The organism is Bradyrhizobium sp. 14AA, from assembly GCF_054185205.1.
Genome location: NZ_JAVAYM010000040.1, coordinates 1 through 48236, shown reverse-complemented (window position 1 = coordinate 48236; position 48236 = coordinate 1). Strand labels below are relative to the sequence as shown.

General features: G+C 65.4%; 40 protein-coding genes and 2 pseudogenes. 16 read left to right on the top strand and 26 right to left on the bottom strand.

The genetic code is table 11. The annotated features are described in order from the left end of the window. Nucleotides 1–332 (top strand): annotated as a pseudogene (locus RAD15_RS40515) (flagellar biosynthetic protein FliO); the annotation flags it as partial. Further along, complete coding sequence (gene fliP, locus RAD15_RS40510) at nt 329–1087, top strand: flagellar type III secretion system pore protein FliP (protein ID WP_458184295.1); 759 nt, start codon at nt 329–331, stop codon at nt 1085–1087. The pseudogene RAD15_RS40515 and the gene fliP, both read left to right, overlap by 4 nt. A 172-nt stretch (nt 1088–1259) precedes the next feature. On the opposite strand, the gene RAD15_RS40505 is transcribed toward fliP, so the two are convergent. From RAD15_RS40505 to fliL, 5 genes are all read right to left on the bottom strand, one after another. Continuing rightward, nucleotides 1260–4985: a tetratricopeptide repeat protein gene (locus tag RAD15_RS40505; protein WP_458184294.1), complete on the bottom strand. Its 3726-nt coding sequence runs from the start codon at nt 4983–4985 to the stop codon at nt 1260–1262. A gap of 103 nt (nt 4986–5088) precedes the next feature. After that, nucleotides 5089–5850 (bottom strand): MotE family protein, encoded by a 762-nt coding sequence (locus RAD15_RS40500; RefSeq protein WP_458184293.1) that lies wholly within the window; start codon nt 5848–5850, stop codon nt 5089–5091. Between the two features lie 9 nt (nt 5851–5859). Then, the gene (locus RAD15_RS40495; protein ID WP_458184292.1) at nt 5860–6306 is read right to left on the bottom strand and encodes a DUF6468 domain-containing protein; all 447 of its coding nucleotides are present in this window, start codon (nt 6304–6306) and stop codon (nt 5860–5862) included. Further along, nucleotides 6303–7505 carry a flagellar motor switch protein FliM gene (gene fliM / locus RAD15_RS40490; RefSeq protein ID WP_458184291.1) on the bottom strand — a complete coding sequence of 401 codons (1203 nt, stop codon included), beginning with the start codon at nt 7503–7505 and terminating at the stop codon, nt 6303–6305. Before fliM ends, RAD15_RS40495 begins: the two co-directional genes overlap by 4 nt. A 30-nt stretch (nt 7506–7535) precedes the next feature. Next, a complete protein-coding gene (gene fliL, locus RAD15_RS40485; protein ID WP_458184290.1) occupies nt 7536–8036 on the bottom strand; it encodes a flagellar basal body-associated protein FliL in 501 nt (166 codons plus the stop codon). A 384-nt stretch (nt 8037–8420) separates the two neighbouring features. On the opposite strand from fliL, the gene flgF reads away from it, so the two are divergent. From flgF to flgH, 4 genes are read left to right on the top strand one after another with little or no spacing between them, the layout of a single operon-like run. Beyond that, entirely contained in the window at nt 8421–9182 is a 762-nt protein-coding gene (gene flgF / locus RAD15_RS40480; RefSeq protein WP_458184289.1) for a flagellar basal-body rod protein FlgF, read from the top strand. A gap of 16 nt (nt 9183–9198) precedes the next feature. Further along, nucleotides 9199–9987, top strand: coding sequence for a flagellar basal-body rod protein FlgG (gene flgG, locus RAD15_RS40475; RefSeq protein WP_458184288.1), 789 nt, complete (start codon nt 9199–9201; stop codon nt 9985–9987). Nucleotides 9988–9997: 10 nt separating this feature from the next. Continuing rightward, on the top strand, nt 9998–11140 hold the full coding sequence (flgA, locus tag RAD15_RS40470) for a flagellar basal body P-ring formation chaperone FlgA (protein WP_458184287.1): 1143 nt from the start codon (nt 9998–10000) through the stop codon (nt 11138–11140). 3 nt (nt 11141–11143) lie between these two features. Beyond that, nucleotides 11144–11908, top strand: a complete 765-nt coding sequence (gene flgH / locus RAD15_RS40465; protein ID WP_458184286.1) for a flagellar basal body L-ring protein FlgH — start codon at nt 11144–11146, stop codon at nt 11906–11908. A gap of 132 nt (nt 11909–12040) precedes the next feature. Here flgH and RAD15_RS40460 read toward each other — a convergent pair whose 3' ends face one another. From RAD15_RS40460 to RAD15_RS40450, 3 genes are all read right to left on the bottom strand, one after another. After that, complete coding sequence (locus RAD15_RS40460; RefSeq protein ID WP_458184285.1) at nt 12041–13201, bottom strand: PcfJ domain-containing protein; 1161 nt, start codon at nt 13199–13201, stop codon at nt 12041–12043. 451 nt (nt 13202–13652) lie between these two features. Next, nucleotides 13653–14432: a 2-keto-4-pentenoate hydratase gene (locus RAD15_RS40455; RefSeq protein WP_458184284.1), complete on the bottom strand. Its 780-nt coding sequence runs from the start codon at nt 14430–14432 to the stop codon at nt 13653–13655. 84 nt (nt 14433–14516) lie between these two features. After that, complete coding sequence (locus RAD15_RS40450; protein WP_458184283.1) at nt 14517–15545, bottom strand: SDR family oxidoreductase; 1029 nt, start codon at nt 15543–15545, stop codon at nt 14517–14519. A gap of 96 nt (nt 15546–15641) precedes the next feature. Between RAD15_RS40450 and RAD15_RS40445 the strand changes: the two genes are divergently transcribed. Further along, a complete protein-coding gene (locus RAD15_RS40445) occupies nt 15642–16040 on the top strand; it encodes a winged helix-turn-helix transcriptional regulator (RefSeq protein WP_458184282.1) in 399 nt (132 codons plus the stop codon). 280 nt (nt 16041–16320) lie between these two features. On the opposite strand, the gene dksA is transcribed toward RAD15_RS40445, so the two are convergent. Both dksA and RAD15_RS40435 read right to left on the bottom strand, forming a co-directional pair. Beyond that, nucleotides 16321–16686: an RNA polymerase-binding protein DksA gene (gene dksA / locus RAD15_RS40440; RefSeq protein WP_008554760.1), complete on the bottom strand. Its 366-nt coding sequence runs from the start codon at nt 16684–16686 to the stop codon at nt 16321–16323. Nucleotides 16687–16901: 215 nt separating this feature from the next. Then, nucleotides 16902–17513, bottom strand: coding sequence for an NAD(P)-dependent oxidoreductase (locus RAD15_RS40435; protein WP_458184281.1), 612 nt, complete (start codon nt 17511–17513; stop codon nt 16902–16904). A 145-nt stretch (nt 17514–17658) separates the two neighbouring features. Between RAD15_RS40435 and RAD15_RS40430 the strand changes: the two genes are divergently transcribed. After that, the gene (locus RAD15_RS40430; RefSeq protein WP_458184280.1) at nt 17659–18033 is read left to right on the top strand and encodes a winged helix-turn-helix transcriptional regulator; all 375 of its coding nucleotides are present in this window, start codon (nt 17659–17661) and stop codon (nt 18031–18033) included. Nucleotides 18034–18082: 49 nt separating this feature from the next. Here the strand turns inward: RAD15_RS40430 and RAD15_RS40425 are convergent, their stop codons facing one another. Then, nucleotides 18083–18496 (bottom strand): flagellar assembly protein FliX, encoded by a 414-nt coding sequence (locus RAD15_RS40425; protein WP_458184279.1) that lies wholly within the window; start codon nt 18494–18496, stop codon nt 18083–18085. Between the two features lie 282 nt (nt 18497–18778). Here RAD15_RS40425 and RAD15_RS40420 point away from each other — a divergent pair, with 282 nt between their 5' ends. The 4 genes from RAD15_RS40420 (at nt 18779) to RAD15_RS40405 (ending at nt 21302) form a co-directional block, all read left to right on the top strand. After that, a complete protein-coding gene (locus RAD15_RS40420) occupies nt 18779–19903 on the top strand; it encodes a flagellar basal body P-ring protein FlgI (RefSeq protein WP_458184278.1) in 1125 nt (374 codons plus the stop codon). Further along, nucleotides 19903–20274, top strand: coding sequence for a flagellar assembly peptidoglycan hydrolase FlgJ (gene flgJ / locus RAD15_RS40415; protein WP_458184277.1), 372 nt, complete (start codon nt 19903–19905; stop codon nt 20272–20274). Before RAD15_RS40420 ends, flgJ begins: the two co-directional genes overlap by 1 nt. 11 nt (nt 20275–20285) lie before the next feature. Continuing rightward, entirely contained in the window at nt 20286–20783 is a 498-nt protein-coding gene (locus RAD15_RS40410) for a hypothetical protein (RefSeq protein ID WP_458184276.1), read from the top strand. A 159-nt stretch (nt 20784–20942) separates the two neighbouring features. Further along, the gene (locus RAD15_RS40405; RefSeq protein WP_458184275.1) at nt 20943–21302 is read left to right on the top strand and encodes a hypothetical protein; all 360 of its coding nucleotides are present in this window, start codon (nt 20943–20945) and stop codon (nt 21300–21302) included. Between the two features lie 3 nt (nt 21303–21305). Here RAD15_RS40405 and RAD15_RS40400 read toward each other — a convergent pair whose 3' ends face one another. The 6 genes from RAD15_RS40400 to RAD15_RS40375 all read right to left on the bottom strand — a co-directional run bounded on the left by RAD15_RS40400 (nt 21306) and on the right by RAD15_RS40375 (nt 32161). Next, nucleotides 21306–21464: a hypothetical protein gene (locus tag RAD15_RS40400; RefSeq protein WP_458184274.1), complete on the bottom strand. Its 159-nt coding sequence runs from the start codon at nt 21462–21464 to the stop codon at nt 21306–21308. Between the two features lie 30 nt (nt 21465–21494). Next, a complete protein-coding gene (flaF, locus tag RAD15_RS40395) occupies nt 21495–21863 on the bottom strand; it encodes a flagellar biosynthesis regulator FlaF (RefSeq protein WP_458184273.1) in 369 nt (122 codons plus the stop codon). 292 nt (nt 21864–22155) lie between these two features. Continuing rightward, the gene (locus RAD15_RS40390) at nt 22156–24447 is read right to left on the bottom strand and encodes a DUF1522 domain-containing protein (RefSeq protein WP_458184272.1); all 2292 of its coding nucleotides are present in this window, start codon (nt 24445–24447) and stop codon (nt 22156–22158) included. 218 nt (nt 24448–24665) lie between these two features. Then, complete coding sequence (locus RAD15_RS40385) at nt 24666–26936, bottom strand: DUF1522 domain-containing protein (protein WP_458184271.1); 2271 nt, start codon at nt 26934–26936, stop codon at nt 24666–24668. A gap of 321 nt (nt 26937–27257) precedes the next feature. Continuing rightward, nucleotides 27258–29528 (bottom strand): DUF1522 domain-containing protein, encoded by a 2271-nt coding sequence (locus RAD15_RS40380; protein WP_458184270.1) that lies wholly within the window; start codon nt 29526–29528, stop codon nt 27258–27260. 362 nt (nt 29529–29890) lie between these two features. After that, the gene (locus RAD15_RS40375) at nt 29891–32161 is read right to left on the bottom strand and encodes a DUF1522 domain-containing protein (RefSeq protein ID WP_458184269.1); all 2271 of its coding nucleotides are present in this window, start codon (nt 32159–32161) and stop codon (nt 29891–29893) included. A gap of 322 nt (nt 32162–32483) precedes the next feature. Between RAD15_RS40375 and flbT the strand changes: the two genes are divergently transcribed. After that, a complete protein-coding gene (gene flbT, locus RAD15_RS40370) occupies nt 32484–32924 on the top strand; it encodes a flagellar biosynthesis repressor FlbT (RefSeq protein ID WP_458184268.1) in 441 nt (146 codons plus the stop codon). A 102-nt stretch (nt 32925–33026) separates the two neighbouring features. On the opposite strand, the gene RAD15_RS40365 is transcribed toward flbT, so the two are convergent. The 9 genes from RAD15_RS40365 to RAD15_RS40325 form a co-directional block, all read right to left on the bottom strand. Beyond that, a complete protein-coding gene (locus RAD15_RS40365) occupies nt 33027–34526 on the bottom strand; it encodes a pyridoxal phosphate-dependent decarboxylase family protein (protein ID WP_458184267.1) in 1500 nt (499 codons plus the stop codon). Further along, nucleotides 34523–35758: a hypothetical protein gene (locus RAD15_RS40360; protein WP_458184266.1), complete on the bottom strand. Its 1236-nt coding sequence runs from the start codon at nt 35756–35758 to the stop codon at nt 34523–34525. The genes RAD15_RS40365 and RAD15_RS40360 overlap by 4 nt, the downstream gene beginning before the upstream one ends. A gap of 1 nt (nt 35759) precedes the next feature. Then, the gene (locus RAD15_RS40355) at nt 35760–37409 is read right to left on the bottom strand and encodes a hypothetical protein (RefSeq protein ID WP_458184265.1); all 1650 of its coding nucleotides are present in this window, start codon (nt 37407–37409) and stop codon (nt 35760–35762) included. Continuing rightward, entirely contained in the window at nt 37399–38181 is a 783-nt protein-coding gene (locus tag RAD15_RS40350) for a hypothetical protein (protein ID WP_458184264.1), read from the bottom strand. The genes RAD15_RS40355 and RAD15_RS40350 overlap by 11 nt, the downstream gene beginning before the upstream one ends. A 71-nt stretch (nt 38182–38252) precedes the next feature. After that, a complete protein-coding gene (locus tag RAD15_RS40345) occupies nt 38253–40136 on the bottom strand; it encodes a flagellar protein (protein WP_458184263.1) in 1884 nt (627 codons plus the stop codon). 21 nt (nt 40137–40157) lie between these two features. Further along, a complete protein-coding gene (gene flgK / locus RAD15_RS40340; RefSeq protein WP_458184262.1) occupies nt 40158–42041 on the bottom strand; it encodes a flagellar hook-associated protein FlgK in 1884 nt (627 codons plus the stop codon). 34 nt (nt 42042–42075) lie between these two features. Beyond that, the gene (locus tag RAD15_RS40335) at nt 42076–44328 is read right to left on the bottom strand and encodes a flagellar hook-basal body complex protein (RefSeq protein WP_458184261.1); all 2253 of its coding nucleotides are present in this window, start codon (nt 44326–44328) and stop codon (nt 42076–42078) included. A 290-nt stretch (nt 44329–44618) separates the two neighbouring features. After that, nucleotides 44619–45131 carry a peptide-methionine (R)-S-oxide reductase MsrB gene (gene msrB / locus RAD15_RS40330; protein ID WP_458184260.1) on the bottom strand — a complete coding sequence of 171 codons (513 nt, stop codon included), beginning with the start codon at nt 45129–45131 and terminating at the stop codon, nt 44619–44621. An 86-nt stretch (nt 45132–45217) separates the two neighbouring features. Further along, nucleotides 45218–46687, bottom strand: a complete 1470-nt coding sequence (locus tag RAD15_RS40325; RefSeq protein WP_458184259.1) for an NAD(P)/FAD-dependent oxidoreductase — start codon at nt 46685–46687, stop codon at nt 45218–45220. A 194-nt stretch (nt 46688–46881) separates the two neighbouring features. Between RAD15_RS40325 and RAD15_RS40320 the strand changes: the two genes are divergently transcribed. The 3 genes and pseudogenes from RAD15_RS40320 to RAD15_RS40310 all read left to right on the top strand — a co-directional run. Further along, the gene (locus RAD15_RS40320; protein WP_458184258.1) at nt 46882–47418 is read left to right on the top strand and encodes a SixA phosphatase family protein; all 537 of its coding nucleotides are present in this window, start codon (nt 46882–46884) and stop codon (nt 47416–47418) included. A 55-nt stretch (nt 47419–47473) separates the two neighbouring features. Next, complete coding sequence (locus RAD15_RS40315; RefSeq protein WP_458184257.1) at nt 47474–47899, top strand: universal stress protein; 426 nt, start codon at nt 47474–47476, stop codon at nt 47897–47899. Nucleotides 47900–48050: 151 nt separating this feature from the next. Then, nucleotides 48051–48236: pseudogene (locus RAD15_RS40310) on the top strand (hypothetical protein); the annotation flags it as partial.

Below are 48236 nucleotides of genomic sequence, written 5' to 3'. Positions count from 1 at the left end.
GCGCGGCCGCACCGCCGCCGCCTCCGCCGGTGCCGCAGGCCCCGCCCGTTCCGCCGCCGCCGCCCGCGCCCGCGCCTGCTGCGCCCTCGAGCGCCGAGCAGAATCTCGCTGAAATGGCGCAGCGGTTAGAGGCTGCCCTGCGCCGCCCGGCCGGCGAGACCGTCGCACCTCCGGTTGCGCCGGAACCTCCGGCCGCTCCGGCCCGCGTGGCTCGCAGCGAGCCGCCGGCACCACCGGCCCCGCCCGCAAAACCGGCCGCGGAAAAGACCAGCTTTGAAAATCTCGAAGACGAGATGGCCTCGCTGCTCGGCCGTCCGAAGCCGTCTTCGTGAGGCTGCCGGCCCTCCCGCGTAGAGTTCTTTTTCTTTCTGTCCTGATCGGCGCGGCATCGCTCGCGATGCCGGCGCATGCGCAGGACATCAGCATCAATCTCGGCGGCGGCGCTGGCGGTGGCGGCGTCACCGAGCGCGCGATCCAGCTGATCGCGCTGCTCACCGTGCTGTCGATCGCGCCGTCGATCCTGATCATGATGACGTCGTTCACGCGCATCGTGGTCGTGCTGTCGCTGCTGCGCACCGCGATGGGCACCGCGACCGCCCCGCCGAACTCGGTGATCATTGCGCTCGCGATGTTCCTCACCTTCTTCGTGATGGGGCCTGTCCTGCAGAAATCCTATGACGAGGGCATTCGCCCGCTCGTCGCCAACCAGGTCAGCGTCGAGGACGCGCTCCAGCGCGCTTCCGTGCCGTTGCGCGGCTTCATGCAGAAGAACGTGCGCGAGAAGGATCTCAAGCTGTTCCTCGACCTCTCCGGCGAGCCGCCGCCGGCCACGCCCGACGAGCTCGCCCTTCGCATCCTCGTCCCCGCCTTCATGATCTCCGAGCTGAAGCGCGCCTTCGAGATCGGCTTCCTGCTGTTCCTCCCCTTCCTGATCATCGACCTCGTCGTCGCCTCGGTCCTGATGTCGATGGGCATGATGATGCTCCCGCCGGCGACGATCTCGCTGCCGTTCAAGCTGATCTTCTTCGTGCTGGTCGACGGCTGGTCGCTGGTGGCGGGAAGCCTGGTGCAGAGCTACGGGGGATGACGGCGGCTCAAGGAGACGCCCACCTCCCCTCCGCCTTCAGCCATCGCCTCCGGGCCCCTCCCCGTCAGTGCGAGGAGCCCTTGCGACGAAGCAATCCAGACTACCGCAGCGGAAAGACTCTGGATTGCTTCGCTGCGCTCGCAATGACGGAGGATGGAGCGGCTGGTCGAGCCTACCGCGTCATCTTGATCTGCCGCACGACGGGGATCGTGGGGAGCGAGCCGGTGTGGTCGGTCTCTTCCTTGGCCTGCGGTGAGGCCGGCGCGCGGGCGGTGGCGTCGGGGAAGCGCTGCTTCATCTCGCGCAGGAAGCCGTCGAGCGTATCGACGCTGGCAGCCAGCTTGGCGATCTCGGCGAATTCGGCGCTGGAGGACGCGGACGGCTTGCTCGCGATGTCAAAGGCGACGCGGTCGGCGCTCTCGCTCATCAGCGGCGCGTATTTCTCGCGGAAGCGCGACAGGCCGATCGAGTCGTCGGCCAGCGCGTAGCCGACCGCGGCGCGGATGACGTCGCTCTTCTCCACCGCATTGAGCGGTTTGAAGTCGCGGAAGCGATCGCCGTAGTACAGCTCGATCTGCTCGGCGGACTCGCGCCAGCGCCGCGCTGCCCAGAAGATGTCGGAGCGCAGGCGCAGCACCTCGCGGCCCGAGACGTTGGAGACGATGTCGAGCGCGAGATCGTGACGACCGACGTCGCTCTGCGCCCGCGCCTCCAGAAGCAGGCGCTGCTGCCTGAGCTCGCCGGAGAGATCGCTGATGCGGCTCGCGCGCAGCGCCGTGATCGCCATGTCGGGCCTGCGGTTGGCGAGATAAATCATGGACAGGCGCGCCGCGACCTGCGCGCGGGCCGCGCCTTCGAGGCGATGGTCGACCTGGTATTGCAGCAGCTCGGCGGCTTGGTCGAGCAGGTCGATCGAGGCAAGACGATCGGCAAGACGGCGGATCAGTTCGTCGCCGCGGCGGCCGATCGGCGTCAGCTCGCGGAACTCGTAGAACATCCCGAGCGCCTCGACCGGCGGCAGCTCGTCGCCCTTCGGTCCCAGGAAGATCTGCGTGAACAGCTCGGAGGCAAGGTCCTGCGCCTGGCGCGAGGCTTCCGCATTCGGTTGCAGCTTCGTCGCCGTACGCGCCGCCGTGAGCGCGTCCCGATAGCGCCCGTTCTCGGCGTACAGTCGCGACAGCATCTGGAGCGTCTTGACCTCGATCGAGTCGCCGCGCCAGGTCATCGAGAGCGTCTCGAGTTCGCGCAGCGCGTCTTCCTTGCCGATCTCGTCGCGCTTCTGCCGCAGCGCTATCTCGAGCTGCTTGGCCTCGGCGGCGGCCGGCCGGTCGGCCGAGCCGACCGCGAATTTGTAGTCGTCGAGCGCGTCCTTGTCGTGGCCGAGCGCCTCGGCAAGCCGGCCGCGCAGCACGGCGAAGCCGGGCGCGGCCTCGGGCGAGACGCCGACCACCTCGAGCTCGCTGCGGCGCTTGGAGGCGCCGGCATAGTCCTTCACCTCGAGCGAAGCGCGCATCGCATCCATCGTCACGACGCGCTGGATGTCGAGCGGCAGCGAGGCGATGGCGAACTCGACGTTCTTGAACTTCTCGCGCGCGTCCGCCCATTTGCCCTGGCGCGCATAAGCGAGCGCCTTCCAGAGCTGGGAATCGTGGCTGTTGCCGATCACGGGGTTGGCGAGGTCCTTCAGGCCCTGCGCCGGCCGGCCGATCAGGATGCTGGCGATCGCATGCATGATCAGCGCGCCGCTCTCTTCCTTGTTGAGCGGATCGCCCAGCATCAACTCGGTCACGGCCTTGGCCTCGTGGTACATCGCGCGCGACATGTAGAACTGCGCGAGATCGAGCCGCGGCAGCGAACGCAGCGCCGGCTCGACGTTCGAGATCGCCGTGATCAGGTCGCTCTGGCGCGACATGAAGTTTTCCGACTGCCCCTTGCGCCAGCCTTCGGGGCTGAAGATCGGGCGCACCGCGGTCGGGGCGCGCTCGGCCGAGATGTCGACCGGCGACAGCGTCAGCCCGCCCTTCTTGCCGAGGATGACCTTGTCGGACCCGACCTCGACGCCGACCTCGTCGGAGTTCGGCCGGATCGCGATGCCGTGCGCGGATTCCAGCAGCGAGAGATCGACGAGGTCCTGCCGCTTGATGAAGCCGCGCACCGGGCGCTGCGCGGTGACGACATAGAGCGTGTCGCCGGCATCAGGGTCGGTCAGCTTGTGCAGCAGGCCCGGATTGGCAAAGGGGATCGCGATATTGGCAAGCGCGGGATCGGTGATGTTGCGCGACATCATCAGCGGCAGCGGCGTCGCCTGGATCTTGTCGGCGAGCGTCAGGAGCCAGTTGGTCTCCTTGCCGACCTCCTCGCTCGTCAGCGAGTAGACCAGCGGGCGGGTGAGACGGATGCGCACCGCCTGCCCCTTGTCGAGCGGCACGCGGCCGACCTCGCCGATCATCGCGCCGCCCTTAGTGCGGATCGCCTCGACATCGATCGGCTTCGGCGTATCGAACACCAGCCACACCGTGTCGCCGCGGCGGAACGCCGCCGCGGGCGTTGCGACCTGAAGCGGGAACGTCACCCGCAGGCCGTCGCTGTCGCGGCGCGCATCGACGCTGGCCACACTGGGCTGCGGCACGGCCGGCGCCTCGGCAGGTGCAGCCTTGACTGATTCCTTGGCAGTTTCCTTGACGACTTCCTTGGCCGGCGCAGCTTCCTTCACGACCTCTTTCGGCGCTTCGGCAACAGGCGGCGCAGGCTTCACAGCCTCCTTGGGAGTTTCCTTGGGTGCTTCCTTCGGCACTTCCGCAACGTGCGCAGCTTCGGCCGCAGGAGCCGGAGCCGGCGCCGGCTTCACCGCTTCGACGGACGGCATCGCGGCCGGCGCTTCCGGCTTAACATCGATCTTGGCGTCGCGGGCGATCGTCTCCGAGGTCGGCGGCGCGACCTCGCGATGGACTTCCTTGGCCGCCGGCTTTTCAGGCGCAGGCGCCGGTCCGTGACCGGCGGGCTTGGCTTGCGCGATCACGGACTCTGCCGTCGCGGCCGTCTTGCCCTTGTCCGGCTGGAACGAGACGTCGACGACGTAATTCTTGTCGTCGCGGAACGAGTGCACGTCGGAATCGCCGATCAGCGCGATCTCGACACTGGTCTGGTCGATGTCCGACTTCTGCTTGATCGAGGCGACGTTCGGCGGCGCGGCAACGACCGCGTCGGCCAGATCGAAATTGAGGTTGGCGTTGAACGCCAGCGTGAGCTTCTGCTCGTTGAGCACGGAGGAGACGCCGACGCCGTCGGGCATCTCGAACACGAAGCGCACGAAGGTCGGCTGCACCGAGGCACGCACGCGGATCTGCGGACGCTTCTTGGTCTCGGCGGCGGCGCGCTGGGCGCGCAGCGCGCGCTCGGCGATGCGGGCGCGCTCGGCGAGTTCCTTGACCACGTCCATGGGCAGGGCCGGCGGCGGTCCCTTCCAGCCTTCCGGCAACAGGTCGATGAAGGTGCGCTCGCCGGCATTCATGGTGTTGACGGTGACGCGCCGCGCCAGCGAGAGGCGGATCGCGCCGCCGTCGGGATCGCGGCGGGCGGAATTGACGTAGTCGGGCGCGCCTTCCGGAACGCGATCGACGGGAACGTCGACCGGCCGGTCGAAGCGGACGATGAGGATGGAGCCCGCGGTCGTCACCTCGGACGGAACATCCTCACCGAGCTTGATCACGAGACGGGCAAAGCCGCCGCCGGACGAGAAACTCGCCTCGCCCCTGACAGGATCGGCCGCTCCGGCCGGCGCCGCGAGGCCGATCAGCAGGCAAGCCGCCAGCACGGGTGCCTTGCGGACATGGCGCGACAGCCCCTGCGCCAGGGCGCGGGCTCGCGACACAAATCCAGCGGCAGCCTCTCGCGCCATTGGCGGCATTTCTTCCGTTGCGACGGTCGACGCCGGTCCTGATGCCGGCCCCTGCCCTCGACTTTAAGGTTTTGCCAATTAAGGACTTCTTAAGTATGAGCCCTCAATTCGGCTTTTGCGTCGGCTTGCCGTCGATCTTGGGCAGATCGCCGGCGGAAGCGGATTGATCGCCGCCGCCATTGGCCCGGCGGGCCATTTCGACCGTCAGCCGCTCGGCGGCCTCCGGCGACATCAGCCCGAGGATGTCCGACATCTTTCGCGGCGCGATCGCCGAGGCGATCTCGATCAACACGCCCATCTCGAGGCGATCGAACACCCGCGCGGCGTCCTTGGGCTTCATGCCCTCATACATGGTCACGAGGCCCTTCATGCGCTGGGCTTCGGCGGCCTTCTGCTCGGCCTGCGTCGCGGAGATGCGGGTTTCCACCGCCTTCATCTCCTCGACCTTGTTTTCGATGCGCTTCTCGGCCGACTTCAACAGGCTCTCGCGGATGTCGATCTCGCGCTGGCGGGCCTCGATCTCCTGGCGCCGTGCCTGCAACCGTTCCAGGATCGCGCGCTCAGAGGCCGAGACCTGCGGCTGGGCTTCCTCCACCTTGACCACGGTGCCTTCGGGCTTGGTCTCGGGCGCAGCGGGCTTGGGCGCTTCCTTCGGCGCGCCATGGGTCGAACCGGTGATATCGGGGTCCTCGCGGCCGGTCGGGAAGTTCAAATTCTCCTGCGCCCAGGATTTCTTGGTCTGACTCGGCTTGTAGTCGAAGACGTAACCGCCATTGACCACGAGGCCCGCGACCTTCAGCGTGGCGAGGCCTGCGACGGCGACCAGGACGACCGGAATGACGCGGATGTTACGGAAGGACTTCATACCCTGACTTTATGCGGCAAGACCGTTGGATCGTCGGCGCTCGGAGAAGGCTTCGGCGGCAGCGGCCACCGCCTTCGCCGTCGAGGGTCTGGCTGCGGGTGCGGCAACCGTTTCCGGGCTCGTCACCGGGCGCGCGGCGATCGCGATCTTGGACAGGCGCCGCACCACGTTGTCGGCCTCGCCGAGCTGCTTGTAGAGCTGGTCGGACATTTGCGTCGCCGCAGCAAGCTGGCTGCCGAGGTTCTCGTTGACGTCGCGCACGGCGAGCTTCAGCCCGCCGATTGCGCGCTCGGCGATCTCGGTTGCGGTGATCAGCTCGCCGATGACCGCCTTCAGCGAATGCTCGTCCGCCTTCAGCCGCGTCAGCCGCTTGTTGAGCATCACGCAGTAGACGATGGTGAGCATCAACAGGATAGCCACCAGCGACTCGATTGCCATTCCCAGGGAGTGGTTCATGGGGCCTCCATCATCTTGTTCTGCTCGTCGACCTTCTCGAACATCGCAAGTGTCGTACCTGGCTTGCGCAGGGGTTTCGTCACGCGGATCGCGACACGGTCGCCGACGCGTCCCATCCGTCCTTCGGTCAGCGTGACGCTGCCGCAGCGCACGGTCACGTTGGCATCCGCGCGCATGTCCAGCGGCAGCGTGTCGCCGACCTTGAGCCGCATCAATTGCTTGAGCGGGATGTCAGCCTCGTACAGCACGGCATCGACCGCGATCTCGGCCTGGACGATCTCGGTGGCGAAATGGCCTTCCCAGATCGTGTCGCGGCCGAACTTTTCGCCCATGAACATCTGGAGCAGGACGCCCCGGATCGGTTCGATGGTCGCATAAGGCAGCAGCAGTTCGATGTTGCCGCCGCGATCTTCCATGTCGATGCGCAGGCGCACCAGGATCGCGGCGTTGGCAGGACGGCTGATCGCGGCGAAACGCGGATTGGTCTCGAGCCGGTCGATCGTGAAGGTCACCGGCGACAGCGGCCGGAACGCCTGCTCGGCGTCGGCCAACACCACCTCGACCAGCCGCTTGACCAGCTCGGTCTCGATCGTGGTGTAGGGCCGGCCCTCGATGCGGAGCTGGCTGGTGCCGCGACGGCCGCCGAGCAGCACGTCGATCATCGAATAGATCAGGCTGGAATCGACGACTGCCATGCCGAAGTTTTCCCACTCCTCGGCCTTGAACACCGAGAGCACGGCCGGCAGCGGGATCGAGTTCATGTAGTCGCCGAAGCGCACCGAGGTGATGCGGTCGAGCGAGACTTCGACGTTGTCGGAGGTGAAATTGCGCAAGGAGGTCGTCAACAGCCGCACCAGGCGGTCGAAGACGATTTCGAGCATCGGCAGACGCTCGTAGGAGACCATCGCCGAATCGATGATCGCGCGAATGCCGGAATGGTCGTCGAGCGTGACGTCGCCGACGGTGAAGCCGAGGAGGTTGTCGATCTCCTCCTGCGACAGCACTCGCTCGCCGGAATTCTTGCCGTTGCCGAGATCGCGGCTGCCGTCCTCGACCATGGCCGCCCATTGCAGGGCCATGGTCTCGGATAGCTCGTTTTCGGCAGCGGCCTTCGCGGCCTCCGCGGGATCCTCGGAATCGAGCGACGCCTCCCATTGGGCGGCAATCGCATCCTGGTCCATTTGCTCGTTGCCGGCCATGACGCTAGCTCATCACCTTCCGCAGCGTCCTCACTGGATCACGACTTCCTTGAACAGCACCGCGCTGACCTGGATCGGGGCAACCGCCGCGTTGACGCGCTTGGTCAGCTCTTCCTTGAGGCGGAAGATGCCGGCGGAGCCGTTGAGGTCGGAGGGGCGCAGTTCGCGCACATAGGTCTGGAAGATGTCGGTGACGCGCGGCATCGTCGGCTTGATCGCCTCGATCTGCTTTTCTTCCTTCAGCTCCAGCACGATCTTCAGCCGCAGATATTGCACGCGCTCGCCGGGCGCGCCGGCGAGGTTGACCATCATGTCGGGGACGTCGACGAAGGCCGGCGGCTTCGGCGGCGGCGCCGCCTCGGCATGATGCTCGTCGTCGCCATGGCGGAAGAAGAAGAACCAGGTCGCAGCGCCGCCGCCGAGGACGGCGAGCAGGCCGACGGCCATGATGATGAGCTTGAGCTTGTTCTTCGGTGCAGCGGCTTCCGCGCCTTCGGCGGCTCCGCCGCCTTCCGCTTCATTCTCTGCCATGGTCGCCGCGCTCGTTCATCTCTCAAAGGGGTCGAAAGAGCAAAGCCTCCTGGCAGACAGTGACGCGATACAAATGCCCCAGCGCAATGCGCTCCTCTTGCACGCAAACGCTACGGTAATAATGGTTAACGGTTTCTTTCGATTGGGCCTCCGCTAGGAAAAATCTGCCGGGCAAACATGGCTAACAGACCCTTTCTGCCGCCCTCCGGCGCCCGCTGAAAAACGACAAGCATTTGAAATTACGCAAATTTTCAGGTTGGCACGACTTTCGCTGAGAAAGGGCCGAGACCGAACGGTTTGGGAGAACCCGAGGTCTCGTTCACGGGATCCGCCAAGGCGCTTGGGAGAGCGAGGTGGCAGGTCTCACTCAGGGGAGATCTTCCGATGCAGAACGCGCTTCTGATCGGCTTGTCACGGCAGATGACGTTGGAACGGCAGATGGATGTCGTCGCCAACAACGTCGCCAACGCCAATACCAACGGCTTCAAGGCCGACCATTCGCTGTTCGAGGAGTTCCTCAACTCGAACGCGCGTGAGGACAATTTCATCGGCCGGGACCGCCGGGTCTCCTATGTGCAGGACCGCGGCACCTTCCGCGACGTCGGCCAGGGGCCGATGGAGCCGACCAACAACCCGCTCGACATGGCGATCGACGGCAACGCCTATTTCGCGGTGCAGGCCAACGGCGCCGAGCGCTATACCCGCGACGGCAAATTCTCGCTGAACAGCACCGGCCAGCTCGTCACCTCCGACGGCAACCTCGTGCTGGGCACCGGCGGCCCGATCACCTTCCAGCCCACCGATCACGACATCAACGTCTCGCCCGACGGCACCATCACGGTGCTCGAGGGCACGGCCAGGACCGACTCGATCCGCGGCAAGATCCGCATGGCCTCGTTCGACGATCCGGCCAAGCTGACCAAGCTCGGCGCCAACCTCTATGCCGCCGGCTCCGCGAACCAGCAGGCCGACACCAAGTCGACCGTGCGCCAGGGCTACATCGAGAAGTCGAACGTCAACTCGGTCGGCGAGATGAGCCGCATGGTCGAAGTCATGCGCAGCTACACCGCCATCGCCAACCTGCTCCAGCAGCAGAGCGACATGCACAAGTCGGCGATCGAAAAACTCGCCGACGTTCCGGCCTGATTGAGGGAGAACTGACATGCAGGCGCTTCACACCGCAGCGACCGGAATGGCGGCACAGGAACTCAACGTTCAGGTGATCTCCAACAACATCGCGAACCTGCGCACCACCGGCTTCAAGAAGCAGACCGCGGCGTTCCAGGACCTGATCTACGAGCACGTGCGCCGCGTCGGCGCGCAGGCCTCGGACCAGGGCACCATCCTGCCGGTCGGCGTCGACATCGGCGGCGGCGTCAAGACCGTCGGCACGCCGCGCAGCATGACGCAAGGCACGCTGTCGCAGACCGGCAACGATCTCGACCTCGCGATGTCGGGTGAAGGCTTCTTCAAGATCCTGATGCCCGACGGCACCTATCAGTACACCCGCGACGGCACCTTCCAGATGGACAACCAGGGCCGCGTCGTCACCGCGCAGGGCAATCCGGTGCAGCCGACCATCACCATCCCGAACAACGCCTCCGGCATCACCGTCAGCGAGCAGGGCCAGGTCTCGGTGACGCTGCCGGGCTCGTCGACCTCCTCGATCATCGGCCAGATCGGCGTGACCCGCTTCATCAACAAGGCGGGCCTCCAGCCGGTCGGCAGCAATCAGTTCACCGAAACGCCCTCCTCCGGCCCGCCGCAGGACGGCACCGCGAATTCCGAAGGCTACGGCAAGATCACGCAGGGAAGCCTGGAACAGGCCAATGTCGACGTCGTCTCGGAGATGAGCGACCTGATCGCCGCACAGCGCGCCTACGAGATGAACGCCAAGGTCATCAGCGCCGCTGACCAGATGATGCAATCGACCACGGCGCTGTTCCGCTGAGGTGATGACGATGATCCGCACCACCCTTGCCGCGATCTCCGTTCTGCTCGCACTGGCACTGCCGGCACGGGCCGCCGACGACGGCATCGCCGCGCCGACGCTGCGCGCGAGCGTCACCGTGACCTCGGACGTGGTGCGGGTCGGCGATCTCATCGACAATGCCGGCTCGGCCGCACTGATCCCGGTGTACCGCTCGCCCGATCTCGGCACCACCGGCGCGTTGCCGGTCGCCCAGGTCCTGAGCGTGCTCCGCGCCAAGCAGGTGATCGGCGTGATGACCGGCGACATCAAGGAGGTCCAGGTCACCCGTCTCGCCCGCACGCTCGCCAACAAGGACCTCGAAAACGCGGTCGCGTCCGCGCTCGAGCGCCGCTTCGGCCTTGGCGATGCCGCCAACATCACCGTCACCTTCGATCGCGGCGTTTCCGACATGCGGCTCGACGCCTCCAACACCGGCGCGCTCCAGCCGGTCGCCACCCGCTATGATGCCCGTGGCGGCCGTTTCGACATCGCCTTCGAGATCAGCAACGACAACAATCCGACCGCGACCAAGCTGCGCTTCACCGGCACCGCGATCGAGACGGTGGAAGTGGCCGTGCTGACGCGCGACATCGACCGTGCGGATCTGCTGAAATCCTCCGACGTCACGCTGGAGCGCCGGCCGAAGGCCGAGGTCACCGGCGAGCCCGCCTCGCGCGACCGCACCGTCGGCATGCAGCTGCGCCGGCCGATGCGCGCGGGCACGCCGATCCGCGTCGCCGACATCGTCAAGCCCGACTTCGTGCAGCGCGACCAGAGCGTCACCATCATCTACCAGGTGCCCGGCCTCCACCTCACCACGCGCGGCAAGGCGATCGAGAGCGGCGCCGAGGGCGACACCGTCTCCGTGCTCAACCTGCAATCCAAGCGCACCCTGACCGGGGTCGTCACCGGCCGCGGCCAGGTGACGGTGCAGGGCGCGAGCCAGTCCGCGCCGATGGCGCCGGCGGTCGAGCAGACCTCGTCGCTCAAGCGCGACGAAGCGCCTGCCCCCGCCGCGGCGGCCGCAGCCCTCGCCCAGAGCCTGATCCAGGCGCCGGCGTCGCCGGCCCAGATCGCCCAAGCCCAGATCCCGCAAGTTCGCGTCTCGCAAGCTCCAGCCAAGTCAGAGTAAGTCATGTCCACGTTCAGTTCGGCTTTTCGTCTTCGTCGCATCGCGATCTCTGCCCTGCTGCTGGCCACTTGCGCGCTCGCGAGCGGCTGCTCCTCGATCGACCGCCTGTCGCAGATCGGCGAGCAGCCGAAATTGTCGGCGATCGACAATCCGACGACGCAGCCCGGCTACAAGCCGGTGCAGATGCCGATGCCGAAGCCTGAAGTCGCCTCCTACAATCCGAACTCGCTGTGGCGCAGCGGCAGCCGCGCCTTTTTCAAGGACCAGCGCGCCCACCAGATCGGCGACCTCCTGACCGTGACCGTGAACATCACCGACAAGGCCAACATCGCCAACGAGACCCAGCGCAGCCGCACCAACAAGGAAGACTCCGGGATTACCGACTTCATCGGCTCGCAGACCATCACGCAGGCCAACAAGATCCTGCCCGGCCGCATCCTCACCGCCGACGCCACCGCTTCCAGCGACGGCAAGGGCTCGGTCAACCGCACGGAAGCCTTGCAGACCAACGTCGCCGCGGTCGTGACCCAGGTGCTGCCGAACGGCAACCTCGTCGTCGAGGGCAAGCAGGAGATCCGCGTCAACTACGAGATCCGCGAGCTCGTGGTCGCCGGCATCGTCCGCCCCGAAGACATCCAGAGCGACAACACCATCGACTCCACCAAGATCGCGCAGGCCCGCATCGCCTACGGCGGCCGCGGCCAGATCATGGACGTGCAGCAGCCGCGCTACGGCCAGCAGGTCATGGACGTGCTGCTGCCCTTCTAAGCTTCTCCCGAGCTCCCACATCGTGTTCGCGAACCTAGGCGCGAACGACGATGTACTACGCGGCCCTCGCTAGCTCCCCTGGCGAGGGCCGCATGTATTTTGCCTGCGCCGCCTTAGCGGCGCAGGCTTCTTTCAGAGCAGCATGATCCCGCGGGCTTGCGCCCACCGCTCGAGGATCTTGCACTCCTCCGCGAGCGGCGGACGGTTTGCAAACCCGCGAACCTGAACCGCCCGGGAACGGGGATCCAGCTCGATGGTCAGAAGCCTCTGGGCGCTGCCCGCGGCACGGCGGCGGAGCGACCAGATCGACGCCTGCCCGGCAATGCACTTCGTCGCGTAGCTGGCGACGCAGTGACGCATGCCGCGCGTCTCGTCTACGAGATCGGCCGCAGTCCGGAGCTGGACCACGACATACTCCTCACGCTTGGCCCGGTCCTTGGACGACGTCGTCCAGGACCAGTCCGCGATCGCAGCACCTCGCCAGGCCTCGTCGACATGCTCCGCCGCCAGCCCGCGCGCACGGTTCTGCAGGGCCGCAGCGCGACGGCGCGCGGCCTCGATGCGAGCGATCGCATCGAGATCGCGATGCCACTCGCGCATCTGTCGGCCGAGCGAGACCAGCGAGCGCCCCTTGAGGCTGAACTTACGATTGCGCCGATGGCAATCGGCGAGATAATCGTAGAGATCGTCCATCTCCTCGACCGTGGTGGGATGCGCGCAAAAGAATCGCACCACCTCGCGCCAGAAGCGATGCTGGGCACGCGGCGTCTGCGTGATCCTGGTGCGCGCGATCCGCATCGCAACGGCGGGATCGTCCGCATAGGAGCGCGCAATCGCCTGCCAGATCGCAGCCTCGAAGCTCACGCTCCCCAACGGATTGAGGAACGCATGGACCTCCTTGCGAGACAGCCATGCGCTCGCGCCGGCGCCGTAGAGCGAACCGCCACCAGCCGACACGACGTACCAGCGCTTGCGCAACACGATCTCGTGCGCACCCAGTCCCGCGCCGTCGATCCAGATCTGCTCCAGATGTTCTGCGACTGGATAGCGCGCGAAGAGATGGCGAGCCGCGGCAAGGCGAAGACGCGCGGGATCGCGAGTCTTCATCCGCGGCTTCCAGGCCTGGGCGTCGCGCACGACGTCCGCCTCGAAGCCACGCTTGGCCTCGTAGATCGCGGTCTCGAAATCCGGTGGAGGACGCGTCCGCTGCGACACATGCCGCAGCGACAGCTCATAGGCTTCAACCCGCGCGCGCTCGGCCTCCCGCCGGCGCTGAATCAATGAATGTGCCATTGTCGTTCAACATGATTGGATGACTGTCAGCCGGACGCACTGAGAGCGTCGGCACGGAGCGTGTCGATCGCCACAGACTTTTCACGGCTGGTCTCCTCATTGTTGAACGCGCAGGTTGAATGGGACGGGGCTCATAGACCCGATCGCCGGCGGGCGCAAGATGTCTCTGTCTGATGGGTTCAGAACCTGCACATAGCGAGAGAGGCTCGCGACATTTCAGCAACGCTGCTGCCGCACACGCCGTCCTTGCGAGCGGCCTGTCCGCGGAAGCTCGAAGAGCGAAGCAATCCAGACGGCCCTCGCGGAAAGACCCTGCTTCGTCGCGAAGAGCTCCTCGCAAAGACGAATTCCGAGAACCTCATCCACCCTCTCGTGTCCCGGCTCTGCAGCGCACCGCGAAGAGGCGCTGCGCTGCGTCCGGGGCACGAGATCGCCCACGACGGAGAGAGGGCTACGTGAACTCCACCTCCACCACGCCCAGTCCGTCCAGCTCCATCCGCACCTTGTCGCCGGCCTTCAGCCACAGCGTCTTCACCAGGCTGCCCGTCAGCACGAGTTGTCCCGCATGCAAGGCCTTGCCCTCGGCGGCGAGATGATTGGCGAGCCAGGCGAGTGCGTTGTGGGGGTGGCCGAGCACGTCGGCGCCGGTGCCGTGGCTGACTTCCTCACCGTTGACGATGGCGCGGCCCTTGACCGCCTTCAGGTCCGGCACCGACGAGCGCGGAACCGACGGACCCAGCACGCAGCCGGCCGCGAAGAAATCGTCCGCGATCAGCGTCGGCGCGCCCATCGTCTCCCACTTCACGTAGCGGTCGTCGACGATCTCGATGGCGGGATGATAGGCCTCGACCGCCTCGCCGACCCATTCGGCCGTGAACGGCGCCTCGCCGGCCGCGAGGTCGCGTTTCAGCCGCACCGCGATCTCGCATTCGACGCCGACGCGGACATATTTGGAGGCGGAGAGCTTCACGCCGCTCTCGTGCACGCCCTTCTGGAACACGCCGCCGCCGCAGGGATGCGGGATGCCGATATAATCCTGCATCACCTGGCTGGTGCAGCCGATCTTGTAGCCGACGAGCGGGCCGGCCTGCGGCAGCAGCAAATCGTGCAGCGCGCGCTGGACCTGATAGCCCTCGGCTTCGTCGGCCGGGGGAACCTCAAGCGCTGCAAGCGGCGCATGGTTGCGGCGCGCCAGCGCGATCGCCTTTGCGGCTGCGAGAATATTGTCCATCGGCGCCGCCTCCCACGCTACGCAATCGAGATCCACACTTCAGCATCCCCGCCGGGGCGTGACAAGCGCGGGTGGCGTGGGCCCTCAGCCCTTGACGAGACCGAGCCGGATCAGGCTCTCGGCGGTCGAGAGGATCGCCTCCTGGTTGGAACGGGCCTGCCAGCCGAGCTGCGACCTCGCCTTGGCGCTGGTGGAATGTCGCACCCTTCCGAGCATCGGCACGACCGCGCGCAGCAAGGGAATCCGGTTTGCAGCCACCCGCACCAGCCAGTCCGGAGCCTGCAGCCGCGGAACCCGGCGTGCCCTTGGTCCCAGTTCCCGCCGCAGCACCCTGGCAATGTCGAGGATCGACATCGTCTCCCCGGAAACCGCGATGAAGCGCTCACCCTTGGCCTCTGGGGCCGTCATCGCCCGCAAGTGCAGATCGGCCACATCGCGCACGTCGACCACGCCGAAATAGACCCGCGGAACCGCCGGCATCGCGCCGTCGAGCAGCGATTTGACGATCTCGATCGAGCCGGAGAAGTCCGGCCCCAGCACCGGACCGAAGATGCCGGCGGGATTGACCACCGACAATTCGAGCCCGCCGCCCTCGCCCGCGACGAAATCCCAGGCCGCCCTCTCGGCCAGCGTCTTGGACTTGATGTAGGGCTGCACGTCGGCGCCGTCGAGATTGGTCCAGTCGGACTCGTCGAACGGTTTGTCGCGCGGCGGATGGCCATAGCCGATCGCCCCCAGCGACGAGGTGATGACCACGCGCCTGACGCCGGCCTCGCGCGCGGCACGCAGCACCCGCAGCGTGCCGTCGCGGGCCGGGATGATCATCTCGTTCTCATCCTTGGGAACACTGGTCGAGAGCGGCGAGGCCACATGGAGCACGTAGTCGCATCCCGCGACGGCCTCGCGCCACCCCTCGTCCCGGACGAGGTCGGCGATGAAGAAAGACAGACTTTCGGGGGCGGCCGCCCCGTCCTCCCGCAGCATCGCCAGCACATCGGCCTGCCGCTCCGGCCGGCGCACCGTGGTCCGAACCGCGTGGCCGGCGGCCAGAAGTTGCAGGATGACATGGATGCCGACGAAGCCCGAGCCGCCGGTGACCAGAACAGCGCTCATTGCCAAATTCCCCTCGTTGCACGGGCCGCCGGATTGGTTCCACCAAGGCCCTGCTCAGGGCCGCATCTGGTCACTATGTGCTTGCGGACAAGTAGAATGGATTTCGAGACCGGTATGGAAAATCTGACCAGCCTTTGCGACGGCGACTGCGATTGCAGCCCCGACCCTGCCCTGCTCGCCGACTTCAAGCGCGCCATCCATGCCCTCGGCGGCAAGTGGAAGCTGGAGATCCTGTTCGCGCTGATGAACGGCGTGGTTCGCTTCGGCGCGTTGCGGCGGTCGATCGGCGGCGTCACCCAGCACATGCTGACCACGCAGCTGCGCGAGCTCGAGCAGGACGGGCTGGTGTCGCGAACTGCCTTCGCGGAGAAACCCCTAAGGGTCGAGTACGAGCTGACCGATGCGGCCTACGCCCTGCTGCCGGCGTTTAAGGAAATATTGAGTTGGTCCAGGCTTTATGGGGATGCACGCCTCGTGGCGTCGCAGGAGACCTGATTGCAGCGATGCTTGATGCAGCTGGATCAGCATCTCAACAGCCGAGTCGATCTCGTTGATGCGACTCGCAAAACCTCCCGCACCTGAAGTGAATGTAGTTTCTCATCCGAACTCACGTGAGCTCGGAGGAATTGAGTCTACCCCCTTGATCGCGATTCACTTTTCGCGATCGTAGTCGCGTCGACAGGCGCGGTGGCAAGCGACAGGCAAAATGCTGATCGCGGCGCGAAATGGCGCCTTGCGTCCAAAAACAAAGAGCCGCATCGCTGCGGCTCGGACTCTATTCGTCGCGATAGACCTTCTCGCGCTTCTCGTGGCGCTCCTGCGCTTCCACCGAGAGCGTCGCGATGGGCCGGGCCTCAAGCCGCTTCAATGAGATCGGCTCGCCGGTGTCCTCGCAATAGCCGTAGGTGTTGTCCTCGATCCGCTGGAGCGCGGCGTCGATCTTGGCGATCAACTTGCGCTGGCGGTCGCGGGCACGGAGCTCGATGGCACGGTCGGTTTCGGACGATGCCCGATCAGCAAGATCGGGGTGGTTCACGTTCTCCTCCTGCAGGGCTTGCAGGGTGAGCTTGGACTCTTTGAGGATCTCATCCTTCCAGGCAAGGAGCTTCAAGCGGAAGTACTCCTTCTGCCGGTCGTTCATGAAAGGCTCTTTTTCGGTCGGTCGGTAGTTTTTCAACTTTTCCAAGGGCGGCCTATCTGTCTAAGCAACGACTCGCAAACGGAACGGGGTCCGTTGAGCGGGGCCTTATATAGCGGCCTCCTGTGACAGACAATATTTCCCTGATCGTCCGGTTACCGCCCCCAAGCCCTTGCACAGGAAAGCTTATCCGTAAGGGCCCGGGAGCGGCCGAAGGCCTAGTAACCGACCGTGAAACGCTGCCTCAGATGGGCCGGCTTCTCGATCTCGTCGGCCAGCGCAATGGCGTAGTCCGCGAAGGTGATCCAGCTCTTCCCGTTCGCATCTGCGAGAAGCTGATCGGTGCCGAGCCGGAACTTGCCGGTGCGCTCTCCCTCGACGAACAGCGCCGACGGCGAGATGAAGGTCCAGTTCAGGTCCTTTTCCTGGCGCAGCAGATCCAGGAAGGCGGAACCCTTTTCAGCCTCGGCCTTGTATTGGGCTGGAAAACTGGGGGTTGTGACCAGTTTCACGCCGGGTGCGACCTCGAGGCTGCCGGCGCCGCCGACCACGAGGTAACGGCCCACCTTGGACTCCTTTGCCGCGCCAATCAGCTTGAGCGCGTCGCTGGCGAGGAAGTGCACGGAACTCACGGCAACGTCGTGCCCGGCCCACAGCTTGGTAAGGCCCGCCTGGTCCAGCACGTCGCCCTTGGTGGGGATGACATTCGGCAGGGCCGCGATCTTCCCGGGGTTCCTGGCGATGGCCGTGACCGTGTGGCCGCGGCGGGACAATTCCTTGGTGATCTCCGACCCGGCCCGGCCCGAGGCGCCGGCAACTGCGATTTTCATGGAAGGCTCCTTTGCTTCTGTGGTAACTAACAGAAACTAGATATCGAAAAGAATGCTGGTGTTAAGAGAGCACTTTGTGCTTACCTGATTACGCTGGAGTAACCAGACGCATACCGCAAGCGGCCGGAATGGATTCTGAGGTCCGATGATGAAACCCAACGTCTATGCAGCGAACTGCCCCACGCGCCAGATCCTCGATCGCGTCGGCGACAAATGGGCGGTGCTGATCCTCTTGCTGCTGCGCGAGGAGCCGATGCGCTTCAATCAGTTACGGCGCACGATTGAAGGCATTTCGCAGAAGATGCTGAGCCAGGTTCTCAAATCGCTCGAACGCGACGGATTGATCAAGCGTCACGCCATCGCAACCGTGCCGGTAACGGTGGAGTATTCGATCACGCAGCTCGGGCTGACGCTCGCCGCCGCCGTCGATCCCCTGCGCGACTGGGCCGAGGAGAATCTGAAGGAGGTGCTCGCCGCCCAGCGCCGCTATGACTCGCAGCAGAAGGAGGAAGCGGCGTAAGGCGAGAAGTTTATGGGAGTCCCGTCACCCTCAGGATGACGAATAACGACTAGGCCTGCCCGGCCTTCGCAAGTTCGACCTCGACGCGCAGCTCGATTTCGGAGAGCACGGCATCGAGGCCGGGATCGCCGGACGACGATTTCAGGTTCGCCGCAGCATCGCGCAGCCGCATCACAGTCGAAGCATCGAGATTGCCGGACAGGAGCCCCATCTTGAGATCGTCGAGCACGTCGAGCGCGGTCCTGCCGCGGGCGACCGAGCGCTTGCGACGCTCGACCGGATCCTCTTCGATGCCTTGCAGCGCCAGCAGCCCGTCGAGGCTGGCAGCGGCTTTCGGCGCGGCAGCGCTCCGTGTCTCCTGCGCCGACGAGGTGTCCGGCAGCACGAAGGTGCCGGAGCCCGTCCGCCTGGCCTGGCTGGCCGGCGTTCCAAGCGTGGTGCCGTTCGGTCCGTAGATGCGCATCGCAGCAATCCGGGTGATCGATGCCTCACCTTCGCCGTCTTATGGTTAACGGCGCGTAAACGGCCCGGCAAAATCTGCCGACAGGCGGCAGTTTCGCTCCTCAGCGACAACACGGACTGAGGCCGGTCGAAACAGATTTATTCAACCTATTCAGCGACCTACTCCTCATGCCCCGGGTTGGCACAGCGCTCGCAAGGAAAGCGCCGGACCAGCTCGTCATGGGAGTGTCGTGCAGGTCTTGTCGATTTGAGGAGGCTCTTTGGAAGCCTTGGGGAGCAGAGGATGCCAGGCGTTCGTTGGGTGAGGATTGTTGGGGTGGCCTGCGCCGCGCTGTCAGCGCTGGCGCTGTCGGTCACGTCTGCGGCTGCGACCTCGCGCATCAAGGACCTCGCCAATATCGAAGGCGTGCGGCAGAACCAGCTCATCGGCTACGGCCTCGTCGTCGGCCTCAACGGCACCGGCGACACCCTCAACAACATCCCCTTCACCAAGCAGTCGCTGCAGGCGATGCTCGAGCGCATGGGCGTCAACATCCGCGGCGCCACCATCCGCACCGGCAACGTCGCCGCCGTGATGGTGACGGGCAATCTGCCGGCCTTCGCCACGCAGGGCACGCGCATGGACGTTACCGTCTCCGCGCTGGGCGATGCCAAGAACCTCCAGGGCGGCACCCTGCTTGTCACCCCCCTCCTCGGCGCCGACGGCAACGTCTACGCCGTCGCGCAGGGCTCGCTCGCCATCTCCGGCTTCCAGGCCGAGGGCGAGGCGGCGAAAATCGTGCGCGGCGTGCCGACCGTCGGACGCATCGCCAACGGCGCCATCATCGAGCGCGAGATCGAGTTCGCGCTCAATCGCCTGCCGAACGTGCGCCTGGCGCTGCGCAACGCCGATTTCACCACCGCCAAGCGCATCGCGGCCGCCGTCAACGACTATCTCGGGGTCAAGACCGCCGAGCCGATCGATCCGTCGACGGTGCAGTTGTCGATCCCGCCGGAGTTCAAGGGCAACGTCGTCGCCTTCCTCACCGAGATCGAGCAGCTCCAGGTCGACCCCGATCTCGCCGCCAAGATCATCATCGACGAACGGAGCGGCATTATCGTGATGGGCCGCGACGTCCGCGTCGCCACCGTCGCGGTGGCGCAAGGCAACCTCACCGTCACGATCTCCGAGAGCCCACAGGTGAGCCAGCCCAACCCGCTGTCGCGCGGCCGTACCGTGGTCGCGCCGCGCAGCAGTGTCACCGTGACCGAGGACGGCAAGAAGCTGGCCCTCGTCAAGGACGGCGTCTCGCTCCAGCAGCTCGTCGACGGCCTCAACGGCCTCGGCATCGGCCCCCGCGACATGATCAGCATCCTCCAGGCGATCAAGGCCGCCGGCGCCATCGAAGCCGACATCGAGGTGATGTGATGCAGACCGGCACGATCAACACCGCGCGCCCCGCCACCTCCTCGGCCTTCTCCGTCGAGAGCCGCAACGGCCGGCCCGACTTCGAGCTCGCGAGCGCCCTGCAAAAGGTCGCGCCGCAGCAGCAGGCAAAGGCGCAGAAGACCGCCACCGACTTCGAGGCGATGTTCCTCAACAGCATGTTCTCGCAGATGACCTCGGGCCTGAAGGGCGATGGCCCGTTCGGCAGCACGCCCGGTACCGGCGTGTGGCGCTCGATGCTGACCGAGCAATATTCCAAGAACTTCGCCAATGCCGGCGGCGTCGGTGTCGCCCGCGACGTCTATCGTACCTTGATCATCCAGCAGGCGAAAACCACTCTCCGCACGGCATAAGGTCAAACGAGATGAACCAGTTCACCGCCTCACGTCAGCCGATGCAAGCGCAGCGCCCGAACAACGCGCCCGGCAACGCCGAGGCACGCAAGGTCGCCGAGCAACTGATGGATGCGATGAGCGCCCTGCTCGGACTGATCGAGCACGAGACCGAGCTCGTTCGCGCCGGCAAGGTTCGCGAGGCGATGACGCTCGAGAGCAATAAGCAGGAGCTGTCGCGAAACTATGTCGGCGCCGTCAGCCAATTGAAGGCTAACCAGGCCCAGCTCGCGAAATCCGCGCCCGAGCTGCTCTCGACGCTGCATCGCCACCACGATGCGTTCCGCGCGATGCTCCAGGTCAACCTCACCGTGCTCGCGACCGCGCACGCGGTCTCCGAGAGCGTCGTGCGCGGCGTCAATGCCGAGATCCAGAAGCGCAACGTGCCGAACACCTATACGGCCGCGGGGCGCCGCGCCGCGCCGGGCCCGCGTCACATCACGCCGCTCGCGGTCAGCCGCTCGCTCTGAGCGCACGCAAAAACCAGCTACAATTTTAGGAAAAACCGCGCGGCGATTTGGTCGTGCGGTTAGGCACGTTTCCTTACCGGGTGTTCAATCCTGGTGTTCCATGGTTGCGTATTGAGAGGGGTTGGGATTTGACTCACGTAAGGCAACCAGGAGGCTGCCATGAGTACAGATTTCAGCATCAGGCCGGTGGGGATACCGGCCCCCGCGCAGTACGTAGCGACGTCGAATTCGGCGGCGAACGAGGCCGTGCAAACTGATTTGCCGGTGAGTCAGACGGTCGCCGCAAGCGATACCGGCGCGGCTGTGCGCAATGATTTGCCGAACAACGAGAACGTCTCGCGCCAGGTCGTGTTCGACCAGGCGGCTGCGTCCTTCGTCTTCCAGGTCGTCAACGACAGGACCGACGCGGTGGTGAACCAGTTCCCCGACGAAGCGATGCTGCGCCGGCGGGCCTATTTCCATGCAGAGGATCTGAAGTCTCAGCCCTCGCGCCCGCTGAATACGGACCTCAGCGCCTGACCATCAGGTGCCGAGCGGGGCAACAACGGCCCTTTCGGGATTGCGCACGCCGGTCGCGGGATCGGCGACGACGTTGTCGAGCCGCGCCCTGCAGCTATCCGCCAGCGTGAACTTGGTGTTGCCGCAGCGGAACGAGCCGTCCTTGATCAGCACCTCACTCATGCCGCGAGGCACGATCGTTCCGACGGTGGATTACGGCCGTCCGGACAGACCGGCAGCGATGTTCCGGTTGATCTCGATCAGCGGACGGAAGTGATCGAACTGCGGGCTCATCTGGAGCGCGGCGGTCTGGCTCAGCACGAACACGCTGATGTTGGCGATCTTCTGGCGCACGTCGATCGGCTGCGGATTGTTGTCGCGCATCGCCTCGCTCAGAAAGATCGTCCAGAGCTTGCGATTGAACATCAGGGCCTGCGTGGTCTGCTCGCTGAACGGGTCGGCGTTGTTGACCGCGTCCTGAAGCTTGTTGGCGGCCTTGAGCAGGGTCTGCGCCTCGATGTCGCGAGGAGATGCGGTGGTCGTAGCAACACGCGCATAGGCCGAGGCAGCGGAATTCGACATCAATCACACCCTGGAGGTTACCTAGCCCGTTGAACGCGCTTAAGGATTTCTTTCCCAACCCTAGGCAGCACCGCTTAAGATTTGCTTACGTGTGTGCTTGGAAGCACTCCGGATTATTACGGGTCGCGGAGCATCTTCGTCGCCAAAGCTAAATGCGTACATGCACGCTGTAAACTCGTCCGGCACGATGCGCATCAATCTCAGCTAATCCTGTCTTAGCGATCTCCGTAAAAAGAACGGCGGAGCGTTAGCCCCGCCGCGATGACTCGCGTTGCGATCATGCGCCGCGAAATTAGCGGAGCAGCTGCAGCACGCTCTGTTGCGACTGGTTGGCCAGCGACAGCGCGGACACCGCGATCGACTGGCGGGTCGACAGCGCCTGGCTGTTGGCCGCTTCCTCGTTGGTGTCGGCCAGCGTCAGGTTCGACGAGCCGGTCTGCAACACGTTGATCAGGTTCTTGGAGAAATCCTGACGCACCTGCACGATCGAGAGGTTCGAACCGAGCGATGAACCTTCCGAGCGCAGCCTGCTGGAGGCGGCATTCAGGCTGGACAGCACCTTGTTGGTGGCGCCGTTATCGATGAAGTCCGTGCCGGGAACGAGGTTGCTGAGACCGAGGCCAGCCGCGTTGAACACGACGCCGTTGATGCCGAGCGTGGAGCTGCCGGTCTCGTTGAAGACCAACTTCAGCGTGTCGCCGTTGAGCAGGTTGATGCCGTTGAAGGACGAGTCCTGCGACGTCGTGTCGATCTGCGCCAGGATGTTGTTGAACTGGCTGACCAGGCTCGAACGCGCGGTCTGCGCGACGGGATCCTGAACCGGGGGCTGCGCGGTGGTGAAGGCGAGCACGCTGGTGAGCGTTCCGCCGACCGCGCCGCCGGCGGCGGTCGAACCAAGGGTCGAGGACGCGTATTCGTTGACGGTGGTGACCGTCAGCACGCCGTTGGCATCGATCGTCGCCGTCAGGTGGTTCGCCTGAAGCTGCACATTGAGCTGGTCGAGCGTCTTGACGGTGCCGTTGGTGCCGTCGCCGAAGGTAACGTTCACCGGCGTGCCGCCGTTGAAGGAGGTGAAGGTCAACGTCTTGCCGCTGACACCGCCGACACCGGAGGTGCGCGCCGCAGTGAATGCGGTCGCCGTCCCCGTGTTGCCGCTGAGGCCGAACGCACTGAGCGCGTTGCCGGTGCCGGTGATCGAGAGGTCGGCGTTGACGCCGGTGGAGAGCGCAAGCTGGCCGCTGCTGTTGACCGACGACGGGATCTGGCCCGAGGTCGTCGTCAACGTCGCCGCACCATTGAATATGCTGGCGGTCTTGACGCCGGTGGCAAGGTCGATCGAGTTGAGCAGATCGGTGAGCGTCGCGCTCTGGATATAGACCGTCGAATTGCCGTTGCCGTCGGTGACGACGTTGCCGCTGACGCCATAGCCGGTGGCCACGCTTGCCGCCGATTGCGGCGTCTGGGCATTCTTGAACGTGATGGTGTGGCCGTCGATGTTCAGCGTCGAGCCGTCTTGGACGAGAGTGCCGAGCGAGCCGGCGGTCGTCGACCGGTTCGCGGTCACGCTTGCATTGCCCGCGCCGGTCGCCGACGTCAGGCCGAGCTTGTTGAGGAAGTCGGCCTTGCCCGTCACGCTCAGATCGGCGCCGGTCGAGCTCTTCAGCGTCAGTGCGCCCGCCGTGATGGACGATGCCACCTGAAGCGTGCCGACGGGACCTGCCGAGCCGCTCACGGCGATGGTCGCCGCGCTTGCGCTGATGGTTGCGGTCTTGACGCCGCTGGCGAGGTCGATCGCAGTGAGAACGTCGTTGACAGTCGCGCCGGGCGCAGCCGCCGTTCCCTCATAGACGATCGAATTGCCGTTGCCGTCAGTGGCGATGTGTCCGCTGGCATCGAGGCCCCAGCCGGTCGGCTGGGTGGTCGGAGCGATGCCGGTGCGGAAGGTGATGGTCTTGCCGTTCACCGTGACGGTGTCGCCATCCGCGGGCGGCGCGCCGAAGGTGGTGGATGCCGTGGTGCCGAGCAGTGTGGCGGTTCCGGACAGTGCGGTGGTGCCGTCGGCTGCGAGCGCTGCGGTGCCGGTAAAGGTACCAGCGCTCGAGCCGAGCGAAGCACCGAGCGCGGCGGTTCCCGTCACGGGGGTCACGCCACCGGCAGCGCCGGTATAGAGCACGTTGCTCTTGGCGGTCGCGCTCGCGTAGGAGGTCGTGCCGCGCAGGTCGGCGGGCGTCGCTCCGGGAATTGTGGTGGAGACGTTCGACTTGGTGGAATAACCGACCGTGGTCTGGAGCGCCTGGTTGGCGATCGATTTCGCGCTGTCGATCAGCTTTTGCAGCGAGGTGATGCCGGTGTTGGCGGCCTGAAGCACCTGCACACCGTTGTTGATGCCATCGAGCAGGTTGCTGATGTCGCTCGCCCGGTTGTCCAGCCCCTGCGCCGTGAAGAAGTTGGTGGGATTGTCGAGCGCCGTGTTGACCTTCTTGCCGGTCGACAGCCGCTCCTGCGTCGTGGCCAGCAAGTCGGCCGTCGACTGCAGCGACAACAGGTTCTGGCGAACGGACGCCGAGAGAACGATGTTGGACATTGGCGAGTCTTCCTCTTGAACCGGGTACGAATCGGCCGCGCGGTCTGGAAAGCGGGCTTTTGTCCAGTTTTAGGAGGTGTCCTTTAAAGTATGGTTAACGCCGGTTTAAGCGATAGGGTTAATGGCTGGTGAACGCCCCTTCCCGCCCCCGGACGCAAAAAAGAGCGGCGGGACCAAAGGCCCGCCGCTCGATTTTATTGAGTTATTTCAGCCGCTTATTAGCGGAGCAGCTGGAGCACGCTCTGCTGCGAGGTGTTGGCCAGCGACAGTGCCGAGACCGCAATCGACTGGCGGGTCGACAGCGCCTGGCTGTTGGCCGCCTCGACGTTGGTGTCGGCCAGGGTCAGGTTCGACGAGCCGGTCTGCAGCACGTTGATCAGGTTCTTGTTGAAGTCCTGACGGATCTGCACCACCGAGAGGTTCGAGCCAAGGCTCGAAGCTTCCGAGCGCAGCGTGCTCGAGGCGGCGTTGAGGTTGGTCAGCACCCGGTTGGCGGCGGCGTTGTCGATGAAGTCGACGCCGACGGTCAGCGAGGCGAGGCCCAGACCCTTGGAGTTGTAGGTCACGCCGGTGATGTTCAGGCTCGACTTGCCGGTCTCGTCGAACACCAGCTTGAGCTGGTCGCCGTTCAAGAGGTTGACACCGTTGAACGAGGAGTCCTGCGAGGTGGTGTCGATCTGGTTCAGGATGTTGTTGTACTGGGACACCAGATTGGCACGCGCCGTCTGAGCAACGCCATCCTGGACGGGGTTGGAGGCCGTCGAGAAGGTCAGCGCCGAGGTGAGCGTGCCGCCGATCGCACCACCCGCCGTCGTCGAACCGAGCGTCGAGGACGCATAGTCGTTGGACGCGGTGATGGTCAGCAGGCCGTTGGCGTCGATCGTCGCCGACAGGTTGTTGGCCTGCAGCTTGGTGTTGAGCTGATCGAGCGTCTTGACCGTGCCGTTGGTGCCGTCGCCGAAGGTGACATTGACCGCCGTGCCTGCGTTGAAGGAGGTGAAGGTCAGGGTCTTGCCCGCAATGCCGCCGATGCCGGAGGTGCGCGCCGCGGTGAAGGCGGTCGCGTTGCCGGTGTTGCCGGCGAGGCCGAGCACGTTCAGCGCATTGCCGGTGCCGGTGATCGACAGATCGGCGTTGATACCGGTCGAGAGCTTGAGCTGACCAGACGAGTTGATCGTCGAGTTCGACTGGCCGGTCGCGGTCGCAAGCGACGCAGTGCCGTTGGCGGCGATGGTCGCAGTCTGCACGCCGGTCGCAAGGTCGATCGCCTTCAGCACATCATTGACCGTGCCGCCCTGCAGATAGACCGTCGAGTTGCCGTTGCCGTCGGTGACGACCGCACCGTTCACACCATACCCGCTCGGAACGCTCGGAGCACCGGTCGTGCCCGGGATCGGCGCATTCTTGAAGGTGATGACGTGACCGTCGACGTTCAGCGTCGAGCCGTCCGAGAGCTCCGCACCCAGCGAGGCCGCGCTCGTGGTCCGGTTGACGTCGATGGTGGCGTTGCCTGCACCCGTGGACGTCGTCAGACCGAGAGCCTTGAGCAGGTCAGCCTTGCCGGTGACGCTCAGATCCGCACCCGTCGAGCTCTTCAGCGTAACCTGGCCGCCGGCAACGCCCGAAGCAGCACCACCCTGTGCAGTGCTGATGGAGATCGTCGCAGCACCCGAGGTGATCGATGCCGTCTTGACGCCGCTGGCAAGATCGATCGCGCTCAAGAGGTCGCTGACGCTCGCCGTGGCGAGATAGACGGTGGTGTTGCCGTTGCCGTCGGTGACGAGGTTGCCGCTGACGCCCGAACCGGAGGGAACCGCGGTCGACGCCGGAGCAGCACCCGAACGGAAGGTGATGGTCTTGCCGTTGACGGTCAGCGTGTCGCCGTCGGCGGGCTGAGCGTTGCCGACGAGGCCGGTCGCGGTCGTGCCGTTGGTGGCGATCAGGGTGATGGCGCCGGTCAGGGCGGTGGTACCATCGCCGGCCGTTGCTGCCGTACCCGTGAAGGAGCCGAGAGTGGCGCCGAGCGTCGTGGTGCCGTTCGCCGCCGTGGTGCCGCCGGCCGTGCCGTTATACAGCACGTTGCTGGATGCCGTCGCGCTGGCGAAGCTCGTCGTACCGCGCAGGTCGGCCGCCGTAGCACCGGCGATCGTGGTGGAGACGTTGGACTTGGTGGAGTAACCGACCGTGGTCTGCAGCGCCTGGTTGGCGATCGACTTCGCGGAGTCAATCAGCTTCTGCAGCGAGGTCAGGCCGGTGTTGGCAGCCTGCAGCACCTGCACGCCGTTGGCGATGCTGTCGAGCAGGTTGTTGATGTCGCTGGCGCGGTTGTCGAGCGACTGTGCGGTGAAGAAGTTGGTGGGATTGTCCAGGGCCGAGTTGACGCTCTTGCCGGTCGACAGACGGTTCTGTGTGGTGGCGAGCAGGTCAGCGGTGGACTGGAGGGAGAGGAGGTTCTGACGAACCGACGCAGAGAGAACAATACCGGACATGACTTTTACCCTTCTGGCTTACGCGTCTTCGTTCGATCGCTTCGGATCGAGTGACGGGGCCAGCGTGCCGCGACATGGCTAACAAAGGGTGAAACGAGACCCGCTCGCATAAGCGCCGGTTCACCATAAATCGGACGCGCGCGCTTGCCGGGCCGCCAATCGGACTGAAATTATTGGCGATTTTCTTCGCTTACGCTCCATTAACCATAACCGACGGTTACTTTTGGAGCGCCATCGAGAGCATCTCGTCCCTACGCGCAAAAACAAAGCGGCGGGGCCGAAGCCCCGCCGCCGGATCTTGCTTGCGATGTCGTCCGCGACTTAGCGGAGCAGCTGCAGCACGCTCTGCTGCGACTGGTTGGCCAGCGACAGCGCGGAGACCGCGATCGACTGGCGGGTCGACAGCGCCTGGCTGTTCGCCGCTTCGACGTTGGTGTCGGCCAGCGTCAGGTTGGACGAACCGGTCTGCAGCACGTTGATCAGGTTCTTGTTGAAGTCCTGACGAACCTGCACGATCGTCAGGTTCGAACCGAGGCTCGAAGCTTCCGAACGCAGCGTGCTCGACGCGGTGTTCAGGTTGGTCAGCACCTTGTTGGTGGCGGCGTTGTCGATGAAGTCGACACCGCCGGTCAGCGCAGCAAGGCCCAGACCCTTCGAGTTGTAGGTCACGCCGGTGATGCTGAGGTTCGACTTGCCGGTCTCGTCGAACACCAGCTTGAGCTGGTCGCCGTTCAGCAGGTTGACGCCGTTGAACGAGGAGTCCTGCGCCGTCGAGTCGATCTGGTTCAGGATGTTGTTGTACTGAGACACCAGGTTCGCACGCGAGGTCTGGGCGACCGTGTCCTGGACGGGGCTGGAAGCCGTCGAGAACGTCAGCGACGTGGTCAGCGTGCCGCCGATCGCACCACCCGCGGCGCTCGAACCGATGGTCGAGGACGCGTAGTCGTTGGTGGTCGAAACGGTCAGCAGGCCGTTGGCGTCGATCGTCGCCGTCAGGTTGTTGGCCTGAAGCTTCGAGTTGAGCTGGTCGAGCGTCTTGACCGAGCCGTTGGTGCCGTCGCCGAAGGTGACGTTGACCGCCGTGCCGCCGTTGAAGGAGGAGAAGGTCAAGGTCTTGCCGGTGAGGCCGCCAACGCCCGAGGTACGCGCCGCGGTGAATGCGGTCGAGGTCCCGGTGTTGCCGGCGAGGCCAAGCACGTTCAGCGCGTTACCGGTGCCGGTGACGGACAGATCGGCATTGACGCCGGTCGAGATCTTCAGCTGGCCGGAAGCGTTGATCGACGAGTTGGTCTGGCCGGTGGCGGTCGCAAGCGTCGCCGTGCCGTTGGCGTTGACCGTCGCGGTCTGCACGCCGGTGGCAAGGTCGATCGCCTTCAGCACGTCGTTGACCGTGCCGCCCTGCAGATAGACCGTCGAGTTGCCGGCGCCGTCGGTGAGAACGTTGCCGGAGGTACCGAAGCCGCTCGGAACGCTCGGCGCACCGGTCGAGCCCGGGAGCGGCGCGTTCTTGAAGGTGATGACATGACCGTCGACGTTCAGCGTCGAACCGTCCGAGATCTCCGCACCCAGCGAGGCCGAGCTCGTGGTCCGGTTGACGTTCACGGTGGCGTTGCCGCCGCCAACAGCCGTGGTCAGGCCGAGGGCCTTGAGCAGGTCAGCCTTGCCGGTGACGCTCAGATCCGCACCCGTCGAGCTCTTCAGCGTAACCTGGCCGCCGGCAACGCCCGAAGCAGCACCACCCTGTGCAGTGCTGATGGAGATCGTCGCAGCACCCGAGGTGATCGATGCCGTCTTGACGCCGCTGGCAAGATCGATCGCGCTCAAGAGGTCGCTGACGCTCGCCGTGGCGAGATAGACGGTGGTGTTGCCGCTACCGTCGGTGACGAGGTTGCCGCTGACGCCCGAACCGGTCGGAACAGCCGTCGATGCCGGAGCAGCACCCGAACGGAAGGTGATGGTCTTGCCATTGACGGTCAGCGTGTCGCCGTCGGCGGGCTGAGCGTTGCCGACGAGGCCGGTCGCGGTCGTGCCGTTGGTGGCGATCAGGGTGATGGCGCCGGTCAGGGCGGTGGTGCCGTCGCCGGCCGTTGCCGCGGTGCCCGTGAAGGAGCCGAGGGTGGCGCCGAGCGTCGAAGTGCCGTTCGCCGCCGTGGTGCCGCCGGCCGTGCCGTTATACAGCACGTTGCTGCTCGCGGTGGCGCTGGCGAACGACGTCGTACCACGCAGGTCGGCAGCCGTCGCACCGGCGATCGTGGTGGAGACGTTGGACTTGGTGGAGTAACCGACGGTGGTCTGCAGCGCCTGGTTGGCGATCGACTTGGCGCTGTCGATCAGCTTCTGCAGCGAGGTGATGCCGGTGTTGGCGGCCTGCAGCACCTGCACGCCATTGGCGATGCCATCGAGCAGATTGTTGATGTCGCTGGCGCGGTTGTCGAGCGACTGTGCGGTGAAGAAGTTGGTGGGATTGTCCAGGGCCGAGTTGACGCTCTTGCCGGTCGACAGACGGCTCTGTGTGGTGGCGAGGAGGTCAGCGGTGGACTGGAGGGAGAGCAGGTTCTGACGAACCGACGAAGAGAGGACGATACCGGACATTGAGTGTTACCCTTCTGGTACGCAACGCAACAAACAAACTTCGATTAGGATTAATCGATGCCGGGACGGTGAATGCAGACGGCTAACAAAGCATGAAGCGTGTCGCGGCAGTCCTTGCCCGGATTCACCATATGCGCGTTCGGAGCCGGATCGTGCTCGCCTATATCGTCATGATAGAATGATGTTTTTTGGTGCATCGACGAGGCGTTTGCGACTTGTCAACCATAACTCAGAGTGAGCAATTGGCTGCGTCCGAATGCATCCTCACCACCTCACCGAGCGGCACTCTGACGCCGGCGCAAAAACAAAGCGGCGGGGCCGAAGCCCCGCCGCCGGATCTTGCTTGCGATGTCGTCCGCGACTTAGCGGAGCAGCTGCAGCACGCTCTGCTGCGACTGGTTGGCCAGCGACAGCGCGGAGACCGCGATCGACTGGCGGGTCGACAGCGCCTGGCTGTTCGCCGCTTCAGTGTTGGTGTCGGCCAGCGTCAGGTTGGACGAACCGGTCTGCAGCACGTTGATCAGGCTCTTGTTGAAGTCCTGACGAACCTGCACCACCGAGAGGTTCGAACCGAGGCTCGAGGCTTCCGAACGCAGCGTGCTCGACGCGGCGTTCAGGTTGGTCAGCACCTTGTTGGTGGCGGCGTTGTCGATGAAGTCGACACCGCTGGTCAGCGCAGCAAGGCCCAGACCCTTCGAGTTGTAGGTCACGCCGGTGATGCTGAGGTTCGACTTGCCGGTTTCGTCGAACACCAGCTTGAGCTGGTCGCCGTTCAAGAGGTTGACACCGTTGAACGAGGAGTCCTGCGCCGTCGTGTCGATCTGGTTCAGGATGTTGTTGTACTGATTGACCAGGTTCGCACGCGACGTCTGGGCAACGGTATCCTGAACGGGGGCGGAAGCCGTCGAGAACGTCAACGACGAGGTCAGCGTGCCGCCGATCGCACCACCTGCGGCGCTCGAACCGATGGTCGAGGACGCGTAGTCGTTGGTGGTCGAAACGGTCAGCAGGCCGTTGGCGTCGATCGTCGCCGTCAGGTTGTTGGCCTGAAGCTTCGTGTTGAGCTGATCGAGCGTCTTGACCGTGCCGTTGGTACCATCACCGAAGGTGACGTTGACCGCCGTGCCGCCATTGAAGGAGGAGAAGGTCAAGGTCTTGCCGCTGATGCCGCCGATGCCGGAGGTACGAGCCGCGGTGAAGGCGGTCGCGGTCCCGGTGTTGCCGGCGAGGCCGAGGACGTTCAGCGCGTTACCGGTGCCCGTGATCGACAGATCGGCATTGACGCCGGTCGAGAGCTTCAGCGCACCAGACGAGTTGATCGTCGAGTTCGACTGGCCGGTGGCGGTCGCAAGCGTCGCCGTGCCGTTGGCATTGACCGTCGCGGTCTGCACGCCGGTGGCAAGGTCGATCGCCTTCAGCACGTCGTTGACCGAGCCGCCCTGCAGATAGACCGTCGAGTTGCCGGCGCCGTCGGTGAGGACGTTGCCGCTGACGCCAAACCCGGTCGGAACGCTCGGCGCACCGGTCGAGCCCGGGAGCGGCGCGTTCTTGAAGGTGATGACGTGACCGTCGACGTTCAGCGTCGAGCCGTCCGAGATCGTCGCACCCAGCGAGCCCGAGCTCGTGGTCCGAGCGACGTTCACGGTGGCGTTGCCGCCGCCGACAGACGAGGTCAGACCGAGAGCCTTGAGCAGGTCAGCCTTGCCGGTGACGCTCAGATCCGCACCCGTCGAGCTCTTCAGCGTGACCTGGCCGCCGGCAACGCCCGAAGCAGCACCACCCTGTGCAGTGCTGATGGAGATCGTCGCAGCACCCGAGGTGATCGATGCCGTCTTGACGCCGCTGGCAAGATCGATCGCGCTCAAGAGGTCGCTGACGCTCGCCGTGGCGAGATAGACGGTGGTGTTGCCGTTGCCGTCGGTGACGAGGTTGCCGCTGACGCCCGAACCGGAGGGAACCGCGGTCGACGCCGGAGCAGCACCCGAACGGAAGGTGATGGTCTTGCCGTTGACGGTCAGCGTGTCGCCGTCGGCGGGCTGAGCGTTGCCGACGAGACCGGTCGCGGTCGTGCCGTTGGTGGCGATCAGGGTGATGGCGCCGGTCAGGGCGGTGGTGCCGTCGCCGGCCGTTGCTGCCGTCCCCGTGAAGGAGCCGAGGGTGGCGCCGAGCGTCGAAGTGCCGTTCGCCGCGGTGGTGCCGCCGGCAGCGCCGCTATAGATGACGTTGCTGCTGGCAGTCGCGCTCGCATATGAGGTCGTGCCGCGCAGGTCCGCCGCCGTCGCACCGGAGATGGTGGCGGAGACGTTGGACTTGGTGGAGTAACCGACGGTGGTCTGCAGCGCCTGGTTGGCGATCGACTTGGCGCTGTCGATCAGCTTCTGCAGCGAGGTAATGCCGGTGTTGGCAGCCTGCAGCACCTGCACGCCGTTGGCGATGCCATCGAGCAGGTTGTTGATGTCGCTGGCGCGGTTGTCGAGCGACTGTGCGGTGAAGAAGTTGGTGGGATTGTCCAGGGCCGAGTTGACGCTCTTGCCGGTCGACAGACGATTCTGCGTGGTGGCGAGGAGGTCGGCGGTGGACTGGAGGGAGAGCAGGTTCTGGCGAACCGACGAGGAGAGGACGATACCTGACATGACTCTGTTACCTTTCTGGTAAACGACGCTTACTGTTACGCGTCTGCTTGGATCGAGCTTGACCCAGCGACGGGCGGACCGTGGCGCCGAGACCTCTAACGAAACATGAAATGAAATCGGTGCTTTCGCTGAGTCGGCGCGCGATTCGGCCGATATGCGCACCCGAGGCGTCAGCCCGCCGGGTAATTTCAACGCTGATATGATTGAGCTTTTCCGCGGCGATCGCCGGGATTCACAACTCGTTAACTAGTCTTGATGGAGTATTGCGCCCTGATCCGCCGCAACACACGCTCGGTTACGAAAGCGTTGATGGAGAACAGGCATGGCCCTCAAGGTCGAGCTCAGACCGCACGAACGCATCATCGTCGGTAACTGCGTGATAACCAACACCGACCAGCGCGCCCGCCTCCTGATCGATGGCGACAACGTGCCGATCCTGCGCGAACGCGACATCCTCACGCCGGAGACCGCCGATACGCCCGCCAAGCTCGTCTATCTGGCGGTCCAGCTCATGTACATCTCGCCGGATCCGCAAACCCAGCACGGCACCTATTTCAACCTCGTGCGCGACATCGTCACCGCGGTGCCGAGCTCCTGGCCGATCATCGAGGGCATCAACAACAACATCCTGAACGGCGACCTCTACCGGGCGCTGAAGGACGCGCGCAAGCTGATCGCCTACGAGGACAAGCTGCGGGGCCAGTTCGAGGCCACGCATCCCAAGGCTGAAGCGGACAAGGCCGACGTCAGCAGCGCCGCCTGACCCCGCGCTTTCGCGGGCCACGCCGCGCGAACGGCGAAGCTCCGCAAACGACAACGGCCCCGGATCGTCTCCGGGGCCGTTGTCGTTTGCGGCAAGCACCAGCTACTGCGCGGCGAGCGGCGGCGCCTCGACCTCGATCACGCCGTCACCGCTTCGCCGTCCGCCGAACTCCAGCACGGCCGCGATCAGCGCATCGATGTCGGTCTCGTCGGTACGGTGATTGACGATGGCGGCGCGGATCGCAAGCTTGCCGTCCAGCGTCGTGCTCGACGGCGCGGCGATGCCGGACTCCTGGATATCGGCGACGATCTCGCGATTGACCGTATCATCGGCGCGGTAGCGGAAGCAGACGATGTTGAGATTGACCGGCGCCAGCAATTCCAGCCGCGGCTCGGCGAGGACGAGCGTTTCGAGATATTTTGCCAGCGCACAGCTTCGCGTGATCACCGCACCCAGCCGGTTGGTTCCGAACGTCTTCAGCGTGAACCAGGTCTTCAGCGCGCGGAAACCGCGTGACAGATCGGGGCCGAGATCACAAGGCCACACCGCGCCCGCTGCAAGCCCCCTCGCCTCGCGGCGCAGATAGGCCGCGGGCTGTGCGAAGGCCTGCCGATGCTGCTCGCCGTCGCGCACCATCAGGAAGCCGGCATCGTAGGGCACCTGTCCCCATTTGTGGAAGTCGAGCGCAATGGAATCGGCGAGCTCGATGCCGCCGAGCAGCGGCGCGAGCTCGGGTGACAGGATCGCAAGCGCACCGAAAGCGCCGTCGACGTGGAACCAGATTCCTTCCTCGCGGCACAGCTCCGCGACGGCCTTGAGGTCGTCGATCGCGCCGATGTCGACCGTGCCGGCGGAAGCAACGACCAGGAACGGCTTGAAGCCGACCTCGCGATCGACCGCGATCTGCGCGCGCAGCGCGGCGACGTCGATGCGATGATCGGCATCGACATCGATCTTGCGCAGCGCATCGGTGCCGAGCCCGGCAATGTCCATCGCCCTCGACACGCAGCCATGCGCGGCCTGCGACGTATAGGCCGTGAGCAGTGCACCGTCATTGCCGATGCCGTGCTGCCGCGCCAGCGAGCCAAGCGCGCTGGTACGCGCCACCAGCACCGCCATCAGATTAGCCATCGACGTGCCCGTGACGAAGATGCCGCTCGCACTGTCCGGGAAGTCGAACAGGCGCCGCATCCACGTGACGATCTGGCGCTCGACCTCGATCGGCATGTGATCACGCCCGCCGAGATTGGCGTTGAGGCCAGCCGCAAGCATTTCCGCGAGCATGCCGACCGCCGTCCCGCCGCCATGCACCCAGCCCATGAAGCCGGGATGGACGTTGCCGGTCGCATAGGGCGCGACATGCTCGGCGAATTCGCGATAGACCTCGGCGAGATCGCTCGCCTCGCGCGGCACGTCGGCGCTGAAGGCCGCACGGACCTCGTCGGGGATCGGCTGCCAGACGGGGCGCGCACGAACGTTGGCGATGCCGTCGATCGTCTCGTCCAGCATGCGATGGGCAAGCGCGCGAAACTCGTTCCAGTCCTGCGGATCGAGCGAGGTGTTCGTGACGGAGCCTTGCGGCTTGCGAATGATCTCGTTCATGCGGCACTCCCCTCGCCCGCTTCTGCGTGCCGCGACAGCATCGCCGTGAACGCCGCAAAGATCTTGCGCATCTGCGGCGGCTTGTATGGAAACACGCCCGGCGGATCCATGTTGTGCACGACGGCGGTGTTGTCTGCCTCGAACACCAACAGTTCGTGGTTCTGGTTCTCGGCGCAGTCGACGATGAAATAATCGAGGCCAACGCGCCTGCTCATCTCGTCGAGCGCGACCTTGTGGCGCGCAGCGAAGGCATGGTCGAAGTCGAGCATGAAGACCGCCTCTTCCGCGCGCTTCTCCTCACTGAACGCCATGTAGGCGTTGAGATACCAGATGTCCCAGCGGTCGGCGATCGCCATGTGGCAGGCGTAAGGCTTGCCATCGACCATGGCGAGACGATATTTGCGATAGAGGCCGTCGGGACTCGCATAGTCGACGAAACGCGCAACGAAGAAGTCCTGCTCTTGCCGCTCGGCAAGATAGGCGGCGAGCGCCGCCGCATCGTCGAGCTTCGCGAGCCCGACACCGGCATGCGTGCCGCGCGGCCGCGCGATCATCGGAAAATGCAGTTCGCCCTCGATGCTACTGCAAGCTATCTGCCCTTCCGAGAGAGCCGACAATTGTGCACGCGTCGCGTGGGCGGTCACGGGAATGTCGAGACCGGGGATGCCCATCAGCAGCCGATACAGCTTGTCGCGATCGAGGTTGCCGATGAGATCGGGGCGATTGAGCAGCGGCCGCGGCCAGTGCGGCGCAGCCTTCTCGATCAGCGCGAGCGCCTCCCGGCATTCCTCGGAATCGGATGCAATCACGATGGCAACGTCGTGCTCGGGCAAACTTTCCGGCAGATCGACGCTCTTGACTACGTAGAGCGTCAACAGCTCGATGTCGGAGTCTTCGAGCAGGAAATCGATCGGTGTGTTGCCGCCCATGTCGATGTCGGCGGCAAGCGCGAGCACGCGCAGGCTCGGCTTCGGAGCCGCACTCGGCGTGCGGAACAGCTGATGGAAGGTGAGTACCTCCGACTGGATCGCAAGCCCGGCTTGCTTGTCGCCGAGAAGCTGGACGATCAGCGACAGGTCGAGGCCTTCGCCCGCATGCGCCTTTCCCTCCGTGATCCGGACCACGAGCTGATCGCGCAGCGGCTGCAAATCGACGCCTTCGAAGGCCTGGCGCGTCAACTGCGCGAAGCCGATGCGATCGGCATGGTTCGGCGCGGAAACTGGATGCTGCATCTCACACCTCGAACGCGGACTTCAGCGGCACGGTCGCGGCCGCACCACGATCAAGCAACAACTCGATCTTCACGAGGACGTGGGCGATACGATCGAGCATGTGCTGCACATTGCGTTGCGCCTGCGCCGCATCGAGCGACCAGGCCTCCGTCACGAGCCGTGCGCCGACGCAGAGACGCAGCACGGCCTGCTGCGCGCCGTCCTGTCGTTCCAGCCGGACCGGCTGGCCGATCAGGCAGCGCTGCACGGCGATCTGGCGGTCCGCCGCGGTCCCGCTGATCTCCTCGTTCACGTCACGCGCCAGCGCCCGATGGACGGCGCCGGTCTCCGCGATCGAGACAGGCTTGCCGTCACGCAGCAGCGTGAACGAAAAAATCGTGGCATGTGCGAATTCATCGTCGTCCGCGCCGCTCTTCTCGATCGCGGCTGGAACGGCGCGAAGCGAGGGCGACAACGCGATCATGCTCTCGATGCCGGCGGCAAGCTCGGCCAGCACTCTTGTGCGGAACGCCCCGGGCACGGCGTAGTAGCTGCCGATCTCGGCCAGCGCCGCCTCCCAGCGCAGCCATTGGCCGAAATTCGGCCGGCGCTCGAAGCGCGAACGCAGCGGCGTCCAGGCCTTGGGCCAGTCGCTGCGGCCGGCATAGTCGAAGAATCCCGGCGCGATCCCCTCGACCCTGTCGAGCGAGCGCGACAGGCCTTTGGGCACCAGCAGCGCGCCGCTGAAGGCGGGACCGCCGAAGAATTTCGAACCTGTCATCAGCACCATGTAGCCGCGGTCGAGATAGCTGCGCAGCCGGCGGCGGCCGAGCCGGGCCTGGCATGCATCGACGACGATTTGAACCTTGCGCGGCCAGCGCCGCGCGATCTCGTCGAGACAGGCCGCGCTCGGTGCGCGCCAGCCGAGCTTCGAGGAATCCATGATCTGGAGCAGCACGCTCGCGCCTTGCGCGATCGTGGCTTCGATCGCACCCAGCACTGCGGCATCGGCATCCGTGCGCATCACGATGTCCGACCCGGTCTCGAGCAGCGGCAGCGCAATGCTGGCGCCGGCCAGCCCCGCAACTGCGCCGTCCTTGCGAACCGCAAAGCCGCTCGCCGTCATGGAGCTGAAATGGTGCCCGCGCGCAGTATGCGTGGTTCCGCTTCCGGTCTGGTCGGCGCCGACCACGATCGTCACCGGCGGCGCACCGAGCACCGCACGCGCCACGAACAGGGCATGGAGCTGCGAGTCGGTGCCGGACGGCGAGAACACGACCTCGACGCGCGGCGGGAGCTGGAGATGGCCGCGCAGCTCCGCGCGCATGTCCTCGCAGCGCGCATCGAAGGCGACCTCGACCTCGTCGAACAGGCACTTGTGCATCAGCTCTTCGCGCGCCAGCGCGGCGCGGTCGTAGGCTGCTTGCGAGATCGCAGAGGCGGTCGAGGAAGCGAAATTCCAGATCTCGGGCTCGGGCGAGGCCCCGCAACCATAGGCATTGACGCGATCCCTGGGATCGAGCGCCAGCCGCGGATCTCCGCCGGAGACGAGCAGCGTATCCAGCGGCGTGAAGAGATCGCGCAGGCGATAGCGCGAGCCGCCTTCGGACGTGCGCTCCGGTTCTGCCAGACGGGATGCGCCGGCGCTCATCCCGGACGGCTCACGCCGCATCGGCGGCCGCCGCGGGCGCCGGTGCGAATTGCGAGGCGATGTCGCCGTGGAACACCGACGGCCCGACGTGATCGAGCGAGCTCTGGATATCGGCCCAGATCTCGCCGCCGATATCGGTCCAGCGCTTGCAGAAGGCAAAATCCTCGGAGAGATAGGTGCCGGTCACGGGATCGATCATGCATTCGAACAATGCGAACCGGTTCTGGCTCGCCGCAAGCGTGTCGTGCGAATGCTCGCGGAAGAATTGCAAGGCCGCGTAGTCCGGATGGCGGCACATCGCCTCGAGCGCCTGGCGGCGGATCATCAGGAAGCCGGTGCCGGCGTAGCGCACGCGGGTAAAGCCGTTGACCACCACGATGCGGTCGGGTTCCTCGATCTCGAGCACGTAGTCGAGCGAGGCCGCCGGCACGTCGGTGCGGCCGGCCTCGATCGCGCGCTTCGCCTTGTCCCAGTTGACCCGCTTGATCGGATAGCAGCCGGCGACGACATCCGCGCCGCATTCGATCAGCCGGAACACCTGCTCCGGCTTGAATCCGATGTCGGCATCGATGAACAGGAAATGCGTTGCCTTGGGATCGTCCAGGAACATCGCGACCAGATTGGCCCGCGCCCGCGTGATCAGCGCGTCTCCGTCGCGCAGGAGCACCTTGAGCTCGAGATTGGACATGCCGTGCACGGCGCGCTGGAGCGCGAAGATCGAGCTCGCATAGATGCTCGACACCTGCCCGCCGAAGCACGGCGTTGCCACCACCAGTTGCATCCTGTCCGACATCGGCAGCTCCGCCCCGCTCCAATCCTCACCAAGAGGTAAAGAGGCATGGTTAACGGCGCCTTAACGCATCCTTACAGGAACTTGACGAGCGAGAGCTGCGCGAGGTTCGAGGTCACCTGGTAGGACGCCTGGAGCGCGTTCTGGAGCGCCAGAATCTCGCTCGCAACCTGGTCCTGCGGGGCGGATTCCGCCTGGTCGATGATGGTCTGGAGCTGCGCCTTGGCCTGGGTCTGGCGCGTGCTCGCGTCCTTCATCGTGTTCTGGGCCATCGCGATGTCGGTCTGGATGTCCTCGACGCGCTGCTGTCCGGGCTGCTGGGTCAGCGCCTGGGTCGTGCGCAGGCTCAGCGCGGCGACCTGCCCGCCCGAATACTGCCCGGTCGGCGAGGTCGAGAACGTCCCGAACACGGCGATCGCCTGCAGCTGCCGGCGGATCGCGTCCTCGTTGGCCTGGGCGCCGTACTGTACCGTGACGGAATCGTCGACCCGCGCCATCGCGGTGGAGCGCGGCGAGCCGGGGCCGTCATTGCCGGTGTACCACTTCACGGTGGTGGCCGAGCCGTTGGCCAGCGTCGTCGCCGAGCTCGCCGGCGAGGAGCCGACGCGCAGCGGCGGCTGGGTGGCGGTCACGGGCGTCGAGCTGAAACCGAGCGAGCTCAGCGCGCCCGTATTCGAGCTCATGATGTTCAGGCTCGCCGCATCGTCGGTGTTGATCGTGATCGAGCCGCCATGGACCGTCGACGGCTTCGAGGTGCCCGTGATCTGGTCGATCTTGCCGAGCAGGGTCTGGATGCTGTCGGTGACGTTGAGCTGGTTGCCGGTCGCGCCCGAGCTGACGAAGGTGAGCGTGGTGCCGTTGACGGTGATGGTGTCGCCGGCGACGAAGCCCGGCGAAATCGAGTCCGATGGGCTCGTGCCTGACAGCGCCGTCGCGCCGGTGACGGGCGCCGGCGTCGCGGCCTGGTTGTTGACGGGCGTGCCGATCGCGGAACTTGCGGTGTTGAAGAAATTGTCGCCGGCGACGATCGCGGACGCTGCCACGAGCGAGGTGTTGGCGAGCTTCGTGATCGCGGTGTTCAGCGCGGTGTTGAGGTTGTTCGCGGTGTTGGTCGGGTTGACGGGGGTGCTTGCGTCGATCGCGAAGCTGCCGAGCGGCGTCGGTGTCGCCGAGGACGCCGTCAGGTCGATCTGCTCGGTCGTGCCGTCCGGCAGCGTAAACTGGATGCTCAGCTTGTCGCCGTTGTTCGGGTTGACGCCGTTGAGATCCACCGAGAACGACACCGGCGAGCCGCTGGGACCGGTGACGGTTGCGCCTGTCAGCGTCGAGGAGACCGCCGCGATCTTCAGCCCGAACGGTGAGCCTGCGACGTCCTCCGACACCTTCACCGAGCTCGGCGTCGGCTGGGTCTGCACCAGGCGGCCCATGCCGTTGGCCCCCAAGTCGGCGGCCTGACGCTCCGCCATGACGGTCTTGAACCCCGCCTGCGTCGTGGTGCCGTTGATGATGTCGCCGGCATTCGCAACCGACTGCGTGCTGACGGCCGTTCCGGAGAACAGGTAGCGATTGCCCGTTTGCGTGTTGAGCACGCCGACCATCGAGCCGAACTGGGCGGCGGCGGTGTTCTGCGCGATCGTCTGGCCGTTGACGTTGAGATCCTGCGCGGTGTTGGCCGCGCCCGTCTGCACCGTGCTGCGGATCTTGGTCAGCGATTGCAGCGCTGTATTGGCAAGATTGATGCTGACGTTGACGTTCGTGATCGTGTCGGTATAGGCCGCGATGTTGGAGAGCTGCGCCCGCCCGGCGATCGCGAAGCCCTCGTTTGTGCCCATCCCGGAATAGTTCTGCGACAGTTTGCCGGTCGAGAGCTGCGTCGAGAGGTCGGTGAGCTGCTGATTGATGTTGCGGATCTGCGAGCCCAGAACCGACGAAGAGTAGTTGATGCTGCTGATCGACATGTTTCAGAGCCCTGTTACTTGTTACACTTGAGCCTGGAGCAACGTGTTCATCATGCTCTGCACCACCGACATGACGTGGGCGTTGGCGGCATAGGCATTCTGGAGCTGAATCAGGTTCGACATCTCCGAGTCCAGATTGACGCTGGAGGTCGAGTTGAACTTGGCCTGGAGCGTCGAGACCACGACGCTCTGGCCCTGCTGGAGCTGGGTCGCCTGGGTCGCGGCGTTGCCCTGGACGCTGAGGAATTGCTGGAGATAGCTCGAAACGCTGCCGGTGAAGGGCTGGCTCGCCGAGCCGAGGCCGCTCTGCGGCGAATAGGAGAACACCGCCGAGGTGAGCTGCGAGTAGAGATAGTCCGAGCGCGTGGTGTCGCCCGCGGGCGTCACCGGCGAGGTATTGTAGACCGACATCCTGGTCGGATCGCTGACCAGCTGCGTGTTCACGGCGATGCGTCCGGCAAGGCCCGTCATCTGCGAGCCCGATGCCGTGATCGCGCCGGTGTAGAGCGCCTGTCCGCCGTCGGTGAACAGGGGCAGTTGCGGGTTGCCCGAGGTCAGCGACGAGATCGTCTTGCTGATCGAGGCCGAATTGACCTTGGCAAGGCCGCTGTTGTCGTCCGTGATACGCAGCGTGGTGGCGGTCGCCGGCGACGGGGCTGCGGAGAAAGTCAGGTGCGAGCCTGACAGCGCCGTGTTGAGCGCGGAAGCGATCGCGCCCATCCCGCCGGAGAAGTTCACGCCGATCTGCATCGGGTTGGCGTTGGTCGCATTCTGCAGCGGCAGCGCCGCCGGATCGGTGACGTTGACCAGCGTGACCTGACGCTTCGTATTGGTCGCCGTGTCCGTGTAGGTGAAGGTGGCGGTGTTGCCCGGCTGCGCGCCGGCAAGGTCGATGTCGAAACCGGCGGGCGGGCCGGTCACGGTGCTGCCGGCGGTGGTCTTGTCGGACAGCGCGCTCGACATTGTGGCGGCGAGCTGGTCGATCTGGTTCTGCGCCTGCACCAGCGTCTGGTCGCGCAGCTTCAAATCAGCCGCGATCTGGCCGGAGGAAACCACGTTGTTGGCGACGACGTCGAGCTGCGAGCCGTTCGGGAGCTTGATGTTGAGCGCACCGACGCCGGATTTGGCCGGATCGATGTTGTAGAGCGAGGTCGCCGAGAGGGCGCCGGCGGACGCGAAGGTGAATTGCGAGGCGAGCCCGGCGCCGACCAGCTGGATGCCGGTCGTGGTGTAGATGTTGGCCTGGTTCGACCCGTCGGTGGTGACGCGGACGTCGACATATTTCGACAGCGTGTTGATGGCCTGGTCGCGCTGGTCCATCAGCGTCGCGGCCGACGGATCGTTGGCCGACAGGCCCTGAAGCTTGGTGTTGATGTCGGCGACCTTCTGCATCGCCGCGTTGGCCTGCTGCGCCGAGGTGCCGAGATCCTGCTCGACATTGGAGCGCAGCGACTGGATGCCCTTGGTGGTGACGTTGAGTTGCGTCGCGAGCGCTTGCGCCGCGCCCAGGGCAACGGTTTGCGCCGACGAGGACCCCGCGTTGGTCGACAGCGCCTGAAGCGCCGTGGTGAAATTGTTCAGCGCGGTTTCGAGCGTGCCGCTATTGCCGGGCGTGCCATAGACGTTCTGAAGCTGCTTCAGAATGTTGGCCATCTGGTCGGCGTAGCCGCTGCCGCCGATCTCGGTACGCAGCTGGTTCAGCACATAGGTGTCGAGCTCCCGGCTGACGCCGGTCGTCATCGCCGTCGAGCCGAAATCGCCGGTGGTGACCTCGATCTGGTTCGGCGTCTGGACGACGTAACCAGGCGTCTGCGAATTGGCGACGTTCGAGGAGACGATCGAGAGCGCGGCCTGGTTGGCACGCAGACCGCTCATCGCACTGGCGAGGGCTGAACTCAAACCCATGTCACTAGCCGCCTTTGGTTACGTCACGCGCCGATCAGCGCAACACGTTCAGGAGGTCTTGCACCATCGAATTCGCCGTCGTGATCACCTTGGTGTTGGCCGAATAGGCCTGCTGGGTCACGATCAGCTTGGTGAATTCGTCGGCGATGTCGGTGTTCGAGCCTTCCAGCGACGAGCCGCTGATGGTGCCCGAGGCGCCGTCGATCGCAGGCCCCGACTGTTCGGTCGCGGCATAAGCGCCGCCGTCGAGCGCCTTCAGGTAATTGGTGCCGTTGAAGTGCGACAGCGACACCTGCGCGAGATCGAGGTTCTGGCCGTTGGAGAAGGTGCCGACCACGAGGCCGTTGTTGTTGACGGCGACGGAGCGGAGCTGACCGGCGGCGTAGCCGTTCTGGGTGATGGTGTTGATGGTCACCGCGCCGCTGGTGCTGGCATATTGCGTCAGCCCGCCCGAGGAGATGTTGAAGGCGACCGAGCCGAGCGACTGGCCGCTGACGCTGACGTTGTTGATGGTGATGCCCGAGCCGCTCGGCGAGGTCAGCGAGCCGTCGGAGGCAAAGGTGAAGGCCTGCCCGGTATTGACCCAGCCGACCGTCGTGCCGGTCGCATTCGGGTCGGTCTGATAGAACAGGTTCCAGCTGTCGGTATGTCCAGTGCCCAGCGAGGCGCTGTCGGTCTTGGCCCAGCGCAGTTGCAGGTTCACCGGCGTGCCGGCTGCGTTGTAGGCGGTCACCGCACCGCCGCTGATCGATTCCTTGGTGAAGGTCGCGATGTCGTTGCCGATCACGCCGCCGGTGCCGGCGGTGCCGCCACCGTCGCGGTTCTTGGTGATGGTCGAGGTGAAGCCGAGCGCGGCGAAGGCCGCACTGTTGGAGCTGGACACCGACAGATTGGAGACGGTGCCGGTGTTCAGCGTGATCACGCCGCCGGTGCTGACGGACGATCCCGACGCGCCGGAGAGCGCGTCGATCTTGCCGAGCAGGGTCGTGATGTTGTCGGTGATGTTGATCTGGTTCGCGCCGGAAGCGCCCGACGCCATGAAGGTCAGCGTCTGGCCGTCGACCGTGATGGTGTCGCCGGCCGCAAAGCCCGACGTGAGCACCTCGGCGCCGCCGGCGGTCGCGCTGCCGCTCAGCACCGTCGCGCCGGTGATTGCGGGCGAGGACAGCACGTTGCCGCCGCGAGTCACGCTGCTGATGCCGAGCGCGGTGGCCGCCGTGCCGCTGCCGACCGCCACGTCGGTGCCAGTACCCGTCGAGATCTGGATATTGCCGCTGGCGGAGAGCGAGGCCGTGACGCCGGCGCCGCCTGCGGTCTGGATCGCGTTCAGGATGCTGGCCACCGTGGCCGTCGTGCCCGCACCGAGGCCGATCGTTGTGTTACTGCCGACCGTCGAGACGGTGGTGCCGCCGTTGAAGGTGACCGTGTTGCCGTTGATCGTCAGGGTCTGGCCGCTCAGCGCGGTGAGGATGCTGGAGGCGAGATGCGTGCCCACGGTGTTGTCGAGGGAGGTGGAGGTCGAGGCCACCGCGGACGAGTTGTTCTGGAGCGCAACCGTGCCCGTCCCCGTCGTCGACGAGTAGGCCGAGCGGATGTTGCCGGTGGCGGCCGCACCGGACACCGTCGCGTTGGTATAGGGTGCGGGCGGTGTGCCGACCGGCAGCGGGTTGGCGGTGAAGTCGGACGGATTGAGGCCGCCAGCCGCCAGTAGCGTGCCGCTCGCCGCGGTCGAGCTCGCCACCGTATTCGGCTGGGTCGGCAGGTTCGCCGCGTACTGGATCGAGGTTGTTGCCTGCGCCGGGATGAAGTTGTTCTGGAATTTCAGGACGGTCGCGACGTTGCCCTGCGGGTTGCCGGTCTTGGGGTCGACCGTGACGCCCATCAGATAGTAGCCGGCGCCGTTGACCAGATTGCCGTTGGCATTGAGCTGGAAGTCGCCGCGCCTCGTGTAATAGGTGACGCCACTGAACTGCGGCGCGTTGTCGACGATGCCGGTCGCCTTCTGGATCGAGAAGAACCCGTCGCCGGTGATCGCCATGTTGGTGGCGACACTGGAGCCCGAAATCGTGCCCTGCGTCGTGATGGTGGCCTTGGCGTTGGCCGTCACGCCACCGGCGACCTGCTTGCTTGGCACCGAGGAGTCGGGGATGAGATCGACGAAGCTGGTGCCGATGCCCTTGTAACCGGTGGTGGATGAGTTCGCGATGTTGCCGGAAATGTTCTGCAGCGCGTAGGACTGCGCCTGCAGGCCACCCACCGAGGTGTTCATTGCATCGAAGATACCCATAACTTTGTCTCCAAATCCGATCTCGGCGGCGCCAACGCATGGCCGCAGTCGGGAGAGACAGTCGCAAGGGCTATGCCAATGCGGATATTCTCATGAAATCAATGACTTAATGAAAAAGCCCCAGTCCGATGACCGGGGCACAATTGCCGGGACCGGCAACAATTGCCGGGACATCCTGTCGTTCCGGAGCGATGCGCAGCATCGAATCCGGAACCTCGAGATTCTCAGGTGCGCAATTGCGCACCATAGTTCGGTCCTGCGGACCGCCCCGGAATGACGAGTAGAAAGGCTTACGTCGCCGACGCCGCCGCGGGGTGGAAGACCAACCCGAAACCGTCGATGCAGTAGCGCAGTCCGGTCGGTTTCGGACCGTCGTCGAAGACGTGGCCGAGATGGCCGCCGCAGCGGCGGCAATGCACCTCGGTGCGGACCATGCCGTAGGCGCGGTCCTCGGTCTTGCCGACATTGCCCTCGATCGGCTGGTAGAAGCTCGGCCAGCCGGTGCCGCTCTCGAATTTGGTGTCGGAGGCAAACAGCGGCAGGTCGCAGCCGGCGCAGGCGAACACGCCCTTGCGGTGCTCCTTCAGCAGCGGGCTGGAGCCGGGCCGCTCGGTGCCGTGATTGCGCAGGATCTCATATTGCTGCGGCGTGAGCTGGGCACGCCATTCGGCCTCCGTCTTCTCGATCTCGAACTTTTCCGCGACCTTCTCACCAGCCTCTGCCGGGGATCCCCTCAACCAGCGAAAGGCCGAGAGACCGAACAGGCCGGCGACAGTCGTCAACAGGATGCGGCGATCAAACATCTCATTCTCCGTGCGGGAGCGTCCACGCCCTGAGATACGGGCTCTAACGGCCGACGTTACACTTCCGGGCGGAATTTTTCTCGGGCCTATCGCGAGACGCCGTCGTCGTGCGAGGCCGGTTCCATGGCCGGCTCTCCCTCTTGGACCGCAGGTTTCGGCGGCGGGGCCGGCCGAGGCCTGACGCCGGGTGGCGGACGGCGCGGACCGGTGCCGGCAGCCCGGTTGGCTTCGGCAAGACGTGCCTCGCGTTCCCGATCCTTGACCCTGGCACGCTCGCGGTAGCGAGCGAGCGATCCTGCGGCGGCGGAACTCGCCCTGCCCCAGATCCCGACCAATTGGCCGGCGACACGCCCCGTGGCGCCGCCCGCCCAGACCAGCTCGAACGGCGAGAACAGCCGCCAGCGCTCGTCGCCCCACAGGATGCTGCGCGCAATCATCTGCCCGGCCATGGCCGAGGTGTTCATGCCCTGGCGGCCGAACCCGCTCGCCACCCACAGGCCTTTGCGCAACTGGCCGATCTGCGGCATGCCGTGGACGGTCTGGCCGGTGGCGCCGCCGAAGGTTTCGGTGATGTCGACATTGCCGAGTTGAGGAAAGATGGATCGGATCCGCCGCCTGACGGCGCCCGCAAAGCGCTGCGGACGCGCCGCCCAGGTGGTCTCCGGGCTCTCCCACATCAGCCGGTCGCCGTCGACGATCCGGAAATGGTCGACGCCGTCGGAATCCATCACCGATCCCTTGAACGCAATGATCTCGTGCACGCGCTCGCCGAGCGGCGCGGTGATGCCGGCATAGCGCCAGACCGGCAGCAGCGTCTCCGACAGCCGCCGCAAGGGCGCGCCGAGATGGATGTTGCCCGCGAGCACGATATGGGTCGCGCGCAGCCGCGCCGAGGGCGTGACGATGCGCTTGCGGATGCCGGAATGATCGATGCTGACGACGGGCGTATCCTCGAAGATGCGGGCGCCGGCCCGCCGCGCCAGCGTCGCCAGGCCGTGCACATATTTGCGCCCGTCGACCTGGAACGCTTTGGGATAATACACGCCGTGGAAATAGCGATCGGTCTTGAGCACCTCGCGGACGCGATCGACCTGCCAGCCCTCGACCTCGGTGTCGAAATCCTCGTTCAACATCTGCAACCGGCTGATCAGCCGGTCACCAGCATCGACGTTGGAGACTTGCAGCACGCCGTCGCTGGGGGCTACTCCCGGCATGTTCTCTTCCGTGGCGTTGGCCCGGACGAACTCGGCCCCCTCCTTCGACAGCGTCCACAATTCGCGCGCGTCCTCGAAGCCGATGCGCTCGATCAGCTCGGTGAGGGGCAGCGCGAAGCCCGGCATCACGGTGCCGAGCTGGTTGCCGGAGGCATTCCAGCCGACGTGGCGCCCCTCGAGCACCGCGACGCTGGCTCCGAGCCGGGCCGCCTCCAGCGCGATGGAGAGCCCGGCAAGCCCCGCCCCGATGACGCAGATGTCGGCGTCGAGATCGAACGACAGCCGCGTGCGGTCGCGAAAGCCGGCTTCTTCCTGGGACACGCTTGTGAAAGTCTCGCTCATGTCGTTTTCTTAGAGCATGATCCGGAAAAGTGTGCAGCGGTTTTCCGGAAAGTTCATGCTCAAAACAACAATTTAAAGCGCGATGACGACTTGTGCTGATCTCATCGCGCTTTAAAGGATCGATCGGGCCCGGTCACCTTGTCCTCAGCCGGCGCCTGTAGATTATTCTGGACGTGGAACGATTCGAGAATGCCATGCGCCGTTTGATGCTGCTGCGTCACGCCAAGACCGAGACTGACGCGCCGAGCGGCCGTGACCAGGACCGACGGCTCGACGACCGCGGCCACAGGGATGCCGCGGAGATCGGCGACTGGATCGCCGCCCATCCGCCCTTCCCCAATGCCGTGCTGGTGTCGCACGCCGTCCGGGCCCGCCAGACCTGGGACATCGCCTGGGCGGCGATGAAGGACCGGGTCGCGGCGCCGCAGGTCGAGATCCTGCCGGAGCTCTACGGCGCCGATCCCGCGCAGATCCTGGAATCCATTCGCACTGCAACCGCCCCGGCCAACCCGAAACATTTGCTGCTGGTCGGCCACAATCCCGGCATGCACGAGGCCGCGCTGATGCTGACGGGCGGTGGCGATCCGGCCGGCGCCAAGGCGCTCGCCCACAATCTGCCCACCGCGGGGCTTGCGATCTTCGACTTTGACGTCAAGGATTGGGGCGACGTGGCCTACCGCCGCGGCAAACTGGTGCTGTTCGTCAGCCCCAAGCTGCTTCGATCGGGTTGAGACAGCGGGCGCCGTCTCGACCGGTCCATCCAGCTTGGTCACTAGGGAGGCGCAGATGTTCAAGTCCATCCTCGTGCCCATCGACCTCGCCGACACTGATCTCGCCAAGCCGGCGATCGCGACCGCGGCAACGCTGTCGCAGACCTGGAGCGGCGCGGTACGCCTGCTCAACGTGCTGCCGATGACGCCGGTGATGCTGGCCGAATACGTGCCGGCCGATTTCGACGAGCAGCAGCGCCAGACCTCGGAGGAAGCCCTCGCCATCGTCGCGCGGGAATCCGGCATCGAGGCGGCACGCATCTCCAGCGTGGTGCGCCAGGGCGGCATCTACCACGAGATCCTGGAGGAGGCCGTGCACATGAAGGCCGACCTGATCGTGATGACCTCGCACCGGCCTGCAATGCGCACCTATTTCCTCGGATCAAATGCCGGGCACGTGGTGCGCTACGCCAAATGCTCGGTGCTGGTGGTCAGGCACTGACGGTTGCAGCGAGCCCGCTCTCGTAGGGTGGGTTAGCCCGCGGCTGCGCAAAGCGCAGTCCGCTGGCGTAACCCACCACTGTCTCTCTCCGCGGAAGCAGAAGAGGTGGATTACGCCTTCGGCTAATCCACCCTACGCATAAGACCTTGCCTTGCCCGACGGGCAAAACACCCAAACGCTCGGTCAACCCGCTCCGCCAAAAATATTCCGCTTTACCGAAATTCGGAATTGGCGGATAGTGCGCGCACTCCGGCCCAAGGAAGAGGGGCGTATCGCGATCGTCACGAACGCGGGCCGGGCGGCGGTGGACGCAGATGGCATCGGCGCGAACGGGTTT

What these genes read in the sequence shown, in the direction of transcription:
- RAD15_RS40505 (WP_458184294.1), bottom strand. Translation starts at nt 4,985, where the DNA reads ATGGCGCGAGAGGCTGCCGCTGGATTTGTGTCGCGAGCCCGCGCCCTG.
- RAD15_RS40500 (WP_458184293.1), bottom strand. Translation starts at nt 5,850, where the DNA reads ATGAAGTCCTTCCGTAACATCCGCGTCATTCCGGTCGTCCTGGTCGCC.
- RAD15_RS40495 (WP_458184292.1), bottom strand. Translation starts at nt 6,306, where the DNA reads ATGAACCACTCCCTGGGAATGGCAATCGAGTCGCTGGTGGCTATCCTG.
- fliM (WP_458184291.1), bottom strand. Translation starts at nt 7,505, where the DNA reads ATGGCCGGCAACGAGCAAATGGACCAGGATGCGATTGCCGCCCAATGG.
- fliL (WP_458184290.1), bottom strand. Translation starts at nt 8,036, where the DNA reads ATGGCAGAGAATGAAGCGGAAGGCGGCGGAGCCGCCGAAGGCGCGGAA.
- flgF (WP_458184289.1), top strand. Translation starts at nt 8,421, where the DNA reads ATGCAGAACGCGCTTCTGATCGGCTTGTCACGGCAGATGACGTTGGAA.
- flgG (WP_458184288.1), top strand. Translation starts at nt 9,199, where the DNA reads ATGCAGGCGCTTCACACCGCAGCGACCGGAATGGCGGCACAGGAACTC.
- flgA (WP_458184287.1), top strand. Translation starts at nt 9,998, where the DNA reads ATGATCCGCACCACCCTTGCCGCGATCTCCGTTCTGCTCGCACTGGCA.
- flgH (WP_458184286.1), top strand. Translation starts at nt 11,144, where the DNA reads ATGTCCACGTTCAGTTCGGCTTTTCGTCTTCGTCGCATCGCGATCTCT.
- RAD15_RS40460 (WP_458184285.1), bottom strand. Translation starts at nt 13,201, where the DNA reads ATGGCACATTCATTGATTCAGCGCCGGCGGGAGGCCGAGCGCGCGCGG.
- RAD15_RS40455 (WP_458184284.1), bottom strand. Translation starts at nt 14,432, where the DNA reads ATGGACAATATTCTCGCAGCCGCAAAGGCGATCGCGCTGGCGCGCCGC.
- RAD15_RS40450 (WP_458184283.1), bottom strand. Translation starts at nt 15,545, where the DNA reads ATGAGCGCTGTTCTGGTCACCGGCGGCTCGGGCTTCGTCGGCATCCAT.
- RAD15_RS40445 (WP_458184282.1), top strand. Translation starts at nt 15,642, where the DNA reads ATGGATTTCGAGACCGGTATGGAAAATCTGACCAGCCTTTGCGACGGC.
- dksA (WP_008554760.1), bottom strand. Translation starts at nt 16,686, where the DNA reads ATGAACGACCGGCAGAAGGAGTACTTCCGCTTGAAGCTCCTTGCCTGG.
- RAD15_RS40435 (WP_458184281.1), bottom strand. Translation starts at nt 17,513, where the DNA reads ATGAAAATCGCAGTTGCCGGCGCCTCGGGCCGGGCCGGGTCGGAGATC.
- RAD15_RS40430 (WP_458184280.1), top strand. Translation starts at nt 17,659, where the DNA reads ATGATGAAACCCAACGTCTATGCAGCGAACTGCCCCACGCGCCAGATC.
- RAD15_RS40425 (WP_458184279.1), bottom strand. Translation starts at nt 18,496, where the DNA reads ATGCGCATCTACGGACCGAACGGCACCACGCTTGGAACGCCGGCCAGC.
- RAD15_RS40420 (WP_458184278.1), top strand. Translation starts at nt 18,779, where the DNA reads ATGCCAGGCGTTCGTTGGGTGAGGATTGTTGGGGTGGCCTGCGCCGCG.
- flgJ (WP_458184277.1), top strand. Translation starts at nt 19,903, where the DNA reads ATGCAGACCGGCACGATCAACACCGCGCGCCCCGCCACCTCCTCGGCC.
- RAD15_RS40410 (WP_458184276.1), top strand. Translation starts at nt 20,286, where the DNA reads ATGAACCAGTTCACCGCCTCACGTCAGCCGATGCAAGCGCAGCGCCCG.
- RAD15_RS40405 (WP_458184275.1), top strand. Translation starts at nt 20,943, where the DNA reads ATGAGTACAGATTTCAGCATCAGGCCGGTGGGGATACCGGCCCCCGCG.
- RAD15_RS40400 (WP_458184274.1), bottom strand. Translation starts at nt 21,464, where the DNA reads ATGAGTGAGGTGCTGATCAAGGACGGCTCGTTCCGCTGCGGCAACACC.
- flaF (WP_458184273.1), bottom strand. Translation starts at nt 21,863, where the DNA reads ATGTCGAATTCCGCTGCCTCGGCCTATGCGCGTGTTGCTACGACCACC.
- RAD15_RS40390 (WP_458184272.1), bottom strand. Translation starts at nt 24,447, where the DNA reads ATGTCCAACATCGTTCTCTCGGCGTCCGTTCGCCAGAACCTGTTGTCG.
- RAD15_RS40385 (WP_458184271.1), bottom strand. Translation starts at nt 26,936, where the DNA reads ATGTCCGGTATTGTTCTCTCTGCGTCGGTTCGTCAGAACCTCCTCTCC.
- RAD15_RS40380 (WP_458184270.1), bottom strand. Translation starts at nt 29,528, where the DNA reads ATGTCCGGTATCGTCCTCTCTTCGTCGGTTCGTCAGAACCTGCTCTCC.
- RAD15_RS40375 (WP_458184269.1), bottom strand. Translation starts at nt 32,161, where the DNA reads ATGTCAGGTATCGTCCTCTCCTCGTCGGTTCGCCAGAACCTGCTCTCC.
- flbT (WP_458184268.1), top strand. Translation starts at nt 32,484, where the DNA reads ATGGCCCTCAAGGTCGAGCTCAGACCGCACGAACGCATCATCGTCGGT.
- RAD15_RS40365 (WP_458184267.1), bottom strand. Translation starts at nt 34,526, where the DNA reads ATGAACGAGATCATTCGCAAGCCGCAAGGCTCCGTCACGAACACCTCG.
- RAD15_RS40360 (WP_458184266.1), bottom strand. Translation starts at nt 35,758, where the DNA reads ATGCAGCATCCAGTTTCCGCGCCGAACCATGCCGATCGCATCGGCTTC.
- RAD15_RS40355 (WP_458184265.1), bottom strand. Translation starts at nt 37,409, where the DNA reads ATGCGGCGTGAGCCGTCCGGGATGAGCGCCGGCGCATCCCGTCTGGCA.
- RAD15_RS40350 (WP_458184264.1), bottom strand. Translation starts at nt 38,181, where the DNA reads ATGTCGGACAGGATGCAACTGGTGGTGGCAACGCCGTGCTTCGGCGGG.
- RAD15_RS40345 (WP_458184263.1), bottom strand. Translation starts at nt 40,136, where the DNA reads ATGTCGATCAGCAGCATCAACTACTCTTCGTCGGTTCTGGGCTCGCAG.
- flgK (WP_458184262.1), bottom strand. Translation starts at nt 42,041, where the DNA reads ATGGGTTTGAGTTCAGCCCTCGCCAGTGCGATGAGCGGTCTGCGTGCC.
- RAD15_RS40335 (WP_458184261.1), bottom strand. Translation starts at nt 44,328, where the DNA reads ATGGGTATCTTCGATGCAATGAACACCTCGGTGGGTGGCCTGCAGGCG.
- msrB (WP_458184260.1), bottom strand. Translation starts at nt 45,131, where the DNA reads ATGTTTGATCGCCGCATCCTGTTGACGACTGTCGCCGGCCTGTTCGGT.
- RAD15_RS40325 (WP_458184259.1), bottom strand. Translation starts at nt 46,687, where the DNA reads ATGAGCGAGACTTTCACAAGCGTGTCCCAGGAAGAAGCCGGCTTTCGC.
- RAD15_RS40320 (WP_458184258.1), top strand. Translation starts at nt 46,882, where the DNA reads ATGCGCCGTTTGATGCTGCTGCGTCACGCCAAGACCGAGACTGACGCG.
- RAD15_RS40315 (WP_458184257.1), top strand. Translation starts at nt 47,474, where the DNA reads ATGTTCAAGTCCATCCTCGTGCCCATCGACCTCGCCGACACTGATCTC.